General features: G+C 47.0%; 53 protein-coding genes, 1 tRNA gene and 1 other RNA gene (1 of these 55 cut by a window edge). 39 read left to right on the top strand and 16 right to left on the bottom strand.

Annotated elements, in window-relative coordinates; genetic code table 11:
• Positions 1-35 precede the first annotated feature (35 nt).
• Positions 36-446: a DoxX family protein gene (locus HP398_RS27955; RefSeq protein ID WP_017246883.1), complete on the bottom strand. Its 411-nt coding sequence runs from the start codon at positions 444-446 to the stop codon at positions 36-38.
• Between the two features lie 199 nt (positions 447-645).
• Between HP398_RS27955 and HP398_RS27950 the strand changes: the two genes are divergently transcribed.
• On the top strand, positions 646-993 hold the full coding sequence (locus tag HP398_RS27950) for a winged helix-turn-helix transcriptional regulator (RefSeq protein ID WP_017246884.1): 348 nt from the start codon (positions 646-648) through the stop codon (positions 991-993).
• A gap of 94 nt (positions 994-1,087) precedes the next feature.
• On the opposite strand, the gene HP398_RS27945 is transcribed toward HP398_RS27950, so the two are convergent.
• The gene (locus tag HP398_RS27945; RefSeq protein WP_026042917.1) at positions 1,088-1,444 is read right to left on the bottom strand and encodes a helix-turn-helix domain-containing protein; all 357 of its coding nucleotides are present in this window, start codon (positions 1,442-1,444) and stop codon (positions 1,088-1,090) included.
• A 166-nt stretch (positions 1,445-1,610) separates the two neighbouring features.
• On the opposite strand from HP398_RS27945, the gene HP398_RS27940 reads away from it, so the two are divergent.
• Positions 1,611-1,823 (top strand): helix-turn-helix domain-containing protein, encoded by a 213-nt coding sequence (locus HP398_RS27940; protein ID WP_017246886.1) that lies wholly within the window; start codon positions 1,611-1,613, stop codon positions 1,821-1,823.
• 22 nt (positions 1,824-1,845) lie between these two features.
• On the top strand, positions 1,846-2,097 hold the full coding sequence (locus HP398_RS27935; protein WP_173624248.1) for a hypothetical protein: 252 nt from the start codon (positions 1,846-1,848) through the stop codon (positions 2,095-2,097).
• A gap of 18 nt (positions 2,098-2,115) precedes the next feature.
• Here the strand turns inward: HP398_RS27935 and nagE are convergent, their stop codons facing one another.
• The 6 genes from nagE to HP398_RS27905 all read right to left on the bottom strand — a co-directional run bounded on the left by nagE (position 2,116) and on the right by HP398_RS27905 (position 8,100).
• Entirely contained in the window at positions 2,116-3,555 is a 1,440-nt protein-coding gene (nagE, locus tag HP398_RS27930; protein WP_173624247.1) for an N-acetylglucosamine-specific PTS transporter subunit IIBC, read from the bottom strand.
• 152 nt (positions 3,556-3,707) lie between these two features.
• Complete coding sequence (gene ptsP, locus HP398_RS27925) at positions 3,708-5,420, bottom strand: phosphoenolpyruvate--protein phosphotransferase (RefSeq protein WP_173624246.1); 1,713 nt, start codon at positions 5,418-5,420, stop codon at positions 3,708-3,710.
• 31 nt (positions 5,421-5,451) lie between these two features.
• Positions 5,452-5,718 carry an HPr family phosphocarrier protein gene (locus HP398_RS27920; RefSeq protein ID WP_012683821.1) on the bottom strand — a complete coding sequence of 89 codons (267 nt, stop codon included), beginning with the start codon at positions 5,716-5,718 and terminating at the stop codon, positions 5,452-5,454.
• A 30-nt stretch (positions 5,719-5,748) separates the two neighbouring features.
• A complete protein-coding gene (locus HP398_RS27915; RefSeq protein WP_017246890.1) occupies positions 5,749-6,246 on the bottom strand; it encodes a PTS sugar transporter subunit IIA in 498 nt (165 codons plus the stop codon).
• 129 nt (positions 6,247-6,375) lie between these two features.
• Entirely contained in the window at positions 6,376-7,233 is an 858-nt protein-coding gene (gene glcT / locus HP398_RS27910; RefSeq protein ID WP_017246891.1) for a glucose PTS transporter transcription antiterminator GlcT, read from the bottom strand.
• Between the two features lie 369 nt (positions 7,234-7,602).
• The gene (locus tag HP398_RS27905; protein ID WP_173624245.1) at positions 7,603-8,100 is read right to left on the bottom strand and encodes a ribonuclease H-like YkuK family protein; all 498 of its coding nucleotides are present in this window, start codon (positions 8,098-8,100) and stop codon (positions 7,603-7,605) included.
• A 184-nt stretch (positions 8,101-8,284) separates the two neighbouring features.
• Between HP398_RS27905 and tadA the strand changes: the two genes are divergently transcribed.
• A complete protein-coding gene (tadA, locus tag HP398_RS27900; protein ID WP_017246893.1) occupies positions 8,285-8,767 on the top strand; it encodes a tRNA adenosine(34) deaminase TadA in 483 nt (160 codons plus the stop codon).
• Between the two features lie 39 nt (positions 8,768-8,806).
• On the opposite strand, the gene HP398_RS27895 is transcribed toward tadA, so the two are convergent.
• Positions 8,807-9,526 carry a pseudouridine synthase gene (locus HP398_RS27895; protein ID WP_069852507.1) on the bottom strand — a complete coding sequence of 240 codons (720 nt, stop codon included), beginning with the start codon at positions 9,524-9,526 and terminating at the stop codon, positions 8,807-8,809.
• 158 nt (positions 9,527-9,684) lie between these two features.
• Here HP398_RS27895 and HP398_RS27890 point away from each other — a divergent pair.
• Positions 9,685-9,773 (top strand) — tRNA-Ser (locus HP398_RS27890).
• A 490-nt stretch (positions 9,774-10,263) separates the two neighbouring features.
• On the opposite strand, the gene HP398_RS27885 is transcribed toward HP398_RS27890, so the two are convergent.
• On the bottom strand, positions 10,264-11,469 hold the full coding sequence (locus tag HP398_RS27885) for an MFS transporter (protein WP_173624244.1): 1,206 nt from the start codon (positions 11,467-11,469) through the stop codon (positions 10,264-10,266).
• Positions 11,470-11,609: 140 nt separating this feature from the next.
• Complete coding sequence (locus tag HP398_RS27880) at positions 11,610-11,912, bottom strand: ArsR/SmtB family transcription factor (RefSeq protein WP_026042918.1); 303 nt, start codon at positions 11,910-11,912, stop codon at positions 11,610-11,612.
• A gap of 720 nt (positions 11,913-12,632) precedes the next feature.
• On the opposite strand from HP398_RS27880, the gene HP398_RS27875 reads away from it, so the two are divergent.
• Positions 12,633-12,986 (top strand): sigma-70 family RNA polymerase sigma factor, encoded by a 354-nt coding sequence (locus HP398_RS27875; protein ID WP_173624243.1) that lies wholly within the window; start codon positions 12,633-12,635, stop codon positions 12,984-12,986.
• Between the two features lie 434 nt (positions 12,987-13,420).
• On the opposite strand, the gene HP398_RS27870 is transcribed toward HP398_RS27875, so the two are convergent.
• On the bottom strand, positions 13,421-13,921 hold the full coding sequence (locus tag HP398_RS27870) for a hypothetical protein (RefSeq protein ID WP_017246898.1): 501 nt from the start codon (positions 13,919-13,921) through the stop codon (positions 13,421-13,423).
• Positions 13,922-14,314: 393 nt separating this feature from the next.
• Here HP398_RS27870 and HP398_RS27865 point away from each other — a divergent pair, with 393 nt between their 5' ends.
• Positions 14,315-14,896 (top strand): DUF3238 domain-containing protein, encoded by a 582-nt coding sequence (locus tag HP398_RS27865; protein WP_100169641.1) that lies wholly within the window; start codon positions 14,315-14,317, stop codon positions 14,894-14,896.
• A 390-nt stretch (positions 14,897-15,286) separates the two neighbouring features.
• On the opposite strand, the gene HP398_RS27860 is transcribed toward HP398_RS27865, so the two are convergent.
• Positions 15,287-15,715, bottom strand: a complete 429-nt coding sequence (locus tag HP398_RS27860; protein WP_173624242.1) for a DUF4275 family protein — start codon at positions 15,713-15,715, stop codon at positions 15,287-15,289.
• A gap of 174 nt (positions 15,716-15,889) precedes the next feature.
• Between HP398_RS27860 and HP398_RS27855 the strand changes: the two genes are divergently transcribed.
• The 8 genes from HP398_RS27855 to HP398_RS27820 all read left to right on the top strand — a co-directional run bounded on the left by HP398_RS27855 (position 15,890) and on the right by HP398_RS27820 (position 21,216).
• The gene (locus HP398_RS27855) at positions 15,890-16,471 is read left to right on the top strand and encodes a sulfurtransferase TusA family protein (RefSeq protein WP_173624241.1); all 582 of its coding nucleotides are present in this window, start codon (positions 15,890-15,892) and stop codon (positions 16,469-16,471) included.
• A 13-nt stretch (positions 16,472-16,484) separates the two neighbouring features.
• On the top strand, positions 16,485-17,636 hold the full coding sequence (locus HP398_RS27850; protein ID WP_173624240.1) for an MBL fold metallo-hydrolase: 1,152 nt from the start codon (positions 16,485-16,487) through the stop codon (positions 17,634-17,636).
• 52 nt (positions 17,637-17,688) lie between these two features.
• A complete protein-coding gene (locus HP398_RS27845) occupies positions 17,689-17,913 on the top strand; it encodes a sulfurtransferase TusA family protein (protein WP_173624239.1) in 225 nt (74 codons plus the stop codon).
• 327 nt (positions 17,914-18,240) lie between these two features.
• A complete protein-coding gene (locus HP398_RS27840; protein ID WP_173624238.1) occupies positions 18,241-19,029 on the top strand; it encodes a sulfite exporter TauE/SafE family protein in 789 nt (262 codons plus the stop codon).
• Between the two features lie 84 nt (positions 19,030-19,113).
• On the top strand, positions 19,114-19,599 hold the full coding sequence (locus tag HP398_RS27835; RefSeq protein ID WP_017246905.1) for a DsrE/DsrF/DrsH-like family protein: 486 nt from the start codon (positions 19,114-19,116) through the stop codon (positions 19,597-19,599).
• A 114-nt stretch (positions 19,600-19,713) separates the two neighbouring features.
• Positions 19,714-19,980: a metal-sensitive transcriptional regulator gene (locus HP398_RS27830; RefSeq protein ID WP_012683835.1), complete on the top strand. Its 267-nt coding sequence runs from the start codon at positions 19,714-19,716 to the stop codon at positions 19,978-19,980.
• A 24-nt stretch (positions 19,981-20,004) separates the two neighbouring features.
• Positions 20,005-20,394 carry a rhodanese-like domain-containing protein gene (locus tag HP398_RS27825; protein ID WP_173624237.1) on the top strand — a complete coding sequence of 130 codons (390 nt, stop codon included), beginning with the start codon at positions 20,005-20,007 and terminating at the stop codon, positions 20,392-20,394.
• A gap of 189 nt (positions 20,395-20,583) precedes the next feature.
• Positions 20,584-21,216, top strand: coding sequence for an NAD(P)-dependent oxidoreductase (locus HP398_RS27820; protein ID WP_017246907.1), 633 nt, complete (start codon positions 20,584-20,586; stop codon positions 21,214-21,216).
• Positions 21,217-21,294: 78 nt separating this feature from the next.
• On the opposite strand, the gene HP398_RS27815 is transcribed toward HP398_RS27820, so the two are convergent.
• Positions 21,295-21,603 carry a DUF4870 domain-containing protein gene (locus tag HP398_RS27815; RefSeq protein ID WP_017246908.1) on the bottom strand — a complete coding sequence of 103 codons (309 nt, stop codon included), beginning with the start codon at positions 21,601-21,603 and terminating at the stop codon, positions 21,295-21,297.
• A 238-nt stretch (positions 21,604-21,841) separates the two neighbouring features.
• On the opposite strand from HP398_RS27815, the gene HP398_RS27810 reads away from it, so the two are divergent.
• Positions 21,842-22,441, top strand: coding sequence for a class I SAM-dependent methyltransferase (locus tag HP398_RS27810; RefSeq protein ID WP_017246909.1), 600 nt, complete (start codon positions 21,842-21,844; stop codon positions 22,439-22,441).
• 12 nt (positions 22,442-22,453) lie between these two features.
• On the top strand, positions 22,454-23,113 hold the full coding sequence (locus HP398_RS27805; RefSeq protein ID WP_173624236.1) for a DedA family protein: 660 nt from the start codon (positions 22,454-22,456) through the stop codon (positions 23,111-23,113).
• Between the two features lie 117 nt (positions 23,114-23,230).
• Here HP398_RS27805 and HP398_RS27800 read toward each other — a convergent pair whose 3' ends face one another.
• Positions 23,231-24,121 (bottom strand): EamA family transporter, encoded by an 891-nt coding sequence (locus HP398_RS27800; RefSeq protein WP_173624235.1) that lies wholly within the window; start codon positions 24,119-24,121, stop codon positions 23,231-23,233.
• 214 nt (positions 24,122-24,335) lie between these two features.
• On the opposite strand from HP398_RS27800, the gene HP398_RS27795 reads away from it, so the two are divergent.
• From HP398_RS27795 to HP398_RS27750, 10 genes are all read left to right on the top strand, one after another.
• On the top strand, positions 24,336-26,096 hold the full coding sequence (locus HP398_RS27795) for an HD domain-containing phosphohydrolase (RefSeq protein WP_173624234.1): 1,761 nt from the start codon (positions 24,336-24,338) through the stop codon (positions 26,094-26,096).
• Between the two features lie 55 nt (positions 26,097-26,151).
• Positions 26,152-26,416: signal recognition particle sRNA large type (gene ffs, locus HP398_RS27790), an RNA gene on the top strand.
• A gap of 230 nt (positions 26,417-26,646) precedes the next feature.
• Positions 26,647-28,080, top strand: a complete 1,434-nt coding sequence (locus tag HP398_RS27785; RefSeq protein ID WP_173624233.1) for a PAS domain-containing sensor histidine kinase — start codon at positions 26,647-26,649, stop codon at positions 28,078-28,080.
• Positions 28,081-28,220: 140 nt separating this feature from the next.
• Positions 28,221-29,924 (top strand): DNA polymerase III subunit gamma/tau, encoded by a 1,704-nt coding sequence (gene dnaX / locus HP398_RS27780; protein WP_017246914.1) that lies wholly within the window; start codon positions 28,221-28,223, stop codon positions 29,922-29,924.
• 45 nt (positions 29,925-29,969) lie between these two features.
• Positions 29,970-30,281, top strand: coding sequence for a YbaB/EbfC family nucleoid-associated protein (locus HP398_RS27775; RefSeq protein ID WP_026042919.1), 312 nt, complete (start codon positions 29,970-29,972; stop codon positions 30,279-30,281).
• Positions 30,282-30,309: 28 nt separating this feature from the next.
• The gene (gene recR / locus HP398_RS27770) at positions 30,310-30,906 is read left to right on the top strand and encodes a recombination mediator RecR (protein WP_017246916.1); all 597 of its coding nucleotides are present in this window, start codon (positions 30,310-30,312) and stop codon (positions 30,904-30,906) included.
• Between the two features lie 75 nt (positions 30,907-30,981).
• Positions 30,982-31,455 carry an SRPBCC family protein gene (locus HP398_RS27765; protein WP_106836613.1) on the top strand — a complete coding sequence of 158 codons (474 nt, stop codon included), beginning with the start codon at positions 30,982-30,984 and terminating at the stop codon, positions 31,453-31,455.
• A gap of 59 nt (positions 31,456-31,514) precedes the next feature.
• Entirely contained in the window at positions 31,515-32,492 is a 978-nt protein-coding gene (locus tag HP398_RS27760; RefSeq protein WP_017246918.1) for a CPBP family intramembrane glutamic endopeptidase, read from the top strand.
• Positions 32,493-32,507: 15 nt separating this feature from the next.
• Positions 32,508-32,738, top strand: a complete 231-nt coding sequence (locus HP398_RS27755) for a DUF2508 family protein (protein ID WP_012683849.1) — start codon at positions 32,508-32,510, stop codon at positions 32,736-32,738.
• A gap of 12 nt (positions 32,739-32,750) precedes the next feature.
• Positions 32,751-33,017, top strand: a complete 267-nt coding sequence (locus HP398_RS27750; RefSeq protein WP_007719887.1) for a pro-sigmaK processing inhibitor BofA family protein — start codon at positions 32,751-32,753, stop codon at positions 33,015-33,017.
• 16 nt (positions 33,018-33,033) lie between these two features.
• Here HP398_RS27750 and HP398_RS27745 read toward each other — a convergent pair whose 3' ends face one another.
• Positions 33,034-33,561, bottom strand: coding sequence for a hypothetical protein (locus HP398_RS27745; RefSeq protein ID WP_173624232.1), 528 nt, complete (start codon positions 33,559-33,561; stop codon positions 33,034-33,036).
• A gap of 209 nt (positions 33,562-33,770) precedes the next feature.
• Between HP398_RS27745 and HP398_RS27740 the strand changes: the two genes are divergently transcribed.
• The 12 genes from HP398_RS27740 to rsmI form a co-directional block, all read left to right on the top strand.
• Positions 33,771-34,760 carry a hypothetical protein gene (locus HP398_RS27740; RefSeq protein ID WP_173624231.1) on the top strand — a complete coding sequence of 330 codons (990 nt, stop codon included), beginning with the start codon at positions 33,771-33,773 and terminating at the stop codon, positions 34,758-34,760.
• A gap of 60 nt (positions 34,761-34,820) precedes the next feature.
• On the top strand, positions 34,821-35,003 hold the full coding sequence (locus tag HP398_RS27735; protein WP_007719893.1) for a sigma factor G inhibitor Gin: 183 nt from the start codon (positions 34,821-34,823) through the stop codon (positions 35,001-35,003).
• Positions 35,004-35,107: 104 nt separating this feature from the next.
• Positions 35,108-36,580: an aminotransferase class I/II-fold pyridoxal phosphate-dependent enzyme gene (locus HP398_RS27730; RefSeq protein WP_173624230.1), complete on the top strand. Its 1,473-nt coding sequence runs from the start codon at positions 35,108-35,110 to the stop codon at positions 36,578-36,580.
• 39 nt (positions 36,581-36,619) lie between these two features.
• Positions 36,620-37,261: a dTMP kinase gene (gene tmk / locus HP398_RS27725; RefSeq protein WP_017246923.1), complete on the top strand. Its 642-nt coding sequence runs from the start codon at positions 36,620-36,622 to the stop codon at positions 37,259-37,261.
• A 133-nt stretch (positions 37,262-37,394) separates the two neighbouring features.
• Entirely contained in the window at positions 37,395-37,724 is a 330-nt protein-coding gene (locus HP398_RS27720; protein WP_007719896.1) for a cyclic-di-AMP receptor, read from the top strand.
• Between the two features lie 90 nt (positions 37,725-37,814).
• Positions 37,815-38,261 (top strand): YaaR family protein, encoded by a 447-nt coding sequence (locus HP398_RS27715; RefSeq protein ID WP_007719898.1) that lies wholly within the window; start codon positions 37,815-37,817, stop codon positions 38,259-38,261.
• Between the two features lie 16 nt (positions 38,262-38,277).
• On the top strand, positions 38,278-39,258 hold the full coding sequence (gene holB / locus HP398_RS27710) for a DNA polymerase III subunit delta' (protein ID WP_069852552.1): 981 nt from the start codon (positions 38,278-38,280) through the stop codon (positions 39,256-39,258).
• 3 nt (positions 39,259-39,261) lie between these two features.
• A complete protein-coding gene (locus HP398_RS27705) occupies positions 39,262-40,077 on the top strand; it encodes a PSP1 domain-containing protein (protein ID WP_017246925.1) in 816 nt (271 codons plus the stop codon).
• A 28-nt stretch (positions 40,078-40,105) separates the two neighbouring features.
• Entirely contained in the window at positions 40,106-40,477 is a 372-nt protein-coding gene (gene yabA, locus HP398_RS27700) for a DNA replication initiation control protein YabA (RefSeq protein ID WP_017246926.1), read from the top strand.
• Positions 40,478-40,585: 108 nt separating this feature from the next.
• A complete protein-coding gene (locus HP398_RS27695; RefSeq protein WP_173624229.1) occupies positions 40,586-41,353 on the top strand; it encodes a tRNA1(Val) (adenine(37)-N6)-methyltransferase in 768 nt (255 codons plus the stop codon).
• Positions 41,328-41,603: a GIY-YIG nuclease family protein gene (locus HP398_RS27690; protein ID WP_017246928.1), complete on the top strand. Its 276-nt coding sequence runs from the start codon at positions 41,328-41,330 to the stop codon at positions 41,601-41,603. Before HP398_RS27695 ends, HP398_RS27690 begins: the two co-directional genes overlap by 26 nt.
• A protein-coding gene (gene rsmI, locus HP398_RS27685; RefSeq protein ID WP_173624228.1) for a 16S rRNA (cytidine(1402)-2'-O)-methyltransferase crosses the window boundary here: on the top strand, positions 41,600-42,360 show its 5' portion. Its footprint extends 112 nt past the window's final position; the window shows 761 of its 873 coding nt (coding positions 1-761); the start codon lies at positions 41,600-41,602; the stop codon falls past the right edge of the window. The genes HP398_RS27690 and rsmI overlap by 4 nt, the downstream gene beginning before the upstream one ends.

Raw genomic sequence — 42,360 nt, 5'->3', positions numbered from 1 at the left:
CCTTCAGACTGGCTTTTATACATGTAACAATGGAATTACTCAACCGAGCTTTTTCCAAACAGAATAGTGTCCAGTGCGAACTTGGAGCTGCCGCTGATGCCAAGAGCAACCAACATCGCAAGCAAGGCCAGATCCAATTCATAACCAGCTCCACCTTCACCGCCCAAGAAGCCAGCAGCGAGCTTGGCTGTAAAGATGGCACCAATCATAACAACAGACAAAGCACCTGCGAACACGCGAGTACCCAGACCCAGAATCAAGGCGATACCACCGACTACCTCCAAGAAGGCTACGAGATAAGCAATGAATGCAGGAAGTCCCATGGTTCCGAAGAAACCAGCGACATTCTCCAGCCCCATTTGGAATTTAGCCACTCCATGAATGGCAAAAGTAAGACCAGCAATCACACGTAGAATAAGTGCGCTCCATTCAAAACGATTTGACATGTATGAATCCCTCCGATAAATTTAAATGTGTAACAAAGTTACTTTTCGTTAGTAAGTATACAATAATAATTTCTTAAGTCAAGTCATTCGATTAAAATCCCAACGGTTGGCAAGTGCAATTTTCAAGGTTGATTCGCATCATTGGTTTTGATGGATTGAACAAAGAGCGGTATACTGAAAGGAGAATGAGGTGATACCTATGAAAGAGTCTACCCTCTGTCCGAAGTTCGAAAAAGGTATGCAGTTGTTGGGAAAGCGATGGACAGGTCTAATCCTATACCAGTTGTTGTCGGGACCACAGCGATTTTGTGCATTGGAAGGGGCACTGCCAGTTAGCGGAAGGCTACTTTCTGAGCGTTTGAAGGATTTGGAGAAGGAAGGACTCGTGCATCGGCAGGTGTTTACTGATTCTGCACCTGTCCGCGTAGAGTATTCCTTAACGGAGATGGGGAAAGCTCTGACTCCAGTGCTCAAAGGGATTGAGACCTGGTCGCAGAGCTGGATCGAGTTGAATGCAGACGAAATGGCTAACGACAGCGAAGAATAACACAGCCTATATAAAAAAGCATCAGGTGAGTACGCTTGACGCTTGCCATGATGAAAACCCCTGGAGACAGGGGTTTTTCTGTTATCTGTCCATCTTACGAAGGATCTTCGTTCTTTTCTTGCAAAGCCTTCCACTTTAAAAATTCAATATGGCGCTTGACCTCAACCAGCTCGTCCTCTGACAGGCCATCGACATCTAAGAAGGTCGCCGGTGTTTCCCGGACAGAACCGCGTTGCCAGGTTGGTTCCTCCGTGCGCCCGTGGAGAAAATCGGTGGATACTTCAAATAAATCTGCGACTTTGGAAATCAGATGAAAATCGACGCCCTTCTTTTCGCCTGACTCGATCCGCGAAAGTACGGTATTATGTATGCCCAGCTTTTCAGCTAATTGAAGTTGAGACCATTGTTTTTGTTCGCGCAGCCATTTTATGCGTTGACCAATTATGGACATCGTGAGACCACCTTTATCGTTTTGGCAATTCCATTCTAACAATTTTCCAAAACGGAAAAAACAAGATTGCTAATATGACAAAATCTGTATTGACTTTGCTAAAATTGAAAGGATATGATGTAACTATAAATATTTGCCATTTTTGCAAATCAGGAGGGGATAACTGGTGGAACGACTCAACCTCCCGTTTATCGCGCAACGACGTAATGAGTGCAAGCTGACCTTGCAAGAGATGGCGGAAGCACTCGGGTTTCGAAATGCTTCGACATACTTGAAGTACGAGAAGGGAGAATATGACTTCAAGGCTAATCATTTGCCAGTGTTGGCTAAAAAACTACGATGTAACATGCTTGATCTTTTTATCCGAATGGTTTGCTGATTTAGCAAAAGGGGTGGGGGGCTTGAACGCTTGGGAGGCAAATAGAAGGCAGCTGGAAATATGGAGAAAAACCGTCGCTTACGAAATTGAAATGATGGCGCCACAGAGTATGCCGGCTTGCGAGGGATTTCTCGAGCGCTTGTTACTATTTGAAAAGGAGTTGGAAAACAACGCGGGATGCCCATATCGTACGACACATGGTGGGAATGATGCCGGGTCGCGTCCGTTACCCGTTCAGGAAACAGAAAAAAGCCCGGTACGGACTTCACCGTGACCGGGCATTCGTTGTATTTTATAGCTTGCTGATCTCTTCTTTTAGCAGCTCCGAATGGGTTCCGAAGACGACTTGCACGCTTCCTTGACCCAGTCGCATAACACCTGCTGCACCGAGGTCCTTCAAGGCTTTGTCGTTGACCTTCTTGTCATCCTTCAAGACGAGACGCAAACGAGTGATGCAAGCGTCTACGCTAACGACGTTTTCTTTTCCACCAATGTGAGTGAGCACTTGGATCGCTTTATCCTGCATCGAATTGTTCCTTCCTGTAGCTGTAACTGTCATTTCTTCGTCATCTTCTCGTCCTGGCGTCTTGAGGTTCAGCTTCACGATCAGGAAACGGAACAGGAAGTAGTAGACCACGGCGAATGCCAGACCAATCGGGATGATCATCCAAGCATTCGTAGAGAGGTGGTAGTTGATGCCGTAGTCGATCAGACCCGCTGAGAATCCAAAGCCGTGCTTGATACCCAGAGAGGTCACGATATACCCGGACACACCCGTCAATATCGCGTGAACAAAATACAGGAGTGGAGCAGCGAACATGAACGCAAATTCAACTACCTCGGTAATCCCGGTCAGGAACGAAGCGAGAGCTGCACCGATAAACATAGAAGCAACTACTTTGCGTTTTTCAGGACGCGCTGAGTGAATAATAGCGAAAGCCGCTCCAGGAAGTGCGAACATCATGATCGGATAGAAACCAGTCATAAACATTCCTGCTGATGGGTCTCCCGCAAAGAAACGATGCAAGTCGCCGTGTACGACTTTTCCTGTCGCATCGGTAAAGTCACCGATCTGGAACCAGGCAATCGCATTGAGTACGTGGTGCAGACCAAATGGAACGAGCAATCGGTTGAAGAATCCGAACAAGAAAGAACCTGTTGCGCCGAGACCTACGATCCAAGAGCCCAATGAGTCAAGGGCAATCTGGATGGGCCCCCAAATGATCCCGAAAATCAAACCGATGACAACCATGGAAAGAGAAGTGATGATCGGGACGAAGCGTTTTCCACCGAAGAAGCCTAGCCATTCTGGTAGCTTGATCGAATGGTAGCGGTTGTAGAAAAACGCTGCCATACCACCCGCCATAATACCGCCGATGACACCCATGTTCAGTTTTATATCATCCGCGATGAAAGGCAAGGCAGCAGGAACAGCTGCAAGTACTTTCGTTAATACGACGTAGGCGATGACAGCAGCCAAAGCAGCAACAGCATCTCCTGCCAATCCAATGGCAACACCGACAGCAAAGATTAAAGCCAGGTTGTCAAAAATGGCTGAACCACCAGCAGCCAAAAGCGGAGCGATGTAGGAGTCCATGAATGCACCAAAGGCGCCGAGATTGAGGTCCTTCTCGAATTTGAGAAGACCAAAGCTTTGCAAAATCGCTGCGGCTGGCAACGTTGCAACCGGGAGCATGAGGGCTCTCCCAATCTTTTGCAGAAAAGCGAGCATAGGATAAAACCTCCTTGGAATGAAATGAATTTATCAGGGAAGCCGCTCTCCGGATGAATGGCAAAATGATGAGGGCACAAGGAATAAGCCGGAGAGAGACCATTCTGATCGATATGTTGAAAGCGCTTACACTACTCAGGCGACAAAACCTTTTATAAGGCTTTGTCTTTCAGATAGTGAACAACCTCGTCTACAGTAGAGAGTGTAAGAACGTGTTTGGCCAGTTGCTTCGCTTCTTCTACGCTGGTGGAGCGGATACGTTCTTTGACTTTTGGCATCAACGAAGCGGCACCGCTGAACTCATCGAGTCCCAATCCGAGCAGGAGCTTGGTTGCCAACGGATCTCCCGCCATTTCTCCACACAGCCCAGTCCAAATGCCCGCCCGATGGGAAGCCTCGATGACTTGGGAAATCAATCGTAATACGGCCGGATGGTAGTAGCTGTACAGCTCGGCAATATTGGCATTCATCCGGTCTACGGCCAGCGTATATTGAACGAGATCATTCGTGCCGATGCTGAAAAAGTCTACCTCTTTCGCAAACGCATCTGCTTGCAGGCAAGCACCCGGAATCTCCATCATCATGCCTACTGCGATCTTCTCGTCAAAAGCGATTCCTTCTGCCCGAAGCTCTGCTTTCGCTTGCTCTAACAATCGTTTGGCTTCACGCAGCTGCTCCAGATGGGAAATCATCGGGAACATGATCAGCAGGCGACCAAATGCACTGGCACGCAAGAGAGCGCGTAATTGCACCAGGAACAATTCCGGTCTAGCTAATGAGATGCGCATGGCGCGGAAGCCAAGGAACGGGTTTTCCTCCTGTGGAAGCGCGAGTGCTGGCAAATGCTTGTCACCGCCAACATCTAAGGTGCGAATGATGACTGGCTTGTCGCCAAAAGCAGCGGCTACATGCTTATATGCAGCAAATTGTTCGGCCTCATCGGGAAGGGTGCTGCGATCCATGAACAAAAACTCGGAGCGGAACAACCCGATTCCTTCTACACCAGATGCGACCAGTGCATCCGATTCTTCAGGCACGGCCATGTTTGCCATCAGGTGAACGCGGTGGCCATCGGTTGTTTCGGCAGGCAGCTCCTTAATGGCTTCGTACATTTTGCGTTCCTTTTCTTCCTGCGCGGCTTTTTCCTGATAGGCAGCCAGTGTATCCGCATCAGGCGAAACAATCAGCTGTCCAGAAGTTCCATCGATGATCAGCAAACTTCCGGAGTCTACTTTTTCCATTAAGGTATCGCCTGCACCCATGACAGCGGGAATACCGAGAGAGCGTGCCAATATGGCTGCATGTGAGGTAGCGCCACCTTTGGCCGTGACAATTCCCCGTACATGCTGGAGTGGAAGCTGAAGCGTCTCGGATGGGGTGACGTCCCATGCAACCAGGATGAAAGGCTCTTCCGGGTAGGAGATGACGGTGTCACCGCCCGAAATATTTCGAATCAGACGGCGGCTCACATCACGAATATCATCCGCACGCTCTTTCATGTAGGCATCGTCCATACTCTCAAAGAGAGCAATGAATTGATCGGCTACTTGCGAGACGGCGGCAGATGCCGCCAGTTGTTGATTTTCGATGAGCGCACTCATCTCCCCGACAAATGCCGGGTCATCCAAAAAGGCGATATGAGCAGAGAGGATGGCCGCTTTTTCCGAGCCTAATTGTTCCTCTGTCTGTTCCTTTAGCTTTTCCAGTTGTTCGCGTGCTTGCTCTACGCTTTTGCTAAGTAGCCCTAGCTCCTGCGTCGTATCCACTGGAGTGGTGGACTCTGCCTGCGCGATGGCTGTTTCGTGTGTGAGGCGTAAAACAGGGGCAATCGAAATGCCAGCGGAAACTGGGATTCCTTTTAACATACATCCTTCACCTTCCTGTCCGTCGTTTACACTATATGTTTGACGAGGATTGCTCCAATAGCTGCTGAATCGCAGTGGCTACGTTTTGTTCATCCGCGCCGTCGATCTGAACGGTCAGGGTGTCGCCTTGGGAAACACCCAACGTCATGATGCCGAGAATGCTTTTGCCATCTGCGTGTTTTGTCCCTTTGCTCAGCGTAATTTTTGACTGAGATTGCGACGAACAATTCACGAGTAGAGCTGCTGGTCTCGCGTGGAGCCCACCCTCTACATTGACGGTTACTTCAAATTGAACCATGTTGTACCTCCTTCAACCATGCGCTTCGCTTTATTTTAAGACGACAGTCATCAGTGGCTCTTGACCTGCTTGCACAGTTGCTTTTGCCACCACATTTTTTTCAGCAACCCGATCACCGTTTGTAATAACGATCGGTGTTACAATCGGACAACCCGCCTCTTCCAGTACGCTCTTGTCGAATTGGATGAGCTTGTCGCCAGCTTTCACTTGATCGCCAACGGAGACAAATGGGGTAAAGCCTTTCCCGTTTAATTTCACGGTATCGATTCCAATATGCATCAATATCTCAAGACCACTTTCAGTCGACAGCCCGATAGCATGGTGAGTAGGGAAAAGATGCGTTACCTTTCCATCGACAGGGGAGACGAGAGTGTCTGCACTTGGCAAAATCGCTACTCCATCACCGACGACTTTTCCTGCGAATACAGGATCAGGAACTTCGGACAGGGGGAGTACGGTACCTGTTAAAGGTGCAAGAAAGGTTACCTCTTGTTGTTGTTTTTTTCGGGAAAAAAGACTGCGTAGCATAGTATCCTCCTTTTGCGTCTGAACCAAAAAAGGCATGAGACGGTTGAATTCATACGACGACATACTTACTATGTCCGTATGATCTCACCGCTCATGCCTAGTCGAGCTAGTAACACGCAGGATTATGATTTAATTTTGTTGTAATAAGCGATAAAGGTGCAGAGCCATGTAACCAACCTCGTCTTCTGGTACAGCGATCTCGAGACGGGTGGAGATGTATTCAGCCAGCTCTGTTGCCAATTGATAGGCTTCTGGCATGGTGGTTTTGACTCGGTCCAGAAGCGGGTTCTTGATGAACTTTTGTTGACGGATGCGCTCAACGGCAAAGCGCAAATGGGTAATGAGGCGAACGTAGTCAATGGTACTGCGTTCAATCGTAATAGCTGTTCGCTCTTCAATCAGGCTTACCAAATCCGTGATGATGTTGGTGAATTGGACAGCCTTTTTTACTGGGACGTAGCTGATCGCGGAGTGAATGTGCAAGGCCAGAAATCCGATTTCACTATCGGGAATGTCCAGGTCGAATGCGTTCTTGATCATATCCGCTGCCCGGTTCGCCAGCGCGTACTCCTTCGTGTACAGCGTCTGGATTTCGAACAAGAACGGATTCACGATTTCCATGCCGTTATTGAGCCGATAGATGGCAAACTGGATATGGTCAGGCAAGGCAACGTGGACGTGTTCGTTCAATTCTGGCGTAATCTCACTCGCAATGAGAGCGATAATTTCTTCCGCAATTCCTACGACAGCAGGATCTACTTGGCTCAAGATGTTCTGATACTGCTTCTGATGGTTCTCATTTTCGAGCCTGAAGCGCTTTTCCACACGCGAGTCATGGGCGGGGATGGTATTCCCGGGTTTTGCGCCAAATCCGATTCCTTTTCCGAACAGGACAATTTCTTGTCCGGGTCCGGGTTCTTCCACGAGTACGACGTTATGGTTCAACACACGCGTAATTGCGTACGTTTTTTCCTTTTCACGGGACAATCCATTCCACCACCTTTAGATAGACAAAAACGGTCCATGACCGTATTTGCTTACCGCAAGCGGTCACATCCAATTTAATGAAAAATGTCGATGAACCATGACATTAATCAGAAAAAAGAGCCGAAAAAACCTTTTTAACAAGAAAAAGATCTTCTCGGCTCATGCCTGCATTACCAGTAACACGCCTTGTGAAAACGCTTCAATTAAAGCTTATAATAGCTCACGTCTCGTACATTGTCAATCACCCTGTTAACGGGAAAAAACACGGTGGGCAGGAGAAGCAGAAGCCTGTCCCGAATTGTTTGAACCAAGCAGGATAAGGGCAAAACAAAGCCAAGCGGACGCCTCATTAGCAATCCGCCTGGTTTGTTACTTGGTGTACTTGTCGGCAATCGTAGATGCACAGAAGGAGTTCGGTTTGATTTCGGCACGAAAGTGATTGGTTTCTGCTAAGCTCAACAAAGACTGGATAAACTTACGGGTAGGGCCATTCGTACCGATATCAAAATGCAGGCGGATGGGAGTATCTAAGTGGTGGTCCCGCAAATATTGGCGTACTTCTGTGGCAAGTCCGACTGCGTACATCGCTTCCTGAAATATACGCTGTTGCAAGGATGCGTACCGGCGTTCTTGAAATTTGTGATAAAAGAAGGTGCCCCCATGGCCGGGACGAATCACTGTGATCACAAGAGCAAAAAAAGTCCCGCGGCTTTTTAATTGAGAGTCGGCCCCCACAATAATTTCAAATGGACCACCTATTGATGAGATGGTATGTTCGATGTGGGAAAACACTTCTTCTTTTGCCAGTAGACCTCTAGTCGGACTGTGAAAGCGATCAAATAACGAATTTGCAGAGGTTAAGCCCACTCACATCCCTCCAGAAAGAGGCTAACAATGATTTGCATACTTCTTCCTTACATCATTAATGTATGTAATCTCGCAGATAGTATGTGAACGGGTAGGGACAAAAACTTCTTGAATCAACTTTTTTGGGTAAAATGGTCCGTTTGTTCGGGACGAAAGACTGTTTTTGAAGGAGCTTTAGAGAAACGTGATACAAGCAAATGAACATGATTATTATATGAAACAAGCCATGGAAGAGGCCCGGAAAGCTGCTGCGATTGGCGAGGTTCCGATCGGTGCGGTCATCGTGCGCGACGGGGAAATCGTAGGTCGCGGCTACAACTTGCGGGAAACACAAAAAGACCCTACCTTGCACGCGGAATTGATCGCGATACGGGAGGCAAGTGAACGCTTGGGTGGATGGCGCTTGATCGGGTGTACGCTGTACGTGACGTTGGAGCCGTGTCCGATGTGTGCAGGTGCAATCGTTCAAAGCCGTATCGAACAGGTCGTGTATGGCGCTCGCGATCCGAAGGCGGGCTGTGCCGGGACATTAATGAACCTGCTCGCGGAACCGCGCTTCAATCATCAGGTGCCAGTCTTAGAGGGTGTTCTTGCAGAGGAATGCGGGCAGATGCTCAAGGACTTCTTTCGTGGATTGCGAAAAAAAAGACAGCCGGTACAGGAATGACCGGGCTGTCTGGACAAACCGTCTGCATGCAGGCGGTTTTTATTTGTTTACGTTTTGCAGCAGGTGCAGCTCTTCTTCGGTCAGTTCGCGATACTCACCAGGGGCGAGTGACGGGTCAAGGTGAAGCGGGCCCATACGAATCCGTTGCAGATAGGTGACTTGCAGGTCGAAAGCAGCAAACATCCGTTTTACCTGATGGAACTTTCCTTCCATGATGGTGACGCGAATCTCTGATGTTTCTCCTGAAGAGATAATCTCCAGCTTGGCTGGCAGTGTAGTGAAGTCCTCCAATTCCACGCCTTTGGCAAACTCCTGTACATGGTGCTCAGTAACCCGGCCATCGATGCGGGCAAAGTACTCCTTGTCCACTTTCTTTTTCGGGGACAAGAGACTATGGGAGAGGTGACCGTCATTGGTCAAGAGTAAGAGACCCTCTGTATCAATATCCAGTCGGCCTACCGGATGCACCTTGATAGCCCACTCGTACGGGAGCAAGTCCACTACGGTTTCATGGACATTGTCCTCTGTAGCAGAAACGACTCCAGGCGGCTTGTTCAGTAAAACGTATACCCAGCGCTTAAAGTTAAGCGGTTCTCCATCCACAAGAATTTCCTGTTCCTCGGCAATGACATGCATCCCCGGGTCTGTTGCGACAACGCCGTCCACGACGATCAGTCGCTGTTTCACTAAGGCTTTCACTTCCTTGCGCGTGCCGATTGCCATATTGGCCAGCACCTTGTCCAAACGTTCACGTTTCATATATGTTCCTCGCTTTTCTTCTGATCGGATACAATCGTGTGTGCTGTTATTAGTTTGGCCTAATGAGCCGCGCAAATCAAGGGGAATGCAAAGGAATGAGTCTTGCATTTTTGACTGTATTTTGCTATAGTAAATAATGTTTCTGACAAACTAAATATGGAGAGATACCCAAGTGGTCATAAGGGGACGCACTCGAAATGCGTTAGGCGTCGTGAGGCGTGCGTGGGTTCGAATCCCACTCTCTCCGCTTAGATTTTTCGGATCGAAGAGAATGAAGCATATTTTTGCCAGTGTGGCAGAGGTATGCTTCTTTTTTTATATCACAAAAACTGTAAGCAAATTTTAATTTTGCGTCTAATAACGGGTACCGCCAGCAAAACGTGGTTATCTTAACTCCAATGTGACAATCACTATTAAATCAATGGTTGTCACATTGTTTACATGTATTCAAAGTAGTTTTAAATTAGTTTAATTATCTCAGAACTTTTCGTAGACCAAGCCAAAGATTGCTACCCGCGCCTTCGCTCGGGCTACACCCCCCATCTAATAACCGGTGTACCGTCAACCAAATGACATAATACCCACATTAAGGATTTGGATGCAATAACAACCTCGATTTCCTTAGCGTACAGGAAATCGAGGTTGTTAAGTTTAATTAAGGGTTTGTTATTTTGATTCCTTTGTAGCTAGTGCTGTTTAAAGAAAATAAAGTTGTAGACTAGGAGGTAGCACCTGAATCAGTCTGACAAAGCCTGTTCTTGCGGCATGCCTTCTTTTTTTGCCTCTTGTCTTATCCATGAAAATAATAATAACGAGGCCGCGACTGCAATTGCCACACCGATCGTCCCGAACCACGGGATGGATGACAAGGATATCCGATCCACGGCGAGGCCGCCGATTCCCGCTCCTGCTGCCATCGATAATTGCATCGTGGACTGATTGAGACTAAGCATAATGCCTGAATAATTGGGTTCGATCCGTACCAAATTATACTGCTGTGTAGGACCGCTAGACCAGGCGGCGAACGACCACAGCATAAGGATGGCTACAACCGGCAACCATGAATGCGTGAATATGACGGCAACCGTGAGTAAAATCAAGGCGGCGATATGCAGCAACATACTCCAAGTCAAGGTGGGGGCTACCCCCCATTTATCCGTACTGTAGCCGCCGAATTTGGAACCAATTAAGCTGGCCACGCCGAACGCCAACAATACTCCGCTGAGCACTTCTTCATTTAAGCCCGCAACCGTGAGTAGATAAGGAGAAATGTAGGTATACGCTATAGAGTAGCCACCGAGCCAAAAGAAAGTGATCGAGAGTCCAAGAGCCACTTTTCTGCTTTTGAGGAGAGCAAGTTGCTTGGCTAAAGGTACGGGGGCATCCCCCTTTACTTGCGGGATCGTTTTATACAGAACAAAGATGGCAAGAAGACCCATTATGGCAATGAAACCGAATACTGATTTCCAGCCGTATGCCTCAGCGATCATGCGTCCGAGAGGAACCCCGATAATTAATGATGTAGTAAACCCCATCACTACGGTTGCAATTGAACTCGCCTGTTTACCTTCTGGCGCGATTTTCGCTGCTATATCCAAGGCGGTAACAACAACCATTCCAGCGCCTAAAGCCATTAACACGCGCGCAAGCACAAAAAGTCCGAATCCCGGCAGTACAAAAGACAAAATGTTGGCAAACACGAAAAGTCCCAGTGCACCAACGAGCAGCTTTTGCCTTTCAATTTTTGCCGTCAAAGCCATCAATATGGGGGTGCAAATAGCATATACAAAGGAAAAAACGGTCACAAACTGCCCTGCCGAAGTAATGGAGATCCCAAGCGTATCCGAGATCTTGTCTAAAATACCTGAAATGACATACTCGGATGTCCCAACCAAAAAACTGACAATCGCCAAAAAATAAACCTTCCAAGTACTCCCCTTCAATTTCACCACTCCTAATTTTTTCGCATCTATATATAATGAATTATCGATGTGTTTCACATTAAAAATCTACACATCTCAATATATCGATATGTAGGCTTGAAACAAACCGAATCCTCAAGAGAGCATTCAGCTTGTTGTCATTAAATCTCGTTATTGAAAAATGAACCGATTTCGCGGATCGCTTCCTCGTTTCTTTTGAAGTACGTATACTTACCGATCCGTTCCGCTGTGACCAGACCTGCCCGTTGGAGTATCGATAAATACTGGGAAGTTGTAGACTGTGTCATCTTCAGCGTTTCCGTGACTTGACAAACACATACCCCGACTTTCCTCATATCAATCCCTTCGTGGGGCGTAAAATGTTTTTCAGGCTCTTTCAACCAATGCAAAATTTGCAATCGCGACTCGTTGGACAGTGCTTTAAAGATTTCAATCGGTTCCATACACATTATAATATCGCAAATTATCGATGTGTCAACATGAAAAAGCTGCGGCGGCTGTATGAATAACTTAGCGCGGGTTTTATGTCATTTCGTTGGCTGTACCCCTAACCTAACTCAATGTACTATGAATACTATAAAACCAAATATAGATATCAAGTATTTAAAGAAATAAAAAGAATGGGTAACTCTACATTGAATACTGTAAAGTCACCCATTCTGACTAGTTAAGTTAAACGCGGATTAACAACGTTAAGGGGATGCGGACAGCTAAAAACGCCGATTTTAACCACAATAAGGCATGCAGCACAAGACCAATTATGTTGTATCCATGAGGGTGAATCTTACTCTTTTTAGAGCTTTACGCAACACAATTTAGCCTCAAGATTGTATTTCACAATGCAACACAATCGTTAACGTGGTTTTTTCGCGTTCTGCTGGTGCTACCCTTAAACGAGAAGATTTTTACGACCAGGTTCATGGAATGGTGCCATATAATATTAGCTCCGATATGTTTTTTAAAAGCAACTTCGAAATGGGTCACTTTGTCGCTTTCATACATATAGAAGAAAAATGAGGTTTTTTTACAACCAATGCCCCCAAAAAAAATCTTAATATGATACGAAAACGCAATGAAATTGCGTAAAAACGAATGGAATAATTTATGAAAAACGGTTGTTTTTTACCTTCTTTTTTTACCTATAAGGTAGGACGGTGAAAAGCATGAACGATGAGTTATTAATAGAGGAGTGTAGAAGAGTTTTAAGAAGGATCGCTTGGCGGTTGCAGTATCAAGCAAAGAAGATTTCCACCCGAGAGCTTCCGATCATAGAAAATATCTGTGGGCAGAATCAAATGTCTTCTGTAGATTCTAAGTTACACTTAGAAGAAATGTTGAACTCCCTTCCGGACAAAGCAAGATTTGTTATTGAGCAAGTAGTGATCAATGGAGTTGCAGAAGAAATAGTTGCACAGCATTTAGGCATATCTCAACAAGGCGTAAACAAATACAAACGGAAATATTTAGGGATACTTCGAAAAAAATTAGAGTCTAACCTGCAAGCAGTTAAGTCGTAGGCCCTCCCAAATGGAGGGTTTTTTTAAAATTTTTTATAACACGAATAGCCCGATCAACGTCTTGATTAGGCTAAATCCCTTTGCTACCGGTTATGTTTAAACACCTTACCAAACGAGCTACAAAGGCCCTTTTATGCGTTTTTATTCTAGGTGTAAGGTTGGCTAGTCATTGAAAAATCGAAATTTACCCCATTAGAACCGTTCAGATGATTGGTCACTCCATCAAAAAAGAACCCGATCACGCTCTAATTTATAACAAGAGCCCCAACTAAAAAGTTGAGGCTCTTGTTTGGGCGACCGCCAACCAAATGACAAATAAGCTACTTTTTCCCTTAACGTGGGTTTCTGGTTACTTTGCTGGCGGTACCCCATTTACTAGCCTATTGACGCTCATAATGATCTGGTCGGTTCGAAGGAGATTCGATCCTTACAGATCACAAGGTCTCCTTTTTCCGCTTATTTTCAACATAGGTTAGAAAAGCTTGCATTCCTTTAAGCCAAAGAGCCAAAAAGGGTGTCGTAACTGGTAGTACTATCAGGGCATATAGGGGTGCTAATTTAAAATAGTCATGCATGATATCATTCGCTGTAATCTCTGTTGACGGGGTCATTACACGCTCAAAGCCATACTCTAAAATAAGCATCAGCGTAGCACCAACTGACCCCATGAAAAGGGGGATTATAAAACCTAGAAAAGCACATAAAACCCAATATACCCATAGGCGAATGTTCCTGAATGCCTGGAAGTAACCTGAAATACCAGAAATAACAGATACAGGAAATAGGGATGTCACAAAAAACCATAACCATCCCCCAAACGATGCTCCCCCAACCGACATGCCACCAGCTGCGAAATCCCCGAGAAAAGAAATGATAAAACTCAAAAAAAACATAGTCACCAAACCGTAAATAAGACCTACTAACGTAGAGCGCACTTTAATACAAATGGTCGCTCCCTCCCCCAATTGAATTAGTTTCAATATTATTATTATTTATCAATAAATTCCACATATTATCAAATGCACTTCATTAGTGGATCGCGATCTCTTTGTTATTTAAGCGTTTTTCGCTACTTATGCTTGAATGTTAATTACTTGGCCCAGTAGATTTGACCTATTCTGAGATTTTCGATGTCGTGGCATAAATGACCGAGATTCCTTTAATTGAAGGACCTTTATCAAAAAGTTTAACGTTCGGTTGTAGAAAACCAATCCTGATTACCTATATGGGTGAAGGTGATTGATATCAACATAGCATGAAGGTTGGGCGACCTTTATGTTATGCGCCCTTATCATTCATCTTACAATTCCTATAGGAGATGGATATAAATGGCAAACATTGTAGAATTGCGTGTAGCAGCGTTTATCCCTGATGAATGGTTATTAGTTACTGCTGATCCTTATAACAATTATTATGGTGAAGGAAACAACCGTGATTTTACCTACTGGACGGAAAATCAGAATAAGCTATTTAAAATGGCTCAACACATTGTGATTAATTGGAATACTTCCACAATTGACGTATACAAAGCGGTGGGACCAACTAGAACGAAAATTGAAAATAGGGCAACCGGAAAGGAATATATTAAAGAATATCCGTTGACAAGCGACAAGGATATCACATATAAGAATACAGTTTTAACCCCAACGACTGCGTCCCTATATATCAAAGGTTCGGCTGGAAATTCTGCTTTGCCGGAACTTTCCCCTGCGATTGACTGGGAGTACAACATTTCTGTTGATAGAAAAACTGGACGTGTAAGTTTTAACGGAAGACACGATGGTTTCCCTAATCATGAGATTTATAAACGAATTGATAAAGGGACTCCAGTAGAACTTTATAGATTCTATAAGAAGACACCTGGACATTTGGTTGATCCAATGGATGTTGAAGTGAATTTTTCAAAATAAAGTTCAGAGAATCGGAAAGTCGGCTATCCAACTAATGGATAGCCGACTTTCTACAACACCGTACGTACCTTTCGGTATACGGCGGTTATTCTCGAAGAAGATAGACGATTGTGAAGGCTAAACCCAACACGAATAGCCCGATCAACATCTTGATCAGGCCAAATTCCTTTGCTACCGGTTATGTTTAGACCCCTTACCAAACGAGCTACAAAGGCCCTTTTATGCGTTTTTATTCTAGGTGTAGGTGGAAGGGGGATTGGATAGTCATTGAAAAATCGAAATTTACCCCATTAGAGCCGTTCAGAATGATTGGTCACTCCATCAAAAAAGGAAGCATATCGGCATACCCCTAAAGGTATCCGAATGCTTCCTCTCTTTGTTTTCCCCATCCTACTTCCTACAAAAATAAGGCCCACACCATTGGGTTTCATGGGTCTTCACATACGTCCACGTAAAATCCTTATCCACGACATACACATCGTATTCCGTTTCCAAGTCCGCGACAGAAAACACCGCAGCATTTTCCAAGATCAACACTTCATTGGAAAGCTGGTAAAACACATAGTACGACTCATGGGCAACTTTCTGAAAGGCTTCATCCGCTTCCTCGCGTTCAAGACAATCCCTCAGCTTATTGCTGAATAAATGCCACAGATACCCCTGGTAGCCGTCTTTATTTTTGAGAAAAATCCTCTCTTTATCTTCTTCGGTCAGATGGCTCGCAAAATGCTTCTCCCATTCTTCCCGTAAGTACGGTCCCCAAATAGACAGCTCTGTTGTCTTCGTGTTCTTCTCCTTCATCCGATCAGCTAGTTTCATTGGGCGCCTCCATGTTGACACAAGATCATTTCTAAGAAAATACGTATGAATGAGTGAGTCGGTCACGTCTCACCTATTGACAAAGAAAAACGAGGCGCATATTATAATACCCATAGGGGTATACGTATAAAATTGATCAATCACATTTTCATCAAAACGTAGGAGGTAGACAAAATGTCTGCACAACCGAATTTTACCGCTGATAAAACGTTAGATTGCAAAGGCTTGGCATGTCCAATGCCTGTCGTACGCACAAAAAAAGCGATGGAAGAGATGTTACCGGGTCAAGTGATGGAGGTACAAGCGACTGATAAAGGCTCAATGGCCGATTTGAAAAGCTGGGCAAACAATACCGGGCATGAATTTCTGGGCACGATTCAGGAGGGGGAAGTATTCAAGCATTTCCTGCGAAAAGCGAGTACCCATGAGGTGAAGGAGGAGACGAACTTCCTACGGACCATTTCCAATGAAGAATTGCAAAAAAGGCTGGAAGCCAACGAGAAGCTGACACTCATTGATGTGCGAGAGCCGGCAGAATACGCTTTTCACCGCATTCCTGTAGCCATTTCAATACCCCTGGGAGTATTAGAGCAGCGCTTGGATGAGCTACAGCTCGATGATGACATCTACATCATCTGCCGATCCGGTAAACGCAGCGACATGGCTTGTCAGTTGCTGGCCGAAAAAGGTTTTACCAAAATCACCAATGTAGTACCGGGTATGTCTGGCTGGAATGACCCGGCAGAAAAACAATAAGGGGGAGAGAAAGATGATGGAACAACAAACAAGTGTGAAGGCGATGACAGCACACGAGCTAACGCAGCTTCTTTTTGCACAGGAGGAATTGTTTATTCTCGACGTTCGCAATACGAGCGATTACGAGGCTTGGCAAATCGAAGGGCATCGAGTAGTGAGCATGAACATCCCTTACTTTGATTTGCTGGATGGGGTGGAGACTGTTCTTGAGAAAATCCCTGTGAAACAGAAGGTGTTGGTCGTCTGTGCAAAAGAGGGCTCTTCCATTTTTGTCGCAGAGATGCTAGCAGAAGCGGGCTTTACGGATGTTTCTTACCTGCAAGGAGGAATGAAGGCGTGGAGTGAGCATCTGGAGCCAGTGAAGGTGGGAGACCTCCGTGATGGCGGAGCGATTTATCAGTTTGTCCGCATTGGAAAAGGCTGCTTGTCTTACATGATCGTATCAGGAGGGGAGGCGGCTGTCGTCGATACGTTGCGGATGACGGATGTGTACGAAGCATTTGCAGCAAAGCATCAGTGGACGATCAAGCACACCATCGACACTCATCTGCATGCCGACCATATTTCCGGTGGAAAGAAGCTGGCAGATCGGGTCGATGCATCGTATTGGCTCCCAGAAAAAGATGCGGAAGAAGTTACGTATTCCTATCGTAAGCTAGAGGAAGGGCAAGAAATCCAAGTGGGTACCACCAAAATTGTGATCCTGCCGATCTATTCCCCTGGACATACCATCGGGAGTACGTCACTGATTGTTGATGATACGTATTTTCTCACGGGAGACAGTCTGTTCGTAGCTTCGATCGGACGCCCGGATTTGGCTGGGAAAGCAGAAGATTGGGTGGGAGACCTGCACAACACCTTGTATAATCGATATAAAGAGCTTCCCGAGCATTTAGTCGTGTTGCCTGCTCATTTTGGCAGCTACATGGAGATGGGGCCAATGGGTGCCGTATCTGCCCGTTTGGGTGACCTGTATCGCAACAATCCAGGACTAACGATTGTGGATGAAAGTGAATTCCGGCATATCGTTACGCATCATTTGCCGCCGCAGCCGAATGCGTATCAAGAGATTCGTCAAGTGAATATGGGGAAATTAAAACCGAGCGAAGAGGAACAACAAGAGATGGAAGTAGGGCCAAATCGCTGCGCCATTCACGATAAATAACGAAAAGGTTGTTCAAAATGAACAGGCATTTATATAACAGGAGGAATGAAAAATGGCGGATATTGTGGTAGATACAAAAGGTCTGGCTTGCCCGATGCCAATCGTCAAAGCAAAAAAAGCCATGGACGGAATGCAATCCGGTCAAATCATGGAAGTACTCTCGACGGACAAAGGCTCTCTGAACGACTTCACTGCTTGGGTCAAACAAACAGGGAATGAGCTGGTTTCCCATGAGGTTGAGAACGGTGTGTACAAATTTTTAGTGAAAAAGCTGTAAGGAGACAGAAGCGAGCACTTTTGACCGTTTTTGTAGTGCTCGCTTACTCCTGATTTTCATAAACGATACGTACGCCAAGGTGCGTATAGATTTCTTCTTTGTAGTGGCCATTGGGGCATTGCTTTTCACTGAACAAGGCATTTTTGTGTGAGCGCAAAGGTTCTTGGCAGGTGGGGCACCGATGCTGAAAAATGGATTTGAAAAAGCGGACCATTTAAATCACCTTATTCACAGTTATTTACTTGGAATTAATTTTACTTGAAGAAGGTTCATTTGAAAAGAGGGTTGAGCATTCCGATGTGTTAGGTAGGAATGCGAGGAGGATATATGGACGTTTTACTGCTTCTGCTCATGGTCTCTCTCGGTTTTGTCGGCTCCTTTTTTTCCGGATTGCTCGGGATCGGCGGAGCGATCATCAGCTACCCGATGCTCCTGTTTATACCACCGGCACTAGGTGTGGCGCAGTTTTCCGCCCAGGAAGTTTCGGTGATATCGATGTTTCAAGTATTTTTCGCGTCGCTGTCTGGCGTACTGGCTTTCCGCAAAAGAAACGGAAAAAACTCGCCCCTGATTCATAAAGGACTCGTCAGAGATATGGGGGTAAGCATCTTGGCGGGCAGCCTGATTGGTGCGGCTCTCTCCCGATACTTGTCGAATGAAAACATCAATGTGGTGTACGGGATACTGGCGATCATCGCCGTGATTTTGATGCTCGTGAAAAATAGGGGGACAGAAGGGGCAGCAGGGGAGGTCGCATATAACCGCTTCATTGCTGCTGGTGCTGCGTTTGCCGTAGGAATCGTATCCGGGATTGTCGGTGCAGGGGGAGCGTTCATCCTCATTCCGATTATGCTGACCGTGTTGAAAATACCCACGCGGGTGACGATTGCCTCATCTTTGGCTATTGTATTCATCTCCGCAATAGGTGGTGTGATCGGGAAGCTGTCGGGTGGGCAAATTCCGCTCTTGCCCGTTTTGTATACGGTCATCGGAAGTGTTTTGGGTGCACCGGTGGGCAGTATGATCAGCGCCAAGAGCGATGTGAAATATTTGCGCTATGGCCTAATTGTGCTGATTTGTGGAACGGCCATCAAGATTTGGAGTGGCATTCTATAAGGAAAGATGCTTTTCGTTGCAAAAGCTTCTTTCGTTTATTTCTATACCCATACAAGTATAAGTATATAGGAGAGGTGTTCTTACATGGAAAAACAACAAAAAGAAAAAACGACGATTGTGTTGTTCAGCGGTGACTTGGATAAAGCGATTGCAGCCTTTATTATTGCGAACGGAGCTGCGGCCTATGATCATGATGTCACGATTTTCTTCACCTTCTGGGGACTGAATACCATGCGCAAGGACGAGATCGTGAAAGTAGAAAAGGGGTGGCTTGAAAAAGCGTTCGGTTGGATGATGCCAAGAGGCGCCAAGAAGCTCGGACTGTCTAAAATGAATATGATGGGCATGGGGCCAGAGATGATCAAGCATGTCATGAAAAAGCACAATGCCCTGACGCTTCCACAACTCATCGAGCTGGCTCAGGAGCAGGGAGTGAAGCTGGTCGCTTGTACGATGACGATGGACTTGCTCGGTCTCAAACAGGAGGAATTGCTCGACGGAATGGAGTATGCAGGTGTGGCCGCTTATTTGGGGGATGCGACACAGGCAAAAGTAAACCTATTCATTTAAACAGAACGCGTAGGCAGCTTGCTTGACATTACCTGGATTTCGCATAAGATACCTGTATGTAAGGTAGTTCCAAGATTGATACGTATGTCTTGTCGTGAAACAGGAGGAATTCATATGGATTACAACTACAGTGACGATATCAAAAGACGTTTAAAACGAATCGAAGGACAAGTCCGCGGTGTGCTGAAAATGATGGACGAGCAGAAAAACTGCAAAGACGTAGTAGCGCAGCTCTCCGCTGTTCGCAACGCTTCAGATAAGGCTATTGCCCAGATTGTAGCGGAAAACCTGCAACGCTGTTTGTTAGAAGAGCAGGCTGCTGGAGGAGACACGAGCAAGCTGGTGAAAGAAGCCGTAGAGCTTTTGGTCAAGAGCCGTTAAACCGATTTTGGAGAGGAGCTTCCTATGAGTTTCACTACGATTCTTTTGCTGTTAGCCTACGCGATCATCATTTGGTATTTGGTCTCTCGCTTCCTTCCTGTGAAAGGATTAGAAAATCTCAAAACAGATCAGTTCAAGGAACGGGTCAACCAAAAAAGCAGGGTGCTGCTCATCGACGTACGCGAGCCGCACGAATATAAAGCGGGTCACATTCCATCAGCGGTGAACATCCCTTTGTCTCAGCTCGACCATCGTGCAAAAGAAATTTCCAGCAAAAACGATATATTGCTATACTGTCGGAGCGGGATGCGTAGTAAGCAGGCAGCAAAAATTTTAAAGAAACACGGCATTCCTCAGATGGCCCATCTACAAGGCGGGTTCATTACTTGGAGTGGTCCGACGAAAAAGAAATAACAGCTAGCACCTGGTGTATGTTTGAATACCTGGGTGCTTTTTTTCATGCGATAAAAAACAGGGTTGACATTTCGTTTCGTTGTAACTACAATGATTACAACAAGGTGATGCGGTAAGCGCCTATTCTTTTTAAAAGAGTTGTAACTAATTCAGTTACATCTACAACATACAAAATGGAGGAATATCATCATGAAGATTGCAATTGTAGCAGCAAGCGGTAAAGCAGGTAAGGTAATTATGAAAGAAGCGCTGGATCGTGGCCATCAAGTGACAGCGATTGTGCGTGATGCATCGAAAATCGAGCAAGCCGACGTAGCTGTGATTCAGAAAGATGTGTTTGACCTGACAGCGGCAGATTTGAACGGCTTTGACGTAGTCGTGAATGCCTTTGGGGCACCAGCAGGTCAAGAACATCTGCACGTAGAATCAGGGAAGGCTTTGATTGAAGCCTTGAAGGGTGCTCCTTCTACACGTTTGCTCGTTGTAGGTGGTGCAGGTAGTCTGTTTGTAGACGAAGCAAAAACACTGCGTCTCGTAGAAACTCCTGATTTCCCTAAGGCTTACTTGGCAACTGCGCAAAAGCATGGAGAGTACTTGCATGTATTGGAAGAGTCAAACGGCATTCAATGGACGTATATCAGTCCATCTGCCTTTTTTGACCCAGCAGGGGAGAGAACAGGCGCGTACCAACTCGGAAAAGACCATCTGTTAGTGAACGCTAGCGGACAGAGCTATGTGAGCTATGCCGATTATGCTGTAGCCATGCTCGATGAAATCGAAAATCCGAAGCATCGCAATGAGCGCTTCACAGTAGGCTCCTAATCTCGATTGGAATTAGGCTCCTTAACAAAAAGACCAGCTTCCTACAAAAGGATAGCTGGTCTTTGTTGTGTATCGAGATTATCTGCCAATCCAACCGACGAATGGGTAGGAAAATGGGCGTCCATTTAAGGAATAAATGATACCTTTGATCGGGTAGTAGATCGCCATCAGTCCAAACACAATCAGGAACGGAATCCCAATCAACAAGAAGGTGAAGAACCAGGAAATAGCGATGAGCACCGTCATAATGATGTGGAAGAACAAAGCTTGCAGCGCCATATTTTTGGCGTCACGATTTTGTACGAGCAGCCAGACAAGAATGGGCACAAGGATCGGTGCAAAAAATGTGCTAGCGTGCGTTATGACTTTTACACCTTTATAATCCATAAATAAGTCCTCCTTGATTAGATGTAAAACTTGATCTACTGTCATTGTAACGTATGGATATCACTCAAAAAACCATCATAAGCGTGATTATTTGATCCGACTATAGACGGAGGAATTTTTATTTCCATTCGTTTACTGTTATAGTAGTAAGAAAATCTTTCGTTTTTGGTAGATAATTCGTAATGTTTTTTGGATATGATAAATGGATAAGCAAGAACTGAGAAGGGAGCATATAGACATGATGATCGATTGTCATCATCCGTCCAGCATGAAGGATCGGATGATGTTCTTCTATAATTTTTTGCGGTCACCTGGCCAGGTAGGCAGTATTACTCCTAGCTCCCGTGCGCTTTGTAAACAAATGGTTGCGCCCATCGACTGGGAGCACGCACATACAATTGTAGAATTAGGAGCAGGAACGGGGATTTTTACGAAGTGGATCGAGCAAAAGAAAAAACCGGAAGCCGTACTGGTATCTTTTGAAAAGGAGACCAAGATGCGCAAAAGGTTGGAACCACTATTTCCCGATGTACGATTCCACGAAGATGCGGTAGATTTGAATCGGGTTCTTTCGGACGCGGGATTGGGCAAAGCCGACTGTATTTTGTCAGGACTGCCATTTGCCAACTTCCCACAAGAGCTGCGTGATCAAATTATGGATCAGGTATATCATGCGCTAAAACCAGGTGGAGTATTTGTCGCCTTTCAATATTCGCTGCAAATGAAAAAGCAGCTTTCCTCTGTATTTGAGCAAGTATCGGTGAAGATGGTTCCATTGAATCTGCCACCTGCCTTTGTCTACATTTGCCGGAAGGATGATAGCAAGGGTGTCGGCTAGGAGGATTTCTACATGATTGTCGATATGCTGTCCGAGTCTGTGGGTCAGTTTGGCTATTTTGCTCTTTTCTTTATGTTATGGCTAGGGATTGTTGGTATGCCGATTCCTGACGAGGTGATCGTGCTGTCTGCAGGAGTGCTGACCTCGATGGGAATTCTGCATGTTGTTCCTGCATTTATTGCGACCTATTTGGGTGTCGTGTCTGGGCTGTCATTGGGATATGTGCTCGGAAGATGGCTAGGTGCACCTGCACTGAACTGGATTAGTCGCAAAAAAGGAATGAACAAGTACGTAGATCAAGCACAGTCGCTGCTCGATCGTTACGGAAGCTACGCTCTATGTATCAGCTATTTCTTTCCTGTCGTCAGACATGTGGTTCCTTACTTAGTCGGGATCGGGAAAATGACGTTTCCACGGTACGCCCTGTTTTCGTACACAACCGGCTTTGTATGGACGTTGATCTTGTTTTTGCTTGGTCATTTCATGGGAAATAAGGTGGAGATGCTTACTTCTTATGTGGCCTTGTTGAATAATCGAACCGTGATTTTCTCTGTCTTAGGTGTACTGGTTCTCATTGCTGCTGCTTATTATGGATTTACTGTTTGGAAAAAACAAAAAAGCATCGCAGCTGCACCACAGCCTCTGATGATCGATCGTGATCGGCAAGAGTAATCTGAATGTAATCATAACGAACCCTCTGCGCGGAGCAGAGGTTTTTTTGCTTTTTATCATAAAAAAACCCCGTCCGTATGTGCGGCAGTGGCACAATGGAGGGGCTTTGGACAACGATTAAGAGGTAGCCTTGTTTCTTCGAATGTTTCGCTGGCGCAGCCATTCCGGCAAGATGATTCCGAGTAAAATGATCACGACACCGCTCACTTGGAGCAGAGTGACAGATTCATTCAGAATGACATAGGAGGAGAGCACAGCCATAGGTAGCTCAGCTGCTCCTAGTATAGCTCCCATCCCCGGCCCTATATGGGGCATACCATAATTGAAAAAAACGGTCGGGATAAAAATACCGAAGAAGGCGAGCAAAAATACGTATGGAAACAACCCGTCCAACAATGCTCCGTTGAATAGAAAAGCGGGTGGGTAAATCAGGCTGGCCAACAGAAAAGAGCCAGTCGCCATGCTGGAACTACGAATCCACGGATTAATTGCAATGGCAATTTTCCCGCTGAACAAAATAAACAATGTAAAAGAAACGGCTGAGAGTAGACCGAAGACGACACCAAGGATATGAAATTGGGCCAAACCGCCGCTCTCAAAAATTCCTCCTGAAAGAAGGGTTCCTGTCAGCAGCAATAGGAGGGAAAAAATCGTCTCCTTCCCCGGCATTCGGCGAGTCATCACAGCTTCAACCAGTACGCCCATCCATGTGAACTGAAACAAAAGGACGATGGCGATCGAGGCAGGGATATATTGCAGGGCATTGTAGTACATAATTCCCGTGGAGCCGACAGACAGACCTACGGCGACCAATAAAAACAACTGGCGGAGGGGAGGCTTGGTCCGCAGGAAGAAAAGAGCGGGTATCCAAGTCAGCACAAAACCCAAAAACATTTGCCCACCAATTACTTCTGCGGGCGAATAGCCTTGCTTGTAGGCAAGCTTTACGATGGTTGATAGTATGCCGTAACTACATGCTCCGAGAAAAACCAGGAGGATGTATCTCATCTGATGCATCTCCTCACATACGATAATAATTCTTAGCTAGGATATTACGACAGCGTCCGTTTGTCTATGGATGAAGAAGATTCCATTTTTAGTTCGAACAAAGGTTTATGTTTGATCCCAGCGGGAAATAGTGAAATGACACTATATAATCGTACCCACTATAAATGGTGTAGCTATTGACTTGGTGAACAGCTTAGATAAAAGGGGGAGGCTTGTGTACCAGAAGTGGAGGGATCGATTATTTTCTACATTTTTATTGTTGATTCTAGGACCAACTATTCTTGTTTGCTTCCTTTTTTATGATCAGTCCACAGAGGCAGTGTTTGAACTATACAAGACGAACATGGATGCGAATATAGGGCTCGTCGATGAACGGCTTTTGTCCCTTTTTCAGTCTATCCAAAAGGATACCGATGAATTGGCGAATAGACTGGCCATCCGTATCACAGAGGAACCATCTTTTGACGAAGGAAAGAAGAATGGCTTTCGGCGTGAGTGGACATCGGAGGAACAAGTCCAAAATCTATTCGAGCGTTTCTCCCGCAACCAAAACGTGGTAGGAAATATTGTTTTTCTCGGTGAGGATGGAAGGGTTTTCTCATTACACGAAGATAAGAGCTGGAGTGCGGATAATCAATTTATGGAACGAGAGCAATGGGGAGCCGGAGAAAACAGGGTGGATTTTCTTACCAAAAGAGAGCAAGAGGAGCGCCCAAGATCATTTTTTCTCGAGAAGCGCCTGGAGAGTTCGAATCCAAAAGCTACGGGACTTTTATTGGTGGAAATCAATCTGGATAAACTGACTGACTGGATCCGTACCTATGTGGTTCCAAAAGAGTATGGCATGATGGTCCTTTCCCCCTCCCGAACCATTATGATTCACACCGATAAAGCTATGATTGGAAATCATGTTTCGGCGCTTCCTCATTATGAAATGGCACGCAGTCAGTGGGAACAATCCAATGAAAATGGCCTCTTTTCGTTGCTCATCCAAGGCAAGGACATTTACGTATACCGTCAAGTATCAGAAAAAAGCGGTGGTGCTTATTTTGAATGGTTGCCGAGAGAGGGGATAAACGAACGATTACAACGATTGAACCTCATCTTTTGTTTCACCCTTTTTATTGTTGTTTTATTTGCCTGTTATGTGGCTCATCGTTTATCAAAATGGATTGGTGAGCCGATCTATAGCTTGGTATCCGCCACGGACTCCATGTTGAAAGGTGATTTTTCCATACGCGTCCCGATACAGGGGATGAAAGAAATAACGTTACTGGAGAATAAGTTCAACACGATGGCAGAACAGATGCATGCGTTAATTACTCGAGAGCGGGAGTATTCCCAACAGAGCTTGGATCAAATCGTTCGCAGCTTTTATTTAGCCGTTGAGATGAAGGACCCTTATACAGCAGGACATACAGAACGAGTTACGCACTATGCCCTTATCATTTACGATTATTTACAGCAACAGGAGCAGCTTGCCTTTTCACGAGATGATTTACGTTATGCTGGCTTAATGCATGATATCGGAAAAGTAGCCATTCCTGATCACGTCCTTTTAAAAACAGGAAAGCTATCACCTGACGAATATGAATGCATGAAAACTCATTCCATCATCAGTGGAGAAATTGTGGAGCAGATAGAAAATCTGTCACATATCAGTTCAGGGGTAAGGCATCATCATGAGCGCTGGGATGGAAAAGGTTACCCTGATCAGCTCAAAGGGGGAGAAATTCCACTGATTGGCCGTATTCTGGCCGTAGCAGATACATTTGATGCCATGACTTCTACGCGTTCCTATCGCAAAGCCACGTCAGCAGAAGAGGCATACGAAGAAATTCTGCGATGTGAAGGAACTCAGTTCGACCCCTCCATTGTTTCGATTTTTAAGAAGGCTTTTGAGGATGGAGCTATTCAGATTATACAATCGGCGGATTGTAAGGGAAGAGTTAGTAAGGATAGAGAGATTTCCTAGCACTGGATAGGTTTACTCCTTGCTATCGGTTACTAACTTTGGTATTCTAGTTCTACCGTGCTAGACGGGGAGGTTGCGGTGCCCTGTAACCTGCAATCCGCAATAGCAGGGTTGAATTCCTATCCTAGGTTTTCTTATGTGAGGCTGCCTTATGGCGGCGGTGTTGAGGAGCGGGTCCTGTGCAACGCGAACCCATGAACCTGGTCAGGTCCGGAAGGAAGCAGCCATAAGTGGATCATCGCGTGTGCCGCAGGGTAGCCTGCTCTGAGCTGCTACCATAAGTAACGCTCGGATAAGGATTATCGAAGATAGGTGCACGGTACTTATCACGCATGTACAGATAGCATGTTTCCGAAGGGAAGCATGCTATTTTTATTTTGCGATCCAATTATTTTTTGTTGGAAATTGACGATAACTAGCGAAACATTTCCGTGCTTTTCAAGTGGATAGAATGAAGGTTTTATGAGTATTTTCACGAATTTTCATAATAGGCGGAAAGGATTTGGTTTCTTTCCTTTCAAAATACGTCATAGGCCAGGAGGGACAAGCTATGAGTGCTCTTTCTTCGTTACATCTCGTTGGCTCGTCCGGTCGATTGCAGCGGTTCATGCATCAACTGCCTACTGCCGTTTTATTGGTGAATCAAGCGGGTAGTATCGTGGAGGTCAACGAACAACTGCTTCGTGTAACCGGATATTCACGCGATCAACTTATCAATCAGCCTATCAGCTCTCTTCTTCCCCATCGAGGTTCCATGGAGCACCTGTATGAGGAATATTTGCGAAAGGAAGAAGAAGTGGGAACCAAAGGCGATGTCGAACTGGAATGGTGTGATAAACAGGGGGGATGCAGGAGCACATCTGTCATGATCATGGCACAGCAAGCAGAAGAACTTCTGTACATGATCCATTTTCCCCAACTCGCAAAAGAAAGCGACCAGCTTTTGTCGCAACGATTGCTGACCAAACTGACCTATGATACAAGCATGGGCTTGTTTATCCTCGACGAGAAATCGATCATTATCGAAGCCAGTCAGACGGCGTGCAAGCTACTGGGTATGGAGAGACTGGACGTCATCAATAAACACGTTGATCAAGTATTTAGCGGCATCCCCGAACCGCATCGGTTCATTAAAAAAGAACTGTTGGAAGGCGTAAAGCTGCAAAATGTCGCGACTTCCTGGACCAATGACAACCAACGCTATGAGCTGATTGTCGACGCAAATACGCTCCAAGACGAGTCAGGGAAAACAGTAGGGGCGTTTATTCTTTTCAAAGACATAACAAACCTTCGATCCTTCGCTCAAAAGCTCGAGCGGAATGAACGCTTGGCGATGATCGGGCAAATTGCTGCTGGTACAGCACACGAGATTCGCAATCCGCTTACCTCCATCAAAGGATTTCTGCAAATGTTCCTCAGGTTATTCGGTGACAGCGGCATGGACAGGGAGAAAACGTACACCGAAATCATGCTCACCGAAATCAATCGCATCAATTCTTTAGTCAGTGAATTCCTACTATTGAGCAAGCCGCGTAATATTCAATATTCTATGGTCGACTTAAATACTGTTTTTGAGGAAATTTTGCCGATCGTCGAGTCACAGGCAAATCTGTACGGAATTGATGTCCAGTTTGCCTCTCGGGGTAAGCTTCCGATGGTCGTTGGGGATACCGAGCTATTGAAGCAAGTGTTCATTAATATATGCAAAAATGGAATAGAAGCAATGGGAGAGCAAGGGTCGCTTCGGATTTCCCATCATTTCGATCAGGATGGCGACAAAGTGAGTATCGATATTCACGATACAGGTCCGGGCATCCCGCTTTACATTATTGATAAGATTTTTGATCCGTTTTTTACGACAAAAGAGGAAGGGACAGGGCTCGGATTGTCTGTCTGCCAAAAAATCATTCACGATATTGGCGGTCAAATCCGTGTCTCCTCCAAAGGGTTTGGGACGACCTTCCATATCATGCTACCGTATTAGGAGCAGAATGCGTCCCGCACAATTGTGAACGGGGCGTTTTTCTGTGAGACATGTCCGTTCACTTTGTACGAACGGTGGCAATCGTGTATACTGAATAGGATATAGAAGAGGACTGTGCAGATGGGGAGTGTCACACGAACATGGCTTATACCGCGCTATACCGCGTATACCGACCGCAGACTTTTCAAGACGTAGTCGGACAAGAGCATGTTACGACAACCTTGCGTAATGCTTTACGCGAAAATAGGCTGTCCCATGCCTATTTATTCAACGGTCCCCGAGGTACGGGAAAAACAAGTGCAGCCAAAATTATGGCGAAAGCAGTGAACTGCGAGCAGCCCATAGATGGCGAACCATGCAATCAATGCGATACGTGTAGAGCCATCTCCAACGGTTCTGTAACGGATGTGCTGGAAATCGACGCGGCATCCAACCGTGGTGTTGAAGAGATCCGCGACATTCGCGACAAAGTGAAATTTGCCCCGAGCGACGTCAGGTATAAAGTGTACATCATCGATGAGGTGCATATGCTGACGACAGAGGCATTTAACGCTTTGTTAAAAACCCTCGAAGAGCCGCCGTCCCACGTCATTTTTATTTTGGCGACAACAGAGCCGCACAAGCTGCCAGCGACGATTATCTCTCGTTGCCAGCGCTTTGATTTTCACCGAATTCCACTGAGAGTGATGGTCGATCTTTTGCAAAAGATTTGCCAATCACAAGGGGTGCAGGTGGAGGAGCAGGCCCTGCAGCTCGTAGCGAAGATGGCTGAAGGTGGAGCCCGTGATGCTCTTAGCTTGTTGGACCAAGCGATTAGCTATAGCAAGGACGAGGTTCGTGCTAGTGATATTATGCAGATTACGGGCACAGTTGCCCAATCTTACTTTTCTGTGCTTGCGCGACATATTGCCGAAAACGATGTTGCACAGGTCATGGAGCAATTTGATAAAGTCATGGTGCAAGGGAAGGACCCAGAGCAGTTCCTGCACGATTTCCTCTACTATTACCGCGATATGCTGTTATTGAAGACAGCGCCGCAGTTGGAAGAGATTGTCGAGCGGACCATGATTGATGATCAGTTTGCAGAGGTTGCAAAGCTGTACTCGTTTCCGGTGCTTTACGCAGCGATTGAGACCTGCAATCAGGCTTTGTCGCAATTAAAATGGTCGACCTATGCAAGGGTGTTAGTTGAACTGACCCTTGCCAAAATGTGCCAGCCTAATGCGAATGCGAATGCGACGGAATCTATGGGAGCCTCACCCGTTAACAGCGAGGAACTGACCGCGATGTCCAATCGCATCCGCGTTTTGGAAGAGCGTTTGGTTCAAGTGATGCAAGGTCAGGTGAGCATTCCCGGCCAACAAAAGGCCGAAGAAACGCGCAAGAACGAGCCAAGGCGCATAGCCGCGGCTTCTGGTGGATCACGAACCCCGATGAATAGAGTCAGGGAAGTCGCGAAGGCCATGGATGAGAATTTGGCGAGACAGGTGCGCGGGCAGTGGAGTCAAATTTTGACTGAACTGAAAAAGATCAAGATCCAGTACCAGGCTTGGCTAGTCAATGGTCAACCAGTAGCTGCCGGCAATGATGCTGTTGTCGTAACCTTCAACAGTGCCATCCATTGCGATAAGACGATGGAGGCAGAGCTTCGGAGCGTGATCGAGCGCGTTATGTCTACTGTGCTGGGCAAGCCCCTGCAGCTCTTGTCTGTCATGGAGGAAGAGTGGCAAAGTGTAGACCAGCAGGTTGGTCAAAAAGACGCTTCTGATGAGCCAGAAGAGGACCCGTTTTTGGCGGAAGCCATCAAGCTTGTCGGAGAAGGTCTTGTTGAAGTCAAAGACTAAATCATACACTCATAACCATTTAGGGAGGATACCTCAATGAAAAACATGCAGCAAATGCAACAAATGATGAAGCAAGTGAAAAAAATGCAGGAAGATATGCAAAAAGCGCAAGAAGGCTTGAAAGAGAGAATCGTGGAAGGCTCTGCTGGTGGCGGTGCTATCACTGTGAAAATCGATGGACATAAGCAAATTAAAGACATCGTGATCAAGCCAGAAGTAGTAGACCCTGAAGATGTAGAAATGCTGCAAGACCTGGTGCTCACTGCTGTGAACGATGCACTGCGCAAAGCAGATGAAATGGTAGGTAAGGAAATGGGTAAATTTACCGGAGGCATGAACATCCCAGGCCTGTTCTAAAAATTGGGCAGGAAAAGAGGAGTAGGCGATGTTTTATCCAGAACCGGTCTCAAAGCTCATTGATGGTTTTATGAAATTGCCCGGCATTGGTCCAAAAACGGCTGGGCGGCTTGCCTTTTTTGTGCTCAATATGAAAGAGGACGACGTGCTTGATCTGGCAAAAGCATTGGTTAATGCCAAGCGTCAGCTTCATTACTGCTCGGTCTGCAACAATATTACCGATCTCGATCCATGCCATATTTGTCGGGACAAACGTCGTGACGGCTCAGTCATCTGTGTGGTGCAAGAGCCGCGAGACGTCGTAGCGATGGAGAAGACGAGAGAGTTTGAAGGGTATTATCACGTTTTGCACGGGGCGATTTCTCCTATGGATGGGATCGGTCCGGAGGATATTCGCATTCCCGACCTGTTGAAGCGCCTCGGTGACGAGCAGGTGAAGGAAGTCATTTTGGCGACCAATCCGAATATCGAAGGGGAAGCGACAGCGATGTACATTTCCCGGCTGATTAAACCTTTTGGCATTCGCGTGACGCGTATCGCGCACGGCTTGCCAGTCGGTGGAGATTTGGAGTACGCCGATGAAGTCACGCTGACCAAAGCATTGGAAGGCAGACGCGACCTGTAAGGAAATTGAAAAAGTCGAAACGAAAAGAAGACGGGGGCTGCCTGTCTTTTTTTCGTTTCGAGAGGAGGATGCAGTATGCCGGTTATTCGTATGGAGTTTTTGATAGATGCTCCGCGACAGGACTGCTTCGATGCTGCCAGAAGCATTGATTTGCATATGGAATCGACCGCCAGCACAAAGGAGAAAGCGATTGGGGGAGTAACGAGCGGACTGATAAACCTGGGGGAGACGGTTACCTGGGAAGCCATTCACTTCGGTATCAAGCAGAATTTGACGGTGAAAATCACAGAGATGGAGGAACCGCGCTATTTCGTGGATGAGATGGTTTCTGGCGCATTCAAACGGTTTCATCACACGCATGAGTTCATTCCGATAACGGAGAATCAGACGAGGATGATCGATATTTTTGACTACACATCTCCGCTGGGTATTTTGGGGAAGCTCGCGGATTGGTTGTTCTTGGAGGCGTATATGACGCGGTTTTTGCGGACGCGCAATGAATATCTCAAGCAAGTAGCAGAAGCACAGATAAAAGCTTTGCAATCCTGATAGAAATGCCGGACTTTTTTGAATGGACGAGACATACAGTGAAATAGGAGCGTGAGGAGATGCTGACAGGACCAGGACTGTCGCTTGCGAGTGGGATACGGCGACAAAAGTCCACTCCATGGGCGATCATGCTGTTTATTGGGTATTGGCTCATGTTTGCTGCGGAGCTATCCATGATACGTTTTCACAAGGGGGAAGACGGAAAGTGGGTCGCTACCACCATCGGGCAACCGGAGGTATGGCTAGGATTACTTGCATTTGCAGTGACGGTATTTAGCTTCATTGCGACCGTTGGTTTTATTGTGAGCTTGCTCCGAGAAAGACGGCAGAAGACGTCATGGCTATGGCAATATGACGAACTCACAGGGAATGATGTACTTCATATTGTTGCTTGGCTGCATGTGTTTCAAACAGGCGTACTACTGTTGTATGGGTTTTTACTGGAAGGTACCTTCTTTTCCACCGGTACGATCGGAGGGATATTGGAATCAGCTATTTTTCAACTGTTCCTGTTGATTTTGATTCCGTTGTGGTTTTGTGGAAGACTGGGGGAAATCGGCGTTCGCCGACCTGTACGACTAGGCCGGATGCTGTTGATGCTCGCTGCTCTGTTTCTTTTGATTGCACTGGTGCTGGATGCGGTGGTGACTAACCCGATTGCGGACTGGTTTGGACTGTCTCTGTCATCAGAGCGAGAGCAGCTGATCGAAAAAGAGATTGTGCAGGCGAAAGAAACGGATATTTTGGCGGCGCTCACCTCACTTCTGGTCATTGGCATATTGGTTCCGATTGCGGAAGAGATTTTGTTTCGCGGCGTGATTCAGACTTATCTGGTTCGGAGAATCGGGCCCATTATGGGTATCTTCCTGAGCAGTTTCTGGTTTGGGCTTCTTCATATGGATATCGCTCTGTTCGCTCCGCTTTTTGTCATTGGACTTCTACTCGGATTCGTTCGACATCGGTACCAATCAATTTGGGGAGCTGTTTTGTTGCATGCAGTGAACAACATGACAGGAGTACTTTACTACTTTCACTGAGGGGGAAGCTTGCAGGTGAGTAGGTGGAGAAAAAAAGCGCGGTTCGTGGTGGAATGGAATGAAGCGAGCTTGGATGTGGCAGTCAATCAGGCGCGAATGGACTGGCAGCATGCTCGCCATCTTGTGGAGATCAGTGAACCGGATGGCGGTTTGGATGATGTCATTTATTATTTGCATGTGACCGAAAAGCGGTATATGTATTTGCTCGCGCAAGCAAAGCGCGAGAGGAATCGCCAACAGGCATAGGAGGAAAAGCCGATGACTACAGGGTGGGTTATAGCACTGATTGTAGTTGGGATTTTGCTGGTGATTGCCGCCAGCAAATCTGTCACGGGCCCAATCAGGTGGATTGGATTTGGGATCATGCAAGTCGTAATTGGCGCACTATTGCTGTTTTTCACCAATCTGGTTGGAGAGTTGGCTAACTTCCACATCCCGATCAACCCGGTGACGGCTCTGCTCGTCGGACTTCTCCGCTTGCCTGGATTGGCGGCGTTGATTGTCATCAAGCTATGGGTTATGTAAAGGTGTATCGATTCGCTTATCCATCGGTAAGCAAAAAAGCAACGCCGCGATCCTCGTATTTCACCCGGCTACGACTTGGCTGACGAAAGGAAGCCAGGAGGGCGAGGAGGCGTGGCAGCGCAACGATCAACGTTCCGGTGATCAAGGTGAGCGCGTATCCTTTCGAAAGCCACACATAAGCCCCGGCTGCTATCGCCATGCTTCCCACGATTACCGTGAGCTCACTGCCCCGATAGACAGATAGCGGGATGGGAAGTGGATAGCCTGCACCCCACCACGGAGAGACGAGCATATCGGCAGTTGTCTTTGGCTTATGGCCGCGTAGAAGGGCATACAGTCGAAATAAAACCAAATGACAGATCGGTATTACAGGTAGAATCGCTAACGTCACAATCAGCGTATAAGCGGGTACTTGTAGTATGAAAGAGTGCGAAATAAGGGACAAGCCTAGTAACAACAGTTGAAAAAGGTAGCCGACGAATCGCCAGCGAAAACGATGGAGCAGCTTGTAGCTATAGATCGTATGGGCGGCGGTTTCCTTCATGAGAAGTCACTTCCTTTTACAGCGGTCTGGATGAATGAAAGTCTGCGTTTCCATTATCGCACAGTCGCAAATCTTGAGAAAGCTCATACAAGGAATGAAACAAGCCGTTTGTCTAGCATGACTGGACTGACGGCTTTTTGTTATGGGTAGGATAAAAGGAACGATATGGAAACTGATTCGGTAGGGTGTGATGAGGAGGGAAGGAAAGCGTGAGGCTATGGGTCATTTCAGAGGAGGTCGTAAACAGATTCGGCAATGAGCTCGGAGCATGTGGGATTGAGCTGTCTGTTTACCAAACAGATTCCTCAGATGAAGTCGCTGATGGGTTTTTACTGACAAAAGAGACTGATGGCAAGCTTTTGCAGGAAAGGACGCAACAGCTGGGAACGGGGCCATGGCTCACACTTGTCTACGGAAGCGACGTGCCATACGACTGGGCGAATACTTTACATGCCCAATACGAGCACACCGGGGAGCATGAGGTCATTCGCATGGCGTTATTTACTCACGAGCGTGCTTTGCTTGGAGGGGAACCCAATGGGAGATGGATGCGGTTTCTCTGTAAACACCTCGCTCGCTACTCACTGGTATCGATGGTATGCGGGATGCGTGAGGTGGATGAAGTGCTTCGGCAATTACCGCGCTATTTGGCGTGGAAGGAGCAGTTCTACATCGAACTTGGTGCCAGTTGCGATGAGAAAGGAATTTCTCTGCTACAAGTTAGTCGCGCGCTCGGTATGGACAAACGAATCGGTCAGGGCTGGCTCTATCCTTCCCGTCAAGACTCTTCCTTCATCGTTCGATGGCTTGAAAAAGAGTGCAGGCTCGTTCTACAAAAAGTGAATATACAGCGGATCGTACTTTGGGGAGAGGACTGGCTATGGGAGCATATGTCTTCTGACTGGTTGGCTGAAAAAGACGTTGCGGTGTACACCGGAGAGGACAAGCCAATTCCGAACAAAAGGATGATGGGTTGGACGCTATACGATTCGTGGCAGGATGCTGTAAAGGATGCGGATTTGCTCGTGATCGGAAATGCCGCGGGAACGACCATTGCAGAGCTGCCGTTACCCGAGCTGGTTGACGCGATGAGGCAGTCCTACGTCATTGATGCGGCAGCTTGCTTCCCTGTGCAGGAAGCCCAGTCCTACTTCCAAGCCTACCGAGCTATCGGCGAAAACACGAACGTTTGGGAATGATGCTGATTATAATAGGGTATAATGGTTGATATATTGAGGAAAAGGGCAGGCGTTTTCACTATGGAAAAAGTTGCTCAGCGATGTATCGTCTGTGAACAGGAGCAGAATGACGGAATCGCCATTTGTGAGCAGTTTATCTGTCAACGGTGCGAACAGGAAATGGTCAATACCGATGTACAGGATGAAAAGTATCCATTTTTTATTCATCAGATGAGACGCATTTGGTTGCGAAAAGATGCGTGAAGAAAGAAGGCATCGGTGCATTCCGGTGTCTTTTTTTTGCTGGCCTCATGCGTGTCCAAATCATGCTAAAATAGGGGAATAAAAATAAAGGACGTGAGTCGCGCGTGTTGGAGAGAGATGTTGAATTTCGGGAGCGACAAAAGCGTGCGCCCCTTTATGAACAGCTTGAACGGCACGCCAAGCATCGGCCGCATCCGTTTCATGTGCCAGGACATAAAATGGGCCACAGCTTTGACAACCATGCCAAAAATCGCTTTCAAGACATATTGGAGCTGGATGTAACGGAAATTAGCGGGACAGATGACCTGCATCAGCCACAAGGTGTCATTGCAGAAGCGCAGGATTTGGCGGCGCAAGCCTTCCATGCGGAACAGACCAAGTTTTTGATCGGGGGAAGTACAGTAGGAAATATCGCTCTCATCATGACGGTATGCAGACCGGGCGACAAGATTCTCGTACAACGCAATTGCCATAAGTCTGTATTCAACGGCATTATGATGGCAAGAGCAACCCCGATCTTTTTAGTACCTGCTGTCGATCTGGCAACAGGAGTCGCTGCGGGTGTAAGGCGCGAAGATGTAGAGCGTGCGTTGCTTACACACCCCGATGCCAAGGCAGTGTTTTTGACGAATCCTACCTACTATGGAATGGGTATTGATTTGGCGAAAATGGCGGCTACGGTTCATCGGTTTGATGTACCGCTTTTGATAGACGAAGCTCACGGTGCCCACTACGGGTTTCATCCTGCCTTTCCGCGTTCTGCTATGCAAGAAGGTGCGGATGCTTCGGTCCAATCGACACACAAAATGGGAACAGCGATGACGATGTCCTCGATGTTGCATATTCAGGGGGAGCGGATTGATCGTGAACGGTTGTTCCGTCATCTCGCTATGCTTCAGTCTTCCAGCCCGTCGTATGTGCTGATGGCTTCACTCGATTTAGCCAGACGTCATATGGCGCTTGCGGCGACCGAAGAGTGGAACAGGTTGTTGCCACTTTTGGACAAGTTTCGAGAGCGACTCGATCGACTGGACTGGCTGGATTGGCCGCGGTTGTCCACGAATAGCGTATACGCTACGCTTGACCCGTTGAAGCTATTTTTCCATTTGCGAACGGCCCAATTCAGTGGATTTGAGTTGCAGAAGTGGATGGAAAAGCACGGGATTTTCTCGGAGCTGGCGGATGACTCTCATGTACTCCTTGCAGCCTCGACAGGGACATCCTCCCGTGACTTGGACGCTTTGTGGAGACTTTTTGAAACGATGGCGCCACAAGTAGAACCAGGGGAGGAACGCGTTCTTTTGACGGGAGTTGTGTCTTCCCATTATTTGCGCGAGCAGGCATTGCCGATGCATGAAGCCGTTGACTGCCCAAGGGAGTCGATTCTTTTGGGGCAGGCTCTGGGACGCATTGTGGCAGAGATGGTGATTCCATATCCGCCAGGGATTCCAGTGTTGGTGCCAGGCGAGCGGATCGATGAAGAAAGTCTGATCATGCTGAAGGAATTGGCGAGAGGACAAACGCGATTCCATGGCGTACAGGACGACCAGCTACAAACGATACAGGTTTTACGATAATCTAAGCAACTGGCCTGCTACAACAGGGGTGGAAGGAGTATGGAAGTGGCAACAGGAAAGAAAGGCCGATTTATTACGATAGAAGGCGGAGAAGGGGCCGGAAAATCCACCGTCATCGCCAAGCTGTACGAAGAGCTGAAGGCGCGGGGAGTCGATGTACTTTTGACTCGTGAGCCCGGTGGAATTGATATCGCCGAAAAAATCCGGGAAATTATTTTGAATCCGGCCCACACACAGATGGATGAAAGAACCGAGGCTCTCTTGTATGCGGCAGCCCGTGGCCAGCATTTAGCGGAAAAGGTGTTACCTGCTTTGGCAGAGGGCAAGCTGGTACTGTGCGACCGTTTTATCGACAGTAGTCTTGCCTATCAAGGACATGCGCGGGGATTGGGCATTGATGCTGTCTACCAGATTAACCGATTTGCTGTTGGTGATTGCATGCCGGAATTGACCTTGTTCTTTGATGTACAGCCTGAAATCGGATTGGCGCGGATTAATGCCTCCCGTGGACGCGAAGTGAATCGTCTCGATCTGGAAGGGATGCGTTTCCATGAGCTTGTTCGGGAAGGGTATCAGCTGGTTATGGAACGCGACCCAGAACGTTTTGTCGTGATTGATGCCGAGCAGCCGATGGAACATGTATATCAATCTGCCCTACAGGCACTGCTGGACAGATTATAAGGTTCCCTGTACCGCAGGATGATGTACATGCTGTATAATATGTTTAAGCGAAATAACGTACCAAGCCTACGTGTTTTTCATACAATGAAGAAGTCAAATTGGGAATGGATCATGGGAGAAAGGGTGATAGCCGATGAAAATGGTAGTTGCGGTCGTCCAAGATAAAGACAGTGGTCGTCTGTCTCAACAATTGGTGAAAAAAGGTTTTCGTGCTACGAAGCTGGCTAGTACGGGTAGCTTTTTACGCGCCGGTAACACAACTTTTTTGATCGGTACGTCTGACGAAAGCGTGCCGGAAGTAATCGACATCATTGCGCATAATTGCAAATCCCGCAAACAAATGGTCACTCCCGTCTCTCCACTCAGTAATGCTGTAGACTCGTTCATGCCATATCCGCTGGAAGTACAGGTGGGTGGTGCGGCAGTATTCGTATTGGATGTCGGAGAGTTCCACTCATTTTAGTGGTTCCTTCTCTCTTTTTTTGCAACTTTCGTATATACTTGATCTCACGGGGATAAACCCTGTATTGGATCGGGCGACGGAGGTGGCGATATGAAAATCAGTGATGGGTTACGGCCTAAACTGGACTTGATTAAAACGACGGATTCACGTAAGAATCCTCAACTGGAAAAGCTGAATTTTGGCACGATGATTCAAGGAGAAGACGAACGTATGTCTCAGGAGAAGCTTACCCGGCTACTGACAGACATAGACAGGCAGGGACAGATTCTTGCTCGTTCCCGCGCCGTTCGTGACTTCTATGCTTATAAAAATCTCGTCAAGCAGTTCATGGAAGAGGCTGTGAAGTTTGGCATTGCCTTGGACGATAGACGAGGAATGAATCGGCGTGGCCGTAGCAGGCTGTACAAAATCGTCAAAGAGGTGGATGCAGAGCTGCTCAAACTGACAGATGAGCTCTTGAGCGAGCAGGCACCAACGATTGATTTGTTAGCCAGGATTGGCGAAATCCGCGGCATGTTGATCAATTTGTATTTTTAGTGGGTGTGAAACCATCATGACATGGACCCGATTTTCTCAGCAGCCACGAGCACAGGAACTGCTGTATCATAGTTTGCGCAACGAACGACTGGCACACGCCTACTTGCTGGCGGGTCCCAAAGGTTCAGGTAAAAAGCAGATGGCCCTGCATCTGGCGAAGTCCCTTTTTTGTTCGGAAAGGGAGGCAGACGCCTGCGGGGCCTGTGTTACATGCAGGCGCATAGAGGGTGGCAATCACCCGGATGTGTTGTTTATTACGCCTGATGGGGCTTCGATTAAAATCGACCAGATCCGTTCATTGCAAAAAGAAATGGCGATGCGCGCTGTCGAGTCGTCACGCAAGGTATATATCATCGAGCACGTCGATAAAATGACGACACAGGCTGCCAACAGTCTGCTCAAGTTTCTGGAGGAACCGCCCGCCGGTGTACTGGCACTGCTTTTGACAGAGCACAGCCATGCGATTCTTCCTACGATTTTATCTCGATGCCAAATCGTTCAATTTTCACCACTTTCTGCAGAATTGATTGCGGAAAAGTTGCGTGCAGAGGGCGTTTTAGCGGGAATGGCGCAGGTTGCTTCCCACATTACGACAAATGTGGAAGAAGCCATGACACTCAGCCAATCAGAATCGTTTGCACAGCTAAGAAATCTAGTGATACAATTGGTGCAGGAGTGTAAACAGCGCAATTCATCTGCACTCTTAACGATCCATGATATGTTGCAAAAGAGCGACAAAAGTAAAGAGGAACTACCCCTCTTTTTAGATTTGCTCATCCTTTGGCTGCGCGATATCCTGTATTTGCAAGTAGGCAGGCATGCCCATCTCATTAACAGCGACCAACAGGATGTGCTGCAAGGACAAGCACTGGTATGGACAAAAGCTGAGCTCTTGCGTGGGATAGATTTGGTCATGGAGACGAAAAATCGGATAGAGCGAAATGCCAACGCACAGTTGGCTCTTGAGCGGTTGGTTCTTCAATTCCAGGAGGGATAACCCTTGTACGAGGTTGTTGGGGTCCGCTTTAAAAAAGCGGGCAAAATATATTACTTCGACCCTGACCGACTGCCGATTGAGCAAGACTGCACCGTCATCGTTGAAACGGCGCGAGGGGTCGAGTTTGGTAAGGTCGTCATTGGCAAAAAAGAAGTAGCTGAGTCTGATGTCGTATTACCGCTGAAAAAGGTCATTCGGATGGCAGACGAGCGAGATGCAAAACAGGTGGATGAAAACAAGCAAGCCGCCAAGAATGCTTTTGCTGTATGTCAGACGAAGATCAAAGAGCACAAGCTCGATATGAAGCTGGTCGATGTGGAATACACGTTTGACCGCAACAAGATTATCTTTTATTTTACCGCTGACGGCAGGGTTGATTTCCGTGAGCTGGTAAAAGACCTCGCTTCCGTATTCCGTACCCGAATTGAGCTTCGCCAGATCGGTGTGCGTGACGAAGCCAAAATGCTTGGCGGGATCGGGCCTTGTGGCAGGTTGCTTTGCTGTTCGACGTTCCTCGGCGATTTCGAGCCTGTCTCGATCAAAATGGCCAAGGACCAAAATCTTTCGTTGAATCCAGCCAAAATCTCTGGTCTATGCGGCCGGTTGATGTGCTGTTTAAAATACGAGAACGACAACTATGAAAGCTCGAAGGATGAGATGCCGGACATTGGCAAAATGGTCACCACCCCGATGGGAAATGGACGAGTCGTTTCCGTAAACGTACTTGATCAATCTGTCCAAGTAGAGCTTTCAATCGACAAGCGTGTCACCGAATTTGGATTGGATGAGATTGCGATAGGTCTCCCCACCTTTGAATAAAGCGTGGGGGTAGGGGAGAGGTGAGCTAGTGGACAAACGGGAAATCTTCGTCAAGATGGCGAGCATTGAAGAACGTATTGGTGACCTTTATAAAGAAATTGGTGAACTGAAAGACGTCATCGTTGTTTTGATGGAGGAAAACGCCCAATTACTCGTTGAAAACCAGCACCTTCGCAACCGACTAGACAGGAAAAAGACCGGCGCCCAAGCAAAACAAAAGGGAACAAGCCCTGTCGCGAAGGAAAAAGCCAAAAAGGCAGTGGTCGGAGAAGGATATGACAACCTCGCCCGTTTGTACGCGGAAGGATTTCATATTTGCAATGTGCATTTCGGCAGCCTGCGAAAAGAAGGGGATTGCCTGTTCTGTCTCTCATTCCTGAGCGGCGGCCCTCAAAAATAAGCGGTGAGTAACCAGCACCACATGAAAAAGCGACCTGGGCCACGTGTCAGGTCGCTTTTTTCCGGATAGGAATAATAAGACAAGAACAAAAGGGAGTACGAGCCGTAGATGGAACCTGTCACCAACGTGCCGCTTTACGAAGCAGAGCGCATCGATGATTTATTGACACATGAAATGAAAATAATCCAGAGCCACGAAGTGTTTTGCTTTTCGATGGACGCGGTTCTTTTAGCGCGATTCGCATCGGTGCCAAAGCGCGGAAAAGTATTGGATATGTGCACGGGCAATGGGGCGATACCACTCATTATGACCACGCGTACGCCAGAAGCCAGTTTTGATGGAATCGAAATTCAAGAGCGTTTGTTCAGCATGGCAAGCCGCAATGTGACGTTGAATGGTTTGAACGAACGAATTACGATGCATCATGGCGATGTAAAGGATGCGGTGTCGTTGTTCGGGCACGGGAACTTCGATTTGATCACGTGCAATCCGCCGTATATGCCTGCGACGAGCGGGGAGAAAAACATCAGCGAGCACTTTGCGATCGCCCGGCATGAGATTATGCTGTCCTTGGAGGATGTCATTCGCGTGGGGAGTCAGTTGCTAAAAAACGGCGGAAAGCTGGCGCTCGTGCATCGATCCACACGTTTGATCGACATCATTTCGCTTATGCGCCAATACGGCATCGAGCCGAAACGGATGCGTCTGGTTTACCCGCGCAAGGAAGCAGAGCCGAATATGGTTCTGATCGAGGGAATAAGGGGTGGAAAGCCGGAGCTGAGAATTCAGCCGCCGCTGATTGTGTATGAAAATGGAGAGCAATACTGTGAAGAACTACAGGAAATCTATTATGGCAGACGAGATTCCCTCGAGTAAGAGTCACTATGTCTACATCCTGTCTTGTGCGGATGGGACACTCTACACTGGATATACGACAGAGCTGATCCGCCGCTTGACTGCTCATAATGAAGGAAAAGGTGCCAAGTATACGAGAGGCCGCGGGCCAGTGAAGCTGCTCTATTGGGAAGAAGGAGCAGACCGTTCCTGGGGTCTCAAGCGTGAAGAGAGCATCAAACGATTAACGCGCAAGAAAAAAGAAGAATTGATTGGAGGGGCTTCCGAATGAATGTGCAACGCAGTTTTGCGTCAGAAGAAGCAGGAGTCCTTTATTTGGTGGCTACACCTATCGGCAATCTCGATGATATCACGGTGCGGTGTCTAAATACGTTGCGTGAAGTCGATGTCATCGCGTGTGAAGATACGCGCCAGACAAGAAAGCTGCTGAATCATTTTCAAATCGAAAAACGTACGGTCAGCTATCACGAGCATAATAAGGAAGCAAGTGGAAATGGGCTGTTGCAGTGGCTTGCCGAGGGCAAGAAGATTGCCTTGGTAAGCGACGCTGGCTTGCCGGCTATTTCCGACCCGGGTGCGGAGCTGGTACGAGATGCGACCGCAGCGGGATTTCCTGTTATCCCCGTTCCAGGTGCCAATGCGGCGTTGACAGCTTTGATTGCTTCCGGTCTTCCTACTGATCGCTTCGTATTTTGCGGATTTATAGGCCGGGCAAACAAAGAAAGACGTGAAGAGCTGGAACGATTGAAGCGATATCCAGAAACGCTCATTTTTTATGAAGCTCCCCATCGAGTGGAAAAGACGCTTGCTGCCATGCGGGAGGCGTGGGGGAATCGGAGAGCTGTCCTGGCAAGAGAACTGACAAAGCGCTACGAGGAATTTGTGCGTGGGACGTTGGACGAGCTGCTGGAATGGCTCAGAAGCGGCGAGGTGCGCGGTGAGTTTTGTGTCATTGTCGAAGGGAACACCGGACCACTGGAAGCGGAAGTCGATGATACATGGTGGCAATCGCTGAGTATCGTGGAGCA

Source organism: Brevibacillus sp. HB1.4B (assembly GCF_013284285.1).
Classification (GTDB): Bacteria; Bacillota; Bacilli; order Brevibacillales; family Brevibacillaceae; genus Brevibacillus; species Brevibacillus porteri.
Note: the sequence above shows the minus strand (reverse complement) of the source record. Positions and strands in the feature narration are given on the sequence as shown.

What these genes read in the sequence shown, in the direction of transcription:
- ptsP (WP_173624246.1), bottom strand. Translation starts at nt 5,420, where the DNA reads ATGTTAAAAGGAATCCCAGTTTCCGCTGGCATTTCGATTGCCCCTGTT.
- HP398_RS27720 (WP_007719896.1), top strand. Translation starts at nt 37,395, where the DNA reads ATGAAAATGGTAGTTGCGGTCGTCCAAGATAAAGACAGTGGTCGTCTG.
- HP398_RS27810 (WP_017246909.1), top strand. Translation starts at nt 21,842, where the DNA reads ATGATGATCGATTGTCATCATCCGTCCAGCATGAAGGATCGGATGATG.
- HP398_RS27830 (WP_012683835.1), top strand. Translation starts at nt 19,714, where the DNA reads ATGGATTACAACTACAGTGACGATATCAAAAGACGTTTAAAACGAATC.
- HP398_RS27920 (WP_012683821.1), bottom strand. Translation starts at nt 5,718, where the DNA reads ATGGTTCAATTTGAAGTAACCGTCAATGTAGAGGGTGGGCTCCACGCG.
- HP398_RS27815 (WP_017246908.1), bottom strand. Translation starts at nt 21,603, where the DNA reads ATGGATTATAAAGGTGTAAAAGTCATAACGCACGCTAGCACATTTTTT.
- HP398_RS27875 (WP_173624243.1), top strand. Translation starts at nt 12,633, where the DNA reads ATGAACGATGAGTTATTAATAGAGGAGTGTAGAAGAGTTTTAAGAAGG.
- HP398_RS27785 (WP_173624233.1), top strand. Translation starts at nt 26,647, where the DNA reads ATGAGTGCTCTTTCTTCGTTACATCTCGTTGGCTCGTCCGGTCGATTG.
- HP398_RS27765 (WP_106836613.1), top strand. Translation starts at nt 30,982, where the DNA reads ATGCCGGTTATTCGTATGGAGTTTTTGATAGATGCTCCGCGACAGGAC.
- HP398_RS27860 (WP_173624242.1), bottom strand. Translation starts at nt 15,715, where the DNA reads ATGAAACTAGCTGATCGGATGAAGGAGAAGAACACGAAGACAACAGAG.
- HP398_RS27800 (WP_173624235.1), bottom strand. Translation starts at nt 24,121, where the DNA reads ATGAGATACATCCTCCTGGTTTTTCTCGGAGCATGTAGTTACGGCATA.
- HP398_RS27745 (WP_173624232.1), bottom strand. Translation starts at nt 33,561, where the DNA reads ATGAAGGAAACCGCCGCCCATACGATCTATAGCTACAAGCTGCTCCAT.
- HP398_RS27915 (WP_017246890.1), bottom strand. Translation starts at nt 6,246, where the DNA reads ATGCTACGCAGTCTTTTTTCCCGAAAAAAACAACAACAAGAGGTAACC.
- HP398_RS27715 (WP_007719898.1), top strand. Translation starts at nt 37,815, where the DNA reads ATGAAAATCAGTGATGGGTTACGGCCTAAACTGGACTTGATTAAAACG.
- HP398_RS27835 (WP_017246905.1), top strand. Translation starts at nt 19,114, where the DNA reads ATGGAAAAACAACAAAAAGAAAAAACGACGATTGTGTTGTTCAGCGGT.
- dnaX (WP_017246914.1), top strand. Translation starts at nt 28,221, where the DNA reads ATGGCTTATACCGCGCTATACCGCGTATACCGACCGCAGACTTTTCAA.
- HP398_RS27805 (WP_173624236.1), top strand. Translation starts at nt 22,454, where the DNA reads ATGATTGTCGATATGCTGTCCGAGTCTGTGGGTCAGTTTGGCTATTTT.
- HP398_RS27880 (WP_026042918.1), bottom strand. Translation starts at nt 11,912, where the DNA reads ATGGAACCGATTGAAATCTTTAAAGCACTGTCCAACGAGTCGCGATTG.
- holB (WP_069852552.1), top strand. Translation starts at nt 38,278, where the DNA reads ATGACATGGACCCGATTTTCTCAGCAGCCACGAGCACAGGAACTGCTG.
- HP398_RS27825 (WP_173624237.1), top strand. Translation starts at nt 20,005, where the DNA reads ATGAGTTTCACTACGATTCTTTTGCTGTTAGCCTACGCGATCATCATT.
- tmk (WP_017246923.1), top strand. Translation starts at nt 36,620, where the DNA reads ATGGAAGTGGCAACAGGAAAGAAAGGCCGATTTATTACGATAGAAGGC.
- recR (WP_017246916.1), top strand. Translation starts at nt 30,310, where the DNA reads ATGTTTTATCCAGAACCGGTCTCAAAGCTCATTGATGGTTTTATGAAA.
- HP398_RS27775 (WP_026042919.1), top strand. Translation starts at nt 29,970, where the DNA reads ATGCAGCAAATGCAACAAATGATGAAGCAAGTGAAAAAAATGCAGGAA.
- HP398_RS27690 (WP_017246928.1), top strand. Translation starts at nt 41,328, where the DNA reads ATGGCAGACGAGATTCCCTCGAGTAAGAGTCACTATGTCTACATCCTG.
- HP398_RS27895 (WP_069852507.1), bottom strand. Translation starts at nt 9,526, where the DNA reads ATGAAACGTGAACGTTTGGACAAGGTGCTGGCCAATATGGCAATCGGC.
- HP398_RS27760 (WP_017246918.1), top strand. Translation starts at nt 31,515, where the DNA reads ATGCTGACAGGACCAGGACTGTCGCTTGCGAGTGGGATACGGCGACAA.
- HP398_RS27845 (WP_173624239.1), top strand. Translation starts at nt 17,689, where the DNA reads ATGGCGGATATTGTGGTAGATACAAAAGGTCTGGCTTGCCCGATGCCA.
- HP398_RS27695 (WP_173624229.1), top strand. Translation starts at nt 40,586, where the DNA reads ATGGAACCTGTCACCAACGTGCCGCTTTACGAAGCAGAGCGCATCGAT.
- HP398_RS27820 (WP_017246907.1), top strand. Translation starts at nt 20,584, where the DNA reads ATGAAGATTGCAATTGTAGCAGCAAGCGGTAAAGCAGGTAAGGTAATT.
- HP398_RS27750 (WP_007719887.1), top strand. Translation starts at nt 32,751, where the DNA reads ATGACTACAGGGTGGGTTATAGCACTGATTGTAGTTGGGATTTTGCTG.
- HP398_RS27865 (WP_100169641.1), top strand. Translation starts at nt 14,315, where the DNA reads ATGGCAAACATTGTAGAATTGCGTGTAGCAGCGTTTATCCCTGATGAA.
- HP398_RS27855 (WP_173624241.1), top strand. Translation starts at nt 15,890, where the DNA reads ATGTCTGCACAACCGAATTTTACCGCTGATAAAACGTTAGATTGCAAA.
- HP398_RS27850 (WP_173624240.1), top strand. Translation starts at nt 16,485, where the DNA reads ATGATGGAACAACAAACAAGTGTGAAGGCGATGACAGCACACGAGCTA.
- HP398_RS27955 (WP_017246883.1), bottom strand. Translation starts at nt 446, where the DNA reads ATGTCAAATCGTTTTGAATGGAGCGCACTTATTCTACGTGTGATTGCT.
- HP398_RS27840 (WP_173624238.1), top strand. Translation starts at nt 18,241, where the DNA reads ATGGACGTTTTACTGCTTCTGCTCATGGTCTCTCTCGGTTTTGTCGGC.
- HP398_RS27945 (WP_026042917.1), bottom strand. Translation starts at nt 1,444, where the DNA reads ATGTCCATAATTGGTCAACGCATAAAATGGCTGCGCGAACAAAAACAA.
- HP398_RS27950 (WP_017246884.1), top strand. Translation starts at nt 646, where the DNA reads ATGAAAGAGTCTACCCTCTGTCCGAAGTTCGAAAAAGGTATGCAGTTG.
- nagE (WP_173624247.1), bottom strand. Translation starts at nt 3,555, where the DNA reads ATGCTCGCTTTTCTGCAAAAGATTGGGAGAGCCCTCATGCTCCCGGTT.
- HP398_RS27735 (WP_007719893.1), top strand. Translation starts at nt 34,821, where the DNA reads ATGGAAAAAGTTGCTCAGCGATGTATCGTCTGTGAACAGGAGCAGAAT.